Here is a 57,235-nt window from a genome sequence, read left to right on the forward strand (position 1 = left end):
CTGGTCTCCGCATTGCTGAAGCTGGCGCCGCGGCGGCGCATCGACCTGGCCCAGGCGGTGACCTGGAACTATCTGGCGGCGGCGTTGCTGTGCGCGGCGCTGCTGCACCCGACCTTGACCACGCTGCGCAGCGCGCAGGCGCCGTGGGCAGCGCTGCTCGGGCTGGCGGTGCTGCTGCCGGCGCTGTTCCTGGTGCTGGGCCGCGCGGTGGCGCTGGCCGGCATCGTGCGCACCGACGCGGCACAGCGGTTATCGCTGCTGCTGTCGCTGGCGGCCGCCTTCGCGCTGTTCGGCGAGCGCGCCAACGACTACAAACTGGCCGGGCTGGCGCTGGGCCTGCTGGCCATCGCCGGCATCGTGCACCGGACCGGACCGACGCCGGCCGGCGCAGCGCGCGCCGCGCCATGGCTGCTGCTGGTATGGGCCGGCTTCGCCGCGATCGACGTGCTGCTCAAACGCATCGCCCAGGCCGGCACGCCGTTCGCCGCCTCGCTGCTGGTCGCCTTCGCGATCGCCTTCGTGCTGCTGCTCTGCGTGCAGCTGTGGCGGCAGCTGCGCGGCAGTGCGCCGCTGGCCTGGCGCAACCTCGGCGCCGGCCTGCTGCTGGGCACGCTCAACTTCGGCAACATCGCGTTCTACGTGCGCGCGCACCAGGCGCTGCCGGACAGCCCGGCGGTGGTGTTCGCGGCGATGAACCTGGGCGTGATCGTGCTGGGCGCGCTGCTCGGCGTAATGGCCTTCGGCGAGAAGACTAGCGTCTGGAACCGCGCGGGCCTGGTGGCGGCGCTGCTGGCGATCGTGCTGATCGCGGTTGGTGCGCGCGGTTAGCGGTGGTGTGTGCGGGCATGGGTTCTGTCGCGGCTGGAGCCGCTCCTACAGTGCACCCATCAGGCGTCCGGCCCCTGTAGGAGCGGCTTCAGCCGCGACGATCGAAGCGCGGGGACCTGCGTGTGGGGATGGTTCTTAGCCAATGAACAGCAAGCGAACCAGAAACGCCGACAACCCCAGCAATCCCTCAGCGCCGCCACACCGGGAACGGATCGGCCAGCGCCTGCCAGGCCGCCGGCCCGCGCCCCAGTTCCGCGTCGTCGAGCAGGCAGGCGTCGAGTTCGGCGCGCACCCGCGCCTCGTCCAGGTCGACGCCGATCACCGCCAGCTCCTGGCGGCGATCGCCCCACAGCGGGTGCCACAGCGCGCGCAGCGCCGCGTACTCCCGCGCATCGCCCACCTCATCGGCACGCGGCGGCGGCGCGCTCCAGCACGCGCTGTGCTGCCGCTGCCAGCCCAGTTCGGTGTAGGGCAGCGGCCGCGGCGGCAACGGCAGCGGCGTGTCCAGCAAGCCCTGTTCGACGCGTTCGCGCGCGGCGTACCAGAAGCCAGCGGCATTGGTCTGGGTGGCCGCGCCGGCGATCGACAGTTCGCCGACCCAGTCCATGCGGCTGGCCAGCCAGAAGAAGCCCTTGCTGCGGACCACGTCGCGCAGGCCGTTCTGCGCCAGCCGCGCGAAACGCAACGGATGGAACGGGCGCTGGGCGCGGTAGACGAAGCTGCCGATGCCGAACTGCTCGGTTTCCGGCGCGTGCTCGCCGCGCAATGCCTGCATCCAGCCCGGCGCCAGCTGCGCGCGCACGAAATCGAAACGGCCGGTATCCAGCACCAGGTCCAATGGCACGTCGCCGTGGCTGGCTTCGACGATGCGCGCGTCGCGATTGAGCGCGCGCAACACCGCGCGCGTGCGCGCCACCGTGCCCGCGGTGGCCAGGTCGCATTTGCCGATCACGATCACGTCGGCGAATTCGATCTGCTCCGCCAGCAGGTTGACCAGGCCGCGATCGTCGTCGTCGCCGGCCTGCAGGCCACGCTCGGCCAGGCGTTCGGTCGAGCCGAAATCGCGCAGGAAGCTCACTGCGTCGACCACGGTGAGCATGGTATCCAGCCGCGCCACGTCGGCCAGGCTGCGGCCGTGTTCGTCGCGCACCGCGAACGTGGCGGCGACCGGCATCGGCTCGGAGATGCCGGTGGATTCGATCAACAGGTAATCGTAGCGGCCGCTGTCGGCCAGGCGCTGCACTTCCTGGCGCAGGTCATCGCGCAGCGTGCAGCAGATGCAGCCGTTGCTGAACTCGACCAGGGTTTCCTCGGTGCGGCTGAGCGCGGCGCCGCCGTCGCGGATCAGCGCCGCATCGATATTGATCTCGCTCATGTCGTTGACGATGACCGCCACGCGGCGGCTGTCGCGGTTGCGCAGCACGCGGTTGAGCAAGGTGGTCTTGCCGGCGCCGAGGAAGCCGGACAGGACGGTGACGGGGAGACGGCGGTCGAGCACGGCGGGCGTTGGCATGGCGGCTTGGACGGGGGCGGAAGAAATGTTACTATATAACACTTCAATGCCGGAATCGCCGCCCATGAAATCCCTGCCCCAGCCGTTCTTCGATGCCTCCGCCGTGCTCCTGTCCGGGTTATGCCTGCTGCATTGCCTGGCACTGCCGCTGCTGGCCGCGGCCCTGCCTCTGTTCGGCGTGTGGGCACAGGCCGAGTGGGTGCATGGGCTGTTCGTGGCGATCGCGCTGCCGCTGGCCGGACTGGCGCTATGGCGCGCGCAGCGGCAGCGGCCGCTGCCGTGGCCGCTGTGGACGATGGCCGTGCTGGGCCTGTGCGGCCTGCTGGCCGGCGCGATCGGATTCCCCAGCGCGCAGGCCGAAACCCCGGTCACCGTCGCCGGCAGCCTGCTGCTGGCGAGCGCGCACCTGTGGAACTGGCGGCGCAATGGGCATCGGCACGGGTAGCCGGGATTGGGAATTCGGGATTCGGGATTCGCAAAAGCGCCGATTCGCAACCTGAAAGACCGCGTATTTCCTTGCGCATCAGGATCCCAATCAGCAGGGCCATCCGCTATTCCGAGCGGCGAATTAAACGCAGCCGCACCCGGCGCAGATCGCGGCCCTCCGCTTCAACGAATCCCCAATCCCGAATCCCCAATCCCGGCTCTCAAAGCTCAAAGCCGAGCAGCAGCGGGTCGTGATCGGAGCTGCGCCACGGGCCCGGCAGGTTGCGTTCGCGGTAGCCGTCGGCGTCGGGCGAGTCGGCGTTGACGTGCCATTCGGCGGCGCCGCGCAGCAGCGGTGCCAGCGCCGGACTCAGCAGGGCGTGGTCCAGGCGGCCGCTCAGGCCCCTGTAGATGAAGCTGTAAGGCTGTTCGACGTGCGCCAGCGCCAGCGCATCGCCCCAGCCGGCGTCGCGCAGCAGGCGCAGCGGGTCTTCCATCGCGTAGGCGTTGAAGTCGCCGAGCAGCACGCTGGTGGTACTGCCGCTGCCGGTCGGGTCGGTACGCAGCCACGCATCCAGGCGCCGCGCCGATTCGGTGCGGGTGGCGTTCCAGCAGCCCTGGCCATCGCCGCGGTCGGCATCGGCGGCGGCTGCGTCGCCGCAGCCCTTGGACTTGAAGTGATTGGCCACGACCACGAACGGCTGCCCGTTGCCGCGCCGGAACGCCTGCGCCAGCGGCACCCGGCTGTGCGTGGCGAACGGGCCGCCTTCCAGCACCGCCGGCTTGCCGACCGGGCTGACCCGCGAGGCGCGGTAGATCAGGCCGACCCGGATCGGGTTGTCGCCCGGGCCGCGCCCGGCATCGACGAAATGCCAGTCGCCGCCATCGCCGGCATTGAGCGCGGTCACCAGCGTGGCGATCGCCGAGGTCGGCCCGTAGCCGTCGTTCTCCAGTTCCATCAGCGCGGCGACGTCGGCCTGCAGCGGGCGGATGGTGGCGACCAGCTTGGCCAGCTGCGCCTGGAATTCGGCCGCGGTGCGCGCCCCGCGCAGGGTCGGGAAGCCACCCCCGCGGCCGTCGCCGTTGAAGAAGTTCTCCAGGTTGAACGCGGCCACGCGCAGCGTGCCGGCGACCTGCGGCGGCGCCGGTGCCGGCGGCGGGGTCAGCTGCAACGGCGCGGTCGGATACAGCCGCGCCGCGCCCTCGACCACGCCGCCGACGATGCCTTCCACGCCCTGCAGCGTGGTGCCGGCGCGCGGCGCTACGGCGGCTTCGCCGCTGCCCAGGTAGGCGGGCAGGCTGTCGGGCGCATGCGCGCCGGCTTCGCCCAGCAGCAGCAAACGCCGCGCGTTGTCGGCGTTCGCCGCGGCCAGCTCGGCGCTGCCCGGTGCGGCGATCTCGGAGGGTTGCCACAGGCGTCCGCCGAAGGCGACGCCGAGTTCGCCGGCCTTGGTCAGCGCATCGGTATCGACCACGGTCAGCGGCGCATCGATGCGCACGCGCATGCCGGCCAGCGCCGACCAGTCGGCCGGTGCGGCGTCGAGCACCTGCAGCGGCAGCGGCTGTGCACGCGCCAGTACGGTGTGCCCGGCGGCGCGCACGCTGCGACCGGCGAACGGCGTGCCCGCGGATGCCAGGCTGGCCGCGCGCAGCGGCGCCAGTTCGCCCCAGACCCGCACCCGGTCGCCCGGGACCAGCGTGGTGTCGGCATCGCCCTGCACCAGCAGCGCGTCGGCGGTGAGCGGATCGCCATCGCCGGCGTCCTGCACCAGATAGGCGTCGCCGCCGGCCTGCACGCGCGCGGTGACCACGCCTTCGAACACCACGCCCTGCGCGCCGTCGGCCGGCCGCAGCTGCCCGATCGGCACCATCTGCGGCGGCGTCAACGCCTGCGCGGCGGGCGCGCCGGCAACCAGCAGCAACGACAACATCGGGGGCGACAGGCGCATACGATCACTCTCCTTAGCTCGCCGGCACAGGCCGGCATCGAATACGAACGCGCCGCCCGGAGGCGGCGCTGGAAAAACCCGCGGGATGCGCAGGCTACTTCAGGTTGGACAGCATCCAATCCACCGTGGCGTGGATCTGCGCCTCGCTGAGCGCCGGGTTGCCGCCCTTGGGCGGCATGATCCCGCCATCGGGGCCGGTGTAGCCCTCGATCGCGTGCTTGTACAGCGTGTCCTTGCCTTGCGCGATGCGCGCATCCCAGTGCGAATGGTCCAGGGTCGGCGCCTTGCCGACACCGGTGGTGTGGCAGGCAGTGCACAGGTTATTGAAGATCACCTTGCCGTCGGTGGTGCCGCCGTAGGCGACCTGCGCCGAGGCCTTGGCCAGCGCCGCCGCCTGCGCGGCGGCCTGCGCCGCAGCGCCGGTGCTGCCGGCATACACCGCGCCCGCCGGCGCGATGCGTTCCTCGGTGCGCTTGAGCGCCACCGGCGACACCTCGGGCGGGATCGCCCGCTGCAAATAGGCCGCGAACGCGATCAGACCGAGGGTGATGACGGCCAACAGGCCGATCACCATCGAGAACCGCTTGAGAAATTCGAGGTCGTAATTCCGCACATCACACCCCTTTGGCACGTGGTGACCGGACCACCGCTACGCGGCCGAGTATAGCCAGCGTTTGCCGCGCACGGCAGTCCGGCGACGCGGCCAATCGCAGACGATGCGTGCTGCATCGCAGCAGTTTTGCCCCGCGCCCGGCTTTCCTGGTGCTTCGCCGGTCGCACGCCATGACGACGGCATCGCTGCGCCGCCACCCCTCTCGCGCATTCCGCCGGCCGCCGGAGCCACGCTGCGCAGAGATTGGAACGACGTGGCCGCGCAAAACGTCCTACCCCGCCTGTACGCTGCCGACCGCGCGCAGGCAGAAACCACACACCGCCTCGACCAGGCGGTCGCTGTCGCGCGGGCCGTCGCGGCTGGGCGCGGTCGGGCCGACCAAAGCCTCGGTGTAGGCGCCGACCAGGCAGGCCGCGGCCGCGTCCAGGTCCTGCGCCGGGAATTCACCGGCGGCCACGCCGTCGGCGAGGATGCCCTTGAACAGATCGCCGAACAGACGCCGACAGCGGATGCGCTCGGCATCCACCTCCGGCTCCACCGGCTCGGCGATGAAGGCGTAGGCCAGTCCCGGCCCGGCCAGCGCGCGGCGCACGAACGAGGCGATCGCCGCACGCAGGCGCTGCGTCGCTGGCGCCGGTTCGGCGGCGATGCCGCGCAGGATCGCCAGTTCGTAGTCCACCGCCGCGGTCAGCACTTCCACGAACAGCTCGGCCTTGGACGGGAAGTGGCGGTAGATCAGCCCGGTGGACACCCCCGCCTCGGCCGCCACCGCGGTCACCGGCGCGCCGCGGAAGCCGCCGGCGGCGACCAGCCGCCGCGCCGCCAGCAGGATCCGCTGGCGGTTGCCGGCAAGGCGTTCTTCCATCAGCGCGGAGCGTTTGTAGGCCATGGGGTGATTCTAGGTTCAATTAATGAATTATTGTTCACTTCTTCGCCGTTCCCGGCTACGCTGGCGTCCATTCCCCGGCGCCGCCTGGATTCTAGGCGCCCCGTCTGCCGTACGCCTGCCTCCGGAGCCCGCCATGCTGATGCCGTCGTTGAATTTCGAACTGGGCGAGGACATCGACCTGCTGCGCGACACGGTGGCCGCCTTCGCCGCGCGCGAGATCGCGCCGCTGGCCGAACAGGCCGACCGCGACAACGCGTTCCCGGCGCCGCTGTGGCGCAAGCTCGGCGAGCAGGGCCTGCTCGGCCTGACCGTGGAAGAGGAGTACGGCGGCAGCGCGATGGGCTACCTGGCGCACGTGGTGGCGATGGAGGAGATCTCGCGCGCCTCCGGCGCGATCGGCCTGTCCTACGGCGCGCATTCGAACCTGTGCGTGAACCAGCTGCGCAAGAACGGCAGCGCCGCGCAGAAGGCGCGCTACCTGCCCAAGCTGTGCAGCGGCGAACACGTCGGCGCGCTGGCGATGAGCGAGGCGGGAGCCGGTTCGGACGTGGTCTCGATGAAGCTGCGCGCCGAGCTGCGCGGCGACCGCTACGTGCTCAACGGCAACAAGATGTGGATCACCAACGGCCCCGATGCCGACGTGCTGGTGGTCTACGCCAAGACCGACCCGGCCGGCGGCGCGCGCGGCATCACCGCGTTCCTGGTCGAGAAGGGCATGCCCGGCTTCAGCACCGCGCAGAAGCTGGACAAGCTCGGCATGCGCGGCTCCAACACCTGCGAACTGGTATTCCAGGAGTGCGAGGTGCCGGTGGAGAACGTGCTCGGCAGCGTCGGCGGCGGCGTGCGCGTGCTGATGTCGGGCCTGGACTACGAGCGGCTGGTGCTGTCCGGCGGCCCGCTGGGGCTGATGGCCGCGGCGATGGACGTGGTGATGCCGTACGTGCACGAGCGCCGCCAGTTCGGCGAGGCGATCGGCAGCTTCCAGCTGATGCAGGGCAAGCTGGCCGACATGTACGTGGGTCTGAACGCCTGCCGCGCCTACGTGTATGCGGTGGCGCGCGCCTGCGACGCCGGCCGCACCACCCGCCAGGACGCGGCCGGCGCGATCCTGTACGCGGCCGAGAAGGCTACCTGGCTCACCGGCCAGGCGATCCAGGTGCTCGGCGGCAACGGCTACATCAACGACTACCCGACCGGACGCCTGTGGCGCGACGCCAAGCTGTACGAGATCGGCGCCGGCACCTCGGAAATCCGGCGCATGCTGATCGGCCGCGAGCTGTTCGAGCGGACCAAGTGATGATGCGCTTCATGTAGGAGCGGCTCTACGTGGCCTCGGGCCATCGGCCGCGACACGCTCCCGGTAAGGCGTCGCGGCTGAAGCCGCTCCTACACGAATCTCCTTTCCTCCTTTTCGATGGCCCTGCCATGAGCGTGATCCAGACCCAGTTGCAACCCGGCGGCGACGCCTTCGCCGCCAACGCCGCGGCGCTGCGCGCAGTGGTCGACGACCTGCAGCAGACCCAGGCGCGCATCGCCCAGGGCGGCAGCGCCGCGGCGCGCGCCAAGCACCAGGCGCGCGGCAAGTTGCTGGCGCGCGAGCGCATCGATGCGCTGCTCGACCCCGGCAGCGCGTTCCTGGAGATCGCTCCGTTCGCCGCGCTGGGCCTGTATGCCGACGAGGTGCCCTGCGCCGGCGTGGTCGCCGGCATCGGCCGCGTGTCCGGCGTGGAATGCGTGATCGTCGCCAACGACGCCACGGTCAAGGGCGGTACCTACTACCCGATGACGGTGAAGAAGCATCTGCGCGCGCAGGAGATCGCGCAGCAGAACCGGCTGCCGTGCATCTACCTGGTCGATTCCGGCGGCGCGTTCCTGCCGCTGCAGGACGAGGTGTTTCCGGACCGCGACCATTTCGGCCGGATCTTCTACAACCAGGCCAACCTGTCGGCGCAGGGCATCGCCCAGATCGCCTGCGTGATGGGCTCGTGCACCGCCGGCGGCGCCTACGTGCCGGCGATGAGCGACGAGACGGTGATCGTGCGCGAGCAGGGCACGATCTTCCTCGGCGGCCCGCCGCTGGTGAAGGCGGCCACCGGCGAGGAGGTCAGCGCCGAGGAACTGGGCGGCGCCGACGTGCACACGCGCATCTCCGGCGTGGCCGACCATTTCGCCGACAACGACCTGCAGGCGCTGGCGCGGGTGCGCGCGATCGTGGCCCAGCTCAACTGGCGCAAGCCCGAGCCGGCGCTGGCGTTGCGCGCGCCGGAGCCGCCGCTGTATCCGGCCGAGGACCTGTACGGGGTGATCCCGGCCGACCCGCGCAAGCCGTTCGACGTACGCGAGGTGATTGCGCGGGTGGTCGACGGTTCGCGCCTGGACGAGTTCAAGGCGCGCTACGGCACCACCCTGGTCACCGGCTTCGCGCACCTGCACGGCTATCCGGTCGGCATCATCGCCAACAACGGCATCCTGTTCTCCGAGTCGGCGCTGAAGGGCGCGCACTTCATCGAACTGTGCGCGCAGCGCGGCATCCCGCTGGTGTTCCTGCAGAACATCACCGGCTTCATGGTCGGGCGCAAGTACGAGCACGGCGGCATCGCCAAGGACGGGGCCAAGCTGGTGATGGCGGTGGCCTGCGCGAAGGTGCCCAAATTCACGGTGGTGATCGGCGGTTCGTTCGGCGCCGGCAACTACGGCATGTGCGGCCGCGCGTATTCGCCGAATTTCCTGTGGATGTGGCCGAACGCGCGGATCGGGGTGATGGGCGGTGAACAGGCCGCGAGCGTGCTGGCGACGGTGCGCCGCGACGGCCTCGAGGCCAAGGGCGGCGCCTGGTCGGCCGAGGACGAAGTTGCCTTCAAGACGCCGATCCGCGAGCAGTTCGAGCGCCAGGGCCATCCGTACTACGCGAGTGCGCGGCTGTGGGACGACGGCATCATCGATCCGGCGCAGACGCGGCGGGTGCTGGGCCTGGGCCTGTCGGCGGCGTTGAACGCGCCGGCGGAACCGACCCGGTTCGGGGTGTTCCGGATGTGAGCGGGCGCGGGCGCCCTGCTTTGCACGCGCGGCGGTCGTCGACCGTCCCACCAACCGTGGCCGACAGCTCCGCTGTTGCTATTGCCTCTGCTGTTGCTGTCGCCTTCGCTTTGCTTTTGATCTACCGGGTCCCCTCAGCGCGGCAGACCCGGCGGGCGAATACCCGAAGGGCGGCGCGCAGGATGCGCGACGTTTTTCGTTGGCACATGGATGTGCCATCGAAAAATGCCCGTCGGGGCTGCGGACCTGGAGCGCGCAGCGCGGAGGGCGCGCTGCGGGGTGTGCTTTCTTTTGGTTACTTTTCTTTGCACAAGCAAAGAAAAGTGACCCGCGCCAGCGGAAGCTGTTGCTCTTGCTCTTGCTCCAAAGCTTCAAAATCCCAGCGCCAGAACCAAGACAACGGCAGAGGCAAAGGCAAAGGCTTTCGCCTTGCGGCGAGTCACTTTTCTTTGCTCGCGCAAAGAAAAGTAACCAAAAGAAAGCGCGCCCTGCCTTGCGCCCTCCGCGCTGCGCGCTCCGGGTCCGCGTCCATACCGGGGATTCGCGGAAGGGGCATCCTGCCCCTGCCGCGAACGGCGCACATCCTTGTGCGCCGCCCTTCGGGTTTTTCCCCGCCATGGCCGCCGCTGCGGAAGGGAACCCGGTAAGTCAAAAGCAAAAGCAATGGCAACAGCGACAGCCAAAGCAACAGCAATAGCAACTGCAACTGCAACTGCAAGACACGACACCCCTTTTCCAGGCAACTGACCATGGCCACGCCCGACCTGCCGATGTTCGACAAGATCCTGATCGCCAATCGCGGCGAGATCGCCTGCCGCGTGATCGCCACCTGCCGCAAACTCGGCATCGCCAGCGTCGCCGTCTACTCCGATGCCGACCGCGACGCCCACCACGTGCGCCTGGCCGACGAAGCCATCCACATCGGCGCCGCACCCGCGCGCGACAGCTACCTGCGCAGCGAACGCATCCTCGACGCCGCCCAGGCAAGCGGCGCCCAGGCGATCCACCCCGGCTACGGCTTCCTGTCCGAAAACGCCGACTTCGCCGAGGCCTGCGCCGCGCGCGGCATCGTGTTCATCGGCCCGCCGCCGGCGGCGATCCGCGCCATGGGCGACAAGAGCGCGGCCAAGGCGCTGATGCACGCCGCCGGCGTGCCGCTGACCCCGGGCTACCACGGCGAACGCCAGGAGCCGGAGTTCCTGCGCGACCAGGCCGACGCCATCGGCTATCCGGTGCTGATCAAGGCCAGCGCCGGCGGCGGCGGCAAGGGCATGCGCCGGGTCGATCGCAACGAGGACTTCGTCGCCGCCCTGGCCGCCTGCCAGCGCGAAGCGCAGGCCGCGTTCGGCAACGCGCATGTGCTGGTGGAGAAATACGTGCTGCGCCCGCGGCATATCGAGATCCAGGTGTTCGGCGATACGCATGGCGAACTGGCCTACCTGTTCGAACGCGATTGCTCGGTGCAGCGCCGCCACCAGAAGGTGCTGGAGGAAGCGCCGGCGCCGGGCATGAGCGGCGAACGCCGCGCCGCGATGGGCCAGGCCGCGGTGGAAGCCGCGCGCGCGGTCGGCTATATCGGCGCCGGCACGGTGGAGTTCATCGTCGCGCCCGACGGCGCGTTCTACTTCATGGAAATGAACACGCGGCTGCAGGTGGAACACCCGGTCACCGAATGCATCACCGGCACCGACCTGGTCGAGTGGCAGCTGCGCGTGGCCGCCGGCCAGCCGCTGCCCAGACGCCAGCACGAACTGGCGATCCGCGGCCATGCGCTGGAGGCGCGGCTGTACGCCGAGGATCCGGCGCGCGGCTTCCTGCCCTCGACCGGCACGCTGCAGCATCTGCGCTTGCCGGCCACGGACGCGTACACCCGCGTCGATGCTGGCGTCGAACAGGGCGACGTCATCAGTACGCACTATGACCCGATGATCGCCAAGCTGATCGTCTGGGACGAGACCCGCGAACGCGCGCTGCGGCGCATGCAGGCGGCGCTGGCGGCGTGCCAGGTGGTCGGCGTGGCCACCAATGCCGCGTTCCTGCAACGCCTGATCGGCACCACGGCGTTCGCACAGGCCGATCTGGATACCGCACTGATCGAGCGCGAGCATGCCGCGCTGTTCGAGACCGCGCCGGTTACCGCCGAGCCGACCTGGACGCTGGCCGCGCTGGCCTGGCTGCTGCACGACCGCGCCGACGCCGCGCAACCCGGCGACCCGCATTCGCCCTGGGACCTGCGCGACGGCTGGCGCCTGGGCGAACCGGCGCCGCGCAACCTGATCCTGCAGCACGGCGAGACGCGCCGCACGCTGCGCGCGGCGGCGACCGACGCGGGCTGGCGCATCCACGACAGCGCCACCGATGCCGTGCTCTTCGCCACCGGCAGCCTGCAGGAGCAACGCCTGCAGGCGCAGCTCGACGTGCAGCGCGTGCACGCCGACGCGGTGTTCGCCGGCAGCCGCCTGCATCTGTTCGTCGCCGGCCAGGCGCACCTGTTCGAGCTGCACGACCCGGTCGCCGAGGCCGACCAGCCGATCGCCGAGGCCGGCGGACTGACCGCGCCGATGCCCGGTCGCGTCGTCGCGCTGCTGGTCGCGCCCGGCACCCGCGTGGCGCGCGGCACGCCGTTGCTGGTGCTGGAGGCGATGAAGATGGAGCACACCCTGCAGGCCCCCGCCGATGGCGTGGTGCACGGCTACCGTGTGCGCGAGGGCGAGTTGGTCGGCGACGGCGTGGCGCTGCTGGAGTTCGAGGCGGACTGAGCACGGGCCGGCGCGCCGGGCAGCGCGCGTGCGTCGCGAATAGGCCCCCCTGCTTCGCGCCATCGACCGCGTACGATCGCATTGCGGCCGCCGCGCGTGGTCGCCAGGCGTGCGCCGACGCGTCACACTCGGCGCACGCCCTTCGCCAAGCCCGCCGCCATGAAACTCACCGCCCACGTTCTCGACGGCCACACCCTCGACGTGCGTCCGGCGCCGCGCGAGCGGCCGTGGATGGACCGCACCGACCAGCGCTACGCCTACCGCTGCCTGCCGCTGGACATCGCCAACGCGCACGGCTGGGAGCTGCTGTGCCAAAGCGGGTTCGAGGCCGAATGGAACGGCGGCAACGCACTCGACGCCATCCGCATCCACGCCGACGCCGGCAGCCACGCGCCGGCGGTCAGCCACTTCGGCTACGGCGTGCTCACCTTCCACGTGCCCTGCCTGTTCCGCACCGAACCGGGCATGGACCTGTACGTGACCGCGCCGGTCAACCGGCCCAAGGACGGCATCGCCGGGCTGACCGGATTGATCGAGACCGACTGGAGTCCTTACACCTTCACCATGAACTGGCAGTTCACCCGCCCCGGACGCGTGCGCTTCGACGCCGGCGAACCGTTCTGCCACTTCTTCCCGGTGCAGCGGCGGGTGCTCGCCGAGACCGAACCGCGCTGGCAACCGCTGTCGCAGACCCCGGAACTGGAGCGCGACTACCAGGCCTGGATGCGCAGCCGCGGCCAGTTCCTGCACGACCTGGAGCAAGACGATCCAGAGGCCAAGCGCGAAGGCTGGCAGCGCAGCTATTTCCGCGGACCGGCGCCGGGGCAGTGCCCGGCCGGGGTCGAGCATCGGGTCAAGCTGCGGTTGGCGCCGTTCACCCGTGCGCAGCCCGAAGATCCGCAGCCGGGCCAGCCGGCGCCGGAATGACGCCACGCACGAAGCGGCTTTCCATAGACGTCCGGCGACGCGGCGAATCGTGCAGATGCCGCGCCTGGATGCGCAGCCAGGACAGTCACAAAAGGGACGGGCACAAGACCGGCCAGAAAGTGTCCTTCGGGAAGAACGGCACCCTGTAGCGGGTGTTGAACCGACGCAGCGAAGCGGCTACTCCGTATGGGCGAGCGTAAGCGCGCCCTGACCATCCGGCCACCAGACTTCGCCCAGCTCGGAGCTGGCATCGAAGAAGCCCACGCCATGCTTGGCGGCCAGGCCGAACACAGTGGCGTGCGCGTCTTGCGCCTGCGACCAAGCGAATGCCGCATAGATGAACGAACGGCCGACGCTGTAGTCGGTGGCACGTCCAGCGTCTTCGTCGATGTCGTCCGCAGCCAGCGGGCCGTTCATCGGCGGAAACGCAGCGATGATGTCCAGGAACCATGCGCGCAGTGGCGCCGAGCTCACTGCCGGATCGTCGTAGCCATGCTCCTCGCCCCATTCGGTCTGGGTGTCGTACCAGGCCAGGAATTGCGCGCGCTCTCGCGGTACTGCCTCCATGTCGAATACCGCCAGGTCGTAACTCATCCCATCTTCCTAGTCGTGGCGCCGCAGTGGCCGCGGCGAGTGTGTGGGCGCACAAGCATGTGCGTCAACGCCACTGTCCGGAGACGCGCGCATCGCCCCGGGTACGCATGGTCCGCAGTGTATGCCGCACCCGTCGCGCGCTAATGGCACCACTGCCGTTCGCACGGCACGCCGTCGTGGTTGCCATCCATCTGCACGCCGGGGCAGTTACGCAGGAAATAGGTCGCCTCCTCGCACGAGGTCATCTGTGCGCAGTGAGTGCGCCCGTCGCACTGGAAGTGCTGAGCGGATGCCGCCGCCGCGGCTGGCGCTGTGGCCAGTGCACTGGAAGTGGGTGCGGTAGCTGCGCTCGGCGTCGGCGTCGACGTGCCAGCGAAGCGCGGTGCGAGCACCGAATACGCATAGGTGCCGATGCCAATCACCAGCAGCACGGCAAGCACGCGGCCGAACGCGCTGCCGGAACGTGCGTCAGCCGCGGCGCGCCGCGCCGGCGTGGTCGGTGCGCGTCCGGGGCGCATCACCCGCACCGCGCGTGGCCGCCCTTCCGCGTCCTTTTCCAGATCGAACGAAATCAACTCGCCGAGCCGCGGACGCACGCCGTCGTGCGGGAACGCCGCGATGTGCACGACTATCTCGGCATCGCCATGCGCCGAGCGCACGAAGCCCAAGCCCCGCTCATCATCCCACTTGATCAACGTTCCGTGCGTACGCATGGCCCCTCTCCCCAAAGAGAAATCGCATTCCCGCTTACCGCCGACAACAACGCAAACGATGCCCGATTGCGGCCATCGGCGGCGGCGCCTAGCGCCCCAACGCGCCGAAGCCGAGCGCCGCCACCGCACACCATGCCACGACCCACAGCGCCGGGCGCTGCAGGCGTGCCATCAGGATCAGGCCCAGCGCCACCACCAGCAGATCCGGCGGGCTGCGGATGCCGTCGCGCCACAGCGGTTCGTACAGCGCCGCGGCCAGCACGCCGACGACCGCGGCGTTGATGCCCGCCAGCGCCCGCGCCACCGATCGGCGCCCGGCCAGCGCCTGCCACAGCGGCAACGCCGCGCCCAATGCCAGCAGGCCCGGCGCGAACAACGCCGCCAGCGCCAGCATCGCCGCCGCACCCGGGGCGATGCCGCTTCCGGCGCTGGCCCCCAGGTAGGCGGCCAGCGCGAACATCGGACCCGGCATCGCCTGTGCCGCGCCGTAGCCGGCAAGGAAGGTGTCCGCGGACATCCAGCCGCTGGCGACCAGTTCGCGCTGCAGCAACGGCAGCACCACGTGGCCGCCGCCGAACACCAGCGCCCCGGCGCGGTAGAACGCCGCAGCGAGCGGCGCCGGCGTCGGTATCGCGGTGTTGCGTGTGGAGACCCACAGCGCCGCCAGCAGCAATCCGCCGAACGCCAGCGCACAGCACAGTCCCACATCGCGGCGCCAGCGCCGCGGCGCGGCCGCCGTCATCGGCACCGACGGCGGCCGGCACCAGGCGATCCCGGCCAGCGCTCCCAGCCCGATCGCCAGCGGCTGGCCCCAGGCGCGGTCGAGCGCAAGCACCAGCGCCGCGACCGCCACCGCCAGCAGCACCCGCCGCAGGTCCGGCGTCAGCGTGCGCGCCATCGCGTACACGCCATGCGCGACCACTACCACCGCGACCAGCTTGAGCCCGTGCAGCAATTCCGCACCGAGCGGATGCAGCAGCCAGCGCGGCGCAGACAGCGCCAACGCGAACATCAGCAGCGCCGACGGCAGGGTGAAGCCGATGAACGCAGCCAACGCCCCGCGCCAGCCCGCGCGCTGCCAGCCGATCGCGACGCCGAGCTGGCTGCTGGTCGGGCCTGGCAGTACCTGGCACAGCGACAGCAATTGCGCGAAGCCGGACTCGTCCAGCCAGCGGCGGCGGCGCACGAATTCCTCGCGGAAGTACCCCAGGTGCGCGAGCGGGCCGCCGAAACTGGTCAGCCCCAGGCGCAGGAACACGCCCAGCACCTCCCTGGCGCGCCCCGGCACGGGCATTGGCGGCCGCTCGGCAGCAGACATGCGGCGCCCCCTGGCGCAGCGCCGACGGTGGCGCATCCCGATTCTGCCAGGGTAATGCGACCGCCGCTGCCGGCGACCGCGACCGATGCATGCCGGCCGGCTGGGCCCTGCCCGGGCGGGTTCGCATTCACACTGAACTGGCAGTTCACCCGCCGCGGTCGCGTGCGCTTCGACGCCGGCGAACCGCTTTGCCACTTCTTCAAAGTGCAGCGGCGGGTACTGGCCGAGACCCAGCCACGCTGGCGGGGCAGACGAACGACCTCCCGACCTGCGGCCATGCCCGAGCGCATTCCCGACCTCGGTTGCGGTACGCATCCCAGCGCCTGCGCGGCAACACAACTGTCTACTACTTGTGCCGGATCTATCGGCTAGAGTCGAAAGCGTCGAGCAACGCTGCGGATCGCGCGATAGCCGCGCACGCAGCGCATGACGCGTCACCTGGCTCCCGCGCGGCAGCGTCACTGCCCGCCCCGCAGCATTCGTCCCCCGATGCTGCCTGCCATGCCGGCGTGTTCCCCCTGCGCTCGACGCACTTGGGACCATCACACAGCAGTTGCCTTCAACCGCCGGTCAGGAGCGCGACATGGATATTTCTTCTTCGATCCCGTAAGCGCAGCGTCGCAGGGCGCTGCCATCGCCGCGGCGGTGTGCGGTTCCCGAACCACTCTGTCTCGACACAGCCGTCGCCGCGGTTGCGGGCGTGCATGCCCGCAACCCGGGCCGGCGCGCCCGGCGCAAGGCACGCCCTCGCGCAACGGGCTGTGCATTCTCGACCGTGCCGTCGGCGCGGTCGTGTGGCCGGTCCGGGGCCGGGGAGAGTCCGGACACCTAATGCACGCAGGCCACGTCCGCGTTGGACCGACGCACACACCAGGGAGTACACCATGCACCTGCCTCATCTGCGCATCATCGCCGCCGCCGTCGCGCTGGCGCTCGCCAGCGGCACCGCGACCGCCGGCAAGTTTCCGGACTTCGGCTACGCGCCGCCACAGAGCTACAAGGGACCAGTGTTCCAGCTCAGCCAGGACTTTCCGCAGCAAGCGCCCAGCGGACCGCCGCCAGCGTTCTTCCAGAAGTTGCCCAAGCCGCTGAGCAACAACTTCGAGACCTGGCGCGGCTACGTGGACGCTGTGAAGACCTATTGCCTGGAAGGCAACGTGGAAAGCGACTGGTACGTGCAGAACAACAAGGTCCGGCGTTGGTACCACGCGCCGTGGCAGCACTACGGACCGCTCGGCCGCGAAGGCGTGCATGGCCTCACCAAGGAAGCGCAGATCCAGGTAAAGCAGTTGGCGCCGACCCAGCTCGCTACCGGGCAGACCTTCGCGGTGGGCATCTACAACGACATCGGCGGCTATACCTTCGGCCAGGTGTGGAAGGATCCGCAGAATCCCGATCCCAGTTTCACCTCCAAGCCCAACAGCTTCCGCGACGGCACCGTGGTGTGCAAGGCGCTGTTCGCCGACGTGGACAGAAGCCAGGTGCCGTTCCTGCAGAACCCGGTGCTGTGGACGGCGTACGTCACCAACAGCTTCAGTTCGGCGGACAGAACGCTCAAGCAGGTGGCGCTGATCCAGATGGACTTCGCCGTGCGCGACAGCCGCGTTCCCGGCAGCGGCTGGATCTTCGGCACCTTCCAGTACAACGGCGCGGTCAGCGGCAAGCCCGGCTGGCAGAACCTGGTACCGGTCGGGGTGATGTGGGGTAACGACCCGCAGAATACCGGCAACGACTACACCAACAAGCAGCCGACCCAGACCCGGATCAATCCCAGCATCCTGCAGTCGGCGATCAACGCCAGGCCCGAACTGCCGGCGACCCACCTGGGCTGGAACGGCCGCCTCAACGGTCCGGTCGACAACCCGATCAGCTCCTGCCTGAGCTGCCATATGACCGCCGAATCGCCGCAACTCTCGCCGATGAACCCGACCTTCCAGGCGGCCAGCAAGATCCCGCCGATCGGCTCCAAGGAATGGATGCGCTGGTTCCAGAACAACGCGGCCGGCACGCCGTTCGACGCCGCGGCCCAGAGCACCGACTTCAGCCTGCAGCTGGCCGGCGGCATCGCCAACTTCTACGACTGGAAGTGCACCCAGGACGGCGTGTTCGTCAGCGGCGGCAATCTCTGCCAGCAGAGCGCGTTACCGCTGAAACTGATGCGCTCCACCACCCCGCCGGCCACGGTCTACCCGGTCGAACGCGGCGTGGACAACCAGGAGCTGGAGTAGTCCCGGCGCGCTGCGCTTGCACGTCGGGCGGGGCGCGTTGCCCTGCCCGGCCTGCGCGGTGGAAGGCGAACCGCAATGCGCTGGCCAGATGCTCCAGGCGGGCAACGGTCGGCGGCTCAGCCTGGATGCGCCGGGACCTCCGGCGGGCCGAAGTAGGAACTCGGCAACGGCGCACTGCGAATCACGATCTTCTGCACGACCATGGTCGGATCGACCATCATGATCTTCAGCACATGCCGCCCCGCATCGGACACGGACTGCGAGGCGGTCAGGATGCGCGCATTGTTCCTGGCGTTCTCGTAGAACGCCTCGCCCAGGAAATCCTGCGACACGCGCTGCTCCGGCGTGAACACGCTGACGACCTGCGGCGGCTGATCGTCGAAGGCCACGGCCACGCTCAGCTGGTGCGCCGTGTTCACGTTGAGCGTCGGGTTGGTGATCAGGTCGATGTCGTAGCGGCCGGCCTTGGCCAGATAGACCGGATATTCCAGGCGCGGCGCGTTGCGCGGGTCGGAGAACGACGCCGCGGTGACCGGAAAGACCGACATGGCGGCGCGCGCGCGGCCATAGTCGGGAATGCGCTCCCAGCGAACGCCGCCGGCGTCGACGTTGCGCTGGAACGCGTCGGCGGCGATCGCTATCGGTCCCAGCAGGCCGCCGAACGCGCCGCGCGCTTCGCGCCGCTGCGCCGCGGACGCCTTGATCGCCTTGACGTGAATCGTCTGCGCCTTTTGCGCGCCGGTCACGACGATCGTCCCGGCCTGCTCGCCGACGCCGGCCTTGTCCCAATCGATCTCGACCCAGAAGCGCCGATCTTTGCGGCCTACGCCGAACGGCTTGCCCTCGGCGACCACGATCCACGGCTCGGCCGCGGCCACCTCGAACGCGATCGGGCGCGCGCCGCGCGGGAAGACCTCGAAGTAGTGCCGCTGCCGGCACAGGCTGTCGAACGTCGGCAACTCCGGATCCAGCCAATAGCCCGGCCAGCCCGGCACCGCGCCTTCGACGGCCACCGCATAGTCGGCGGTGTCTTCGATCCGCAGCGTCGTCACTGGAGGCATGATGTTCGCCGGCGGCGAGTACCAGTCGAAGTAGCCCAGATGCACCTGGTCCATCAGGTGGTTCCACTTGCCGCCCGCCAGGCGAGTGTTGTAGTAGTCCGTCAGGTCGCGGTCGCGCTGGAACAGCTGCCGCACGTAGTCGGCCTCGGCGTTTGCGCTCGCCCGGCCCTGTTGCGCGTAGAACGCATTGCGCGCCGCGGCGATGTTCAATTCCGTCGCCGTCGCGCAGGCCTTCACCGGATGCAGCACCAACTGGTAATACGCGTCGTGCGCGTCCGCCGGCAACCGCGACTGGATGCTTTCGGCCTGCGCCAGCAGCGCGGTCCAGGCGTCCAGCACGCGTTCGGCCTCGCGGTAGTGCAGCAGGCTGAAGGTCTCCGGCTTGACCAGTTCCGGCTTGCGCCAGGCGTTGTACTTGGCGTATTTCGCGACGATGTCCGCGATCGGCACGGCGAGTTCGGCGCCGAACTCGCGGCTCGCCCAGCGCTGGATCCAGCCGGCGACATCGTCCTTCGTGATCGCATCCGGATTCCAGGCCAGCCGCAGGAAGAACTCGATCGGAATCTCCAGCGGCTTGAAGTCGCCGACGTTGGCGATCCAGATCCGGTTGGCGCCATAGCGGTGCGCCAGGTGCATCTGTTCCCAGATCTTCGGCAACGGATTGCTGTTGAGCCACTTGTACGAGAACGGCCCGCCGTTCATGTCCATGTGGTAGTAGATGCCGGAACCGCCGGCACGCTGGCGCTCTTCGGGTTTCGGCAGCCGGCGCAGATTGCCGACGTTGTCGTCGGTGAACAGCAAGGTCACGTCGTCCGGCACCTTCAGGCCGGCGTCGTAGAACTTCTGCACCTCGGTGAACAGCGCCCACAGCTGCGGGACCCGGCTGGCGTCGGTACCGAGTTCCGTGGCGAGAATCTGCCGCTGATCGGCGATGATGGTTTCGAGCAGGCGGATATCGGCCTGCAGATCGCCGGCGCTGGCCATGGCCACGTCGCCGTCGCCGCGCATGCCCACCGTCACCAGAACCTCGCGGGAGCGATTGCGCGCGATGCCTTCGCGGAAGAAGGTCTGCAACGCGTCCTTGTTGGTGGCGTAGTTCCATTCGCCGTTGCCGTACTGCGTGCGGTGGTCGGTCCACTCCTTGTGCGCGCGCATCATCGGCTCGTGGTGCGAGGTACCCATGACGATGCCGTATTCGTCGGCGAGCCGCGCATTGTCCGCATCGTCCTGCGCGAAGGCGTTGTCCCACATCGCCGGCCACAGGTAGTTCGCGCGCAAGCGCAACAACACCTCGAACAGCCGGGTATAGAACGCCGCATTCATCCCGCCGAACTTCTCGGTGGTCCACTTGCCCAGACACGGCTGCTCGTCGTTGAGGAACACGCCGCGATACTTCACCGCCGGCGGCCCTTCGAAATGCGTGCCGCGCCGGATCGAGATCGCCGCACGGCGCCGAACCGGCACGTCCGCCCACCAGTACCAGGGCGACACGCCGATCTGTTCGGACAGCGCATAGATGCCGTAGATGGTGCCGCGCTTGTCGCTGCCGGCGATCACCAGCGCTTCGGCCACGCCGGGCATCGGATCGGCCACGGTCTGCAGCGTGTAGGACTCCCACTGCCCGAGGATCGGCGCGACATCGAGTTTGCCGGCCGCGACCAGCGCATCGATGACCGCGCTTTTGCCGAGCGTGCCGATCAGTACGGCGTGGCGATCGAGCCGGTTCGGTTGGTTCACGAGCGCCGCCGGCGTTCCGAATACGCGGCCGACGTCCTCGGCGAGATCGCGCGCTGCCCTGGCCACGCCGGGGAAATCCTGCGCGTCCACATGGATCGGCGCGACGCCCACGTCGCCCGCGAGCCGGAACGCATTGTTAGCGCTATCAAAAAGGACCATTGCACGCAGCGGCGAAGCGAAGATCGCCGCGCTCCCGGCGCCGACGAGGAAGCCGCGACGCGAGAGGAGGAAGGAGGAATCCGATTCGTTCATAGGATGCGATTTGGGTGGCAATGGAGGAAGAGAACGGGCGGTGCCCACCGGCAGCCGTCCTTCTGGGATCTCGTTGAAGCGGTGTCGGCGCCTCCCCTCCAGCGTCCCCACTGAGCACGACGATAGGCGGGGAATCGGCAAGTTCGCAAGAAAAATGGCCATGCGCACCGCTTAATTTCTGCCGGGCCCAGTAAATCGCACCGGCGTTGTTGCGCGGCAACATGTCGTTGCGCTGGACTTGCGCCGGTCTTAAGCAGCACCGCCGATCGCGGGTTTGGAAGATGGACTGGACGCTATGCGCTGGTGATAGGCATGGCGGTCGACGACGCTTCCGCGGTACTCCACCACGTCGGTTCGGAGCGATGAGCGACACTCGAAATCGAACGAGACGACCTGCTTCCGATTCGTTCTTATGCGACTCGTCTCATAGCGGAGTTCGAGCTGGGCGTGTACCAATTCGCTACGGTCGATCTTCTCGACGCCCAGTCTGTGCTCCAGCCATGCGCTCAACTCACCCGCTATCCACAGCGTCGGGCTATCGCCGGCGTTATGCGTGGCCGTCTTCTCCAAGAGATCGAAGTAGATGGTCCCATCGGGAAGCTCGGACATCCGTTCGTAGTCGTCGCCCATGCGCCAACCCACCATCATCTGGCAGAGGGTGTTGGCGATGTCCTGCAGCACTTTGCGTCGCATGTCCTGTGCCTACGAATCAACTCGGATTACTAGCTTTGCCACGCGTAGTGGATGCGAAAGGATTTTTTGTCACGCTAGACGCCCTTTGAGACGCTGAGCCCTGCTCACGCTGCATCGCCACTCGGCGTCGGCGATCTGCCGATCGACATCATGCGGATGGAGGCGAGGAGCAGGACAATGAAGCTCAACTGCCACACATAAAACGCCGCGCCCACATGCTCGATCGCAACGTCGTTGCCGGCCTCGTTGAGCGAGAACACCGTGGCGCGGAAGGTGTCCAGGCCGATCAGGCAAGCCAATGCCGCACAGCACAGGGCCACCTTGAACCTGCGCAACGCGAACGCGAAAAACCCGGCTAAGAAGACCGGATTGGCGAACCAGGCGTAGCACTCGCCGTGATGGCTTTGTACCCAGCCCAGCACGAGCAGGACAAACCCAATGACATGCGATCCACCGCCGTACAACGCCGGCAGGAACAACGCCACGACGTACGCGAGCGCGGATGCGACAAGTGGAACGTACAACTTCATTCAGTCACTCCCTATCCCTGGATTGAGCCGCACCGCGGAGCGGCATCGGGCTGAAAGTCATTACACGCACAGCTTCCGCAAGAGCGGCACAACGTACGTTTCATCGGGGGACGCTTCCGGGCCATCCCCCTCATGCACGTACTCGCCCGCTTCGAAGGCATCGAACACGGCCCACGCGTAACCGGACATGCCCCTATCGGAATCCAGATGGTAACAGTACGCATATAGCCCATTTATCGCGCGGTCGGCAACCTCGTACGACAACTCTCCGCCCAGATAACGCTCGGCCACTCGCCGCGCGAACTGATCGCAGAACGTCTCGTGCGCCTCTTCCTGCGTAAATCCCGACCACGCTGCTTCGAACGAGGATGCGCTGCCGACGTTGGCGATGTGCATGTCGAGTACGCCCTACTCACTCGGGTTTTGTTGCGGTCCAAGGCCGACGCATGCGCAGATGCCGGCGTGGAGCACGCGGCGCGATCGGCCACTGCCATCACGCCTAAACCCGATCCGCTCCGTCTTCCGAACCATCGTCGGAGCAGGTCGTTACCCAGACCTCACCCCTTCCCCACCGGCAACACCACATCCATCAACGTCGCATCTTCCGGGTCCGGGGTCGCCTTGAAACCCAGGTGTTCGCACATCGCCAGCATGGTGCGGTTCTCGCGCAGGACTTGGCCTTCGACGACGTTGAGGCCGAGCCAGCCGGCGTATTCGATCATGATCCGCATCAGCTGCCAGCCGATGCCGTGGCCCTTGAGGTCGGAGCGGATCAGGATGCCGTATTCGCCGCGGTCGTAGTCGGCGTCGGCGTGCAGGCGCACCGCGCCGAGCATGTCGCCGGTCTTGGGTTCGATCGCGACCAGGGCGATCGAGCGGGCGTAGTCGAGCTGGGTCAGGCGGGCGATGAATTCGTGGCTGAAGTGCTTCACCGCCTGGAAGAAGCGCAGGCGCAGGTCCTCGTCGGTGACGCGGGCGAAGAAGCTGCGGAACAGCGCGTCGTCTTCCGGGCGCACCGGGCGCACGAACGCGGCGGCGCCGTCGTTGAGCACGATGCGCCGCTCCCATTCCTTGGGATACGGGAAGATCGCGAAGCGCGGGTGGCCACGGCCCTTGTGCAGGCGCCGCGACGGTGCCACCGCCACGCGGGCGTCCACCGCGATCACGCCGTCGCGGTCGGCCAGCAGCGGGTTGATGTCCAGCTCGCGGATCTCCGGCAGGTCGGCGGCCAGCTGCGCCAGCTTGACGAGCACCATCGCCACCGCGCGCTCGTCGGCCGCGGGCACGTCGCGGTAGGCCTTGAGGATGCGGCTGACGCGGGTGCGGCCGATCAGTTCGTGGGCCAGGCGCAGGTCCAGCGGCGGCAGCGCCAGCGCCTTGTCGTCGATCACTTCCACCGCAGTGCCGCCGCGACCGAACACGATCACCGGGCCGAAGGTGGGATCGTCGGCGATGCCGGCGATCAGTTCGCGCGCCTTCGGCCGCAGCAGCGTGGGTTGCACCAGCACACCGTCGATGCGCGCGTGCGGACGCGCGGCGCGCGCGCGGGCGAGGATGCCTTCGGCGGCGTCCTGCACCGCCTGCGCGCTGACCAGGTTCAAACGCACGCCGTCCACGTCGGACTTGTGCGGGATGTCGGCCGAATGGATCTTCACCGCCACCGCCAACCCCTCGGCCAGCATCGGTGCCGCTGCCAACGCAGCCTCTGCGGCGCTGGCGGCATGCACCACCGGCGCGGTGGGGATGCCGTAGGCCGCGAGCAGGCGGGTGGTGGCCAGCGGATCCAGCCAGGCCTGCCCGGCGGCCAGCGCGGCGTCGACGATGCCGCGCGCGGTGGCCGCGTCGAACACGAAATCCTCGGGCAGGCTGGGCGGGGTCTCCATCAGCGCCGCCTGCGCTTCGCGGTAGCGCACCAGGTGCATGAAGCCGCGCACCGCGTCGGCCTCGGTGGCATAGGTGGGGATGTGCGCGGCGTTGAGCGTGGCGGTGGCGCTTTCGTCGTTGCCCAGCCACACCGCGAATACCGGCTTGTCGCGGTGGTGGCGCGGGCGCAGGCCGAGCGTGCGGGTCAGCGCCTGCGCCGCGTCGGCCGAGGAGGTGAAGGCGGTCGGCACGTTGACCACCAGCACCGCGTCGTTCTCCGGATCGGCCAGCAGCGCTTCGGCGGCGGCGGCGTAGCGCTCGCCGTCGGCGTCGACCACGATGTCCACCGGGTTGGCGTGCGACCACTCCTGCGGCAGCGCCTGCTCCAGGCGTTGCAGGGTCTGCGGCGACAGCGCGGCCAGGGTGCCGCCGAGGTCGGCGAGCTTGTCCACCGCCAGCCGGCCGACGCCGCCGCCGTTGCTGAGGATCGCCAGGCGCCGGCCGGGGAAGGTGCTGAGCCGGCCCAGGGTCTCGGCCGCGGCGAACAGCTCGTCCAGCGCGCGCACCCGCAGCAGGCCGGCGCGGGCGAAGGCCGCGCCGTAGACCGCGTCGGAACTGGCCAGTGCCTGCACGTGGGTGTCGGCATTGGGGTCGATGCGCAGCAGGCGCCCGGATTTCACCACCACCACCGGTTTGGCGCGCGCCGCGGCGCGCGCGGCGGACATGAACTTGCGTGCGTCGTGGATGTGTTCGACGTACAGCAGGATGGCGCGGGTGCGGTAGTCGGTGGCGAAGTAGTCGAGCAGGTCGCCGAAGTCCACGTCCAGCGCATCGCCCAGCGACACCACCGCGGAGAAGCCGACCGAGCGCGCCACGCCCCACTCCACCAGGGCGGCGGCGATGGCGCTGGATTCGGAGATCAGCGCCAGGTCGCCCGGTTGCGGGCAGTGTGCGGCGATGCTGGCGTTGAGCTTGGCGTGCGGGGCGATCACGCCCAGGCAATGCGGTCCGAGGATGCGCAGGCCCTTGGCGCGCGCGGCCGCTTCGACCCGCGCCGCGGCTGAGCCGGGGCCTTCGCCCAGGCCGGCGGTGAGGATGATCGCCGCGGCGACGCCGCGCCGCGCGGCGATGGCGACGATGCGCGGCACGATCCGCGCCGGCGCGGTGATGACCACCAGGTCCGGCACCCACGGCAGATCGGTGAGTCCGCGCACGGTGGGCACGCCGTCGATCTCGCGGTAGCGCGGGCTGACCCAGCCGATCTGCCCGGGAAAGCCGGCGGCGCGCAGGTTGCGCACCACCGCGCGCCCGGCCGAGCGCTCGCGCGGACTGCCGCCGACAATGGCGACCGAGGCGGGGCGGAACACGGACTGCAGGTGGTAGGTGCTCATGGCGGGCGCGGGCGGGCAAGCGGTGCGCCAACGGTACACGGGTGATGCTGGCGCGGGGATGATCGGGGAATGCGGATGCGTCGCGGCCTGCCGGGTCGCGGCTTCGGGCGATGCGGGAAAGGCGGTGGGTTCCGGCGTCCATGCGTCGGGACTGAAGTCCCTCCCACAGTGCACCTCCGGCCAGTTGCGAAGTCCCTGCAGGAGCGGTTTCAACGGCGACGAACGAAGCGGTGCAACTGGTAGATTCGGTATTCTGTCGGGGCTGAAGCCCCTCCTACAGTGCACCCGGACGCTGGCCGCGAGTTCCTGTGGGAGCGACTTCAGTCGCGACGAACGAAGCAGGGACGCTTGCCGGCTTCGCACCTTGTCGGCACCGGTGGCCCAAAGCCGCCAAGGCGCCCCCCAGCGCCCCGCCCGGCATCCCGCCGATGCCGAAGGTCGGCATCCGCCTGCGGCTTCCCCCAATCCGGGTAAGCGGACGGTCGTGTGGCGGCCGCATAATGGCGCGATGGAGACGACTCATGCATAGCGGCGGCCTGGAGCTGGCGCTGGTCTTGCTGCTGGCCGCGGTGATCGCGGTACCGGTGTTCAAGCGCCTGGGCCTGGGTGCGGTGCTGGCCTATCTCGCCGCCGGCGTGGTGCTGGGTCCGGACGGCCTGGGCTTCGTGCAGGACACCGAGCGCATCCTCAACGCCGCCGAGATCGGCGTGGTGATGCTGCTGTTCCTGATCGGCCTGGAACTGTCGCCGGCACGGCTGAAACTGATGCGGCGCGCGGTGTTCGGCGCCGGTACCGCGCAGGTGGTGCTGACCGCACTGCCGCTGGGCGTGCTGCTGCTGTGCCTGGACCTGAACTGGAAGAGCGCGCTGGTAGTGGGCCTGGCGCTGGCGCTGTCGTCCACCGCGGTGGGCTTGCAGTTGCTGGCCGAGCGCAAGGCGCTCAACAGCGACTACGGCCGGCTCGGTTTCGCGATTTTGCTGTTCCAGGATCTGATCGCGATCCCGCTGCTGGCCGCGATCCCGCTGCTTGGCGGGGCCAAGAACGACACCCTCACCTGGACCGAGGTGGCGCAGGCGCTGGGCGCGCTGACGGCGGTGGTGCTGTGCGGCCGCTTCGCGCTGCGCTACCTGTTCCGCATCGTGGCACGCACGCGCATGCCCGAGGTATTCACCGCCAGCGCGCTGCTGGTGGTGCTGGGCAATGCGTGGTTCCTGCAGAAGGCCGGGCTGAGTCCGAGCCTGGGCGCGTTCCTGGCCGGTGTGCTGCTGGCCGACTCGGAATTCCGGCACGAGCTGGAGGCGCAGATCGAACCGTTCCAGGGCCTGCTGCTGGGCGTGTTCTTCATCGCCGTGGGCATGGGCATCGACCTGGACCGCATCGTCGCCGAGCCGTGGCTGATCGCCGGCGGCGTGGCCACGCTGCTGCTGGTCAAGTTCAGCCTGCTGGTCGGCATCGGCCGGGTGGCGCGGTTGCCGCTGCGCAGCGCCTTGTTGCTGGGCAGCCTGTTGTGGCTGGGCGGCGAATTCGCGTTCGTGGTGTTCACCGAGGCGCAGCGCGTGCAATTGCTCGACGACGCCAACCACGACCGCCTGGTCGCGGTGGTCGGCGTATCGATGGCGCTGACCCCGCTGCTGCTGATCGGCATCCAGCGCCTGCTCGACAGCGGCGAGGCGGCCAAGGCCAAACGCACTCCGCCGCCGGCCGCCCACTACGACACCGTGGACGAGCAGCGCGCGCAGGTGCTGATCGCCGGCATGGGCCGTTTCGGCCAGATCGTGGCGCGCCTGCTGACCGCGCAGCGCATCCCCTTCGTGGCGCTGGAGCACAACCCGGACACGGTGGAAGACCTGCGCCGCTTCGGCAACAAGATCTACTACGGCGACCCCAGCCGCCCGGACCTGTTGCGCGCGGCCGGCAGCGACAGCATCGGCATCTTCGTGGTGGCGATGGATGACCCGGAGACCAACATCAAGACCACGCGGCTGATCCGCCGCCTGTATCCGAAGGCGCAGGTGCTGTCGCGCGCGCGCAACCGGCAGCACGCCTGGCGGCTGATGGACCTGGGCGCCGAACCGTTCCGCGAGGTGTTCGCCTCCAGCCTGGAGCTGAGCGAAAAGGTGCTGGTGAACCTGGGCCTGAGCGCGGAGACCGCGCGCGACCGCATCGCCCGCTTCCGCCAGCACGACGAGCAGCTGTTGCGCGCGCAGCACCTGGTGTACGACGACGAGGCAGCGGTGGTGCAGACCTCGCGCGATGCGCGCGCGGATCTGATGCAGCTGTTCGAGGCGGATGTGAGCGAGGTGCCTGGGGAAGCGGCGGCCGATGCGGCGGCGGCGAAGACGCCGCCGTAGTGGTGTTGGTGGTGCGGCGCTTGCGTGGCGTGTGCGGCGGGAGCACAGGCGGCAGGGATGTCGGTCATGGCGGCGCCGGATGCCGAATGCCGGCTGGATCCTTGCTTCGTTTGTCGCGGCTGAAGCCGCTCCTACAGGGGGTTCGCGAGCTGCTGTTGAAGCGCTTGTAGGCGGGGCGTCGGCCCCGACGCAATGCCGAAGCCGATGGGCTCCGCCGCTGCGTTCGTCGCGGCTGAAGCCGCTCCTACAGGTGTTCGCGCGTGGCGGGGGCTTTTGTAGGAGGGCTTCAGTCCCGACAGAATGCCGGACCTGCCTGCTACACCGCTTCGTTTGTCGCGGCTGAAGCCGCTCCTACAGGGTTTCGTGCGTGGCGGGTGCCCTTGTAGGAGGGGCTTCAGCCCCGACAGAATGCCGAACCTGCCTGCTCCGCCGCTTCGTTTGTCGCGGCTGAAGCCGCTCCTACAAAATTGCAGCGGGCTCGCTGCTGCAGCACTCGCGGCTGCCGCGCCGGGTGCACTGTGGGAGGGACTTCAGTCCCGACTGCAGCCAACGCCGATCGCGACGGATGGCCCCATGCCACCCGGAGTCGCTCCCACGCGGACGATGCGCACCGCCGGTCAGCGCTTCGCCACGGCGCGCTTGGCGGCGGTCGCGGGCGCCTTCTTCGCCACCGGCTTGCTCGCTTTCCCGGACGCGGACTTGCCTGCCTTCTTCGGCGCGGCTGTCTTCCTGCCCGCTGTCCTCTTGGCCGAGGCGACCGCCTTCTTGGGCGAAGCGGCGCGCTTGGGCTTGCCGGCGCCTGCCGCCTTGGCCTTGGACACGGCAGGCTTGGCAGCGGCCGCACGCTTCGCCGGCGCTGCCGACTTGGCGTCGGTGCCGCCTTCCGCTGGGCGCCGCGGTGGTGGGCGGCGGCCGGCGGTCAGGGTGCGCCAGCTGTGGCCGCCGTTGAGCGCGAGCAATGCGTCGGCGGCGGCCGGGCCGGCGCTGCCGGCCGGGTATTGCGCCACTTCGTCGGCCGAGGCCTGCCAGGCATCCAGGATCGGCTGCACGATGCGCCAGGCCGCCTCGACCATCGTCGCGTCCTGGAACAGGCCGGCCTCGCCGTTCATGCAGTCCTGCAGCAGGCGTTCGTAGCCGACCGTGTATTCCTTCGGGAACCAGTCGCGGTAGCGGAAGTCCATGCGCACCGGCGCCAGGCTGACCCGCGCGCCCGGTCGCTTGACGTCGAACTGCAGCGAGATGCCTTCGTCGGGCTGGATGTGCAGCACCAGCCAGTCGGGGCCGTAGCCGCCGATCTCGGCGCTGCGCAGCGGCGCCAGCGGCGCCGGCTTGAAGCGGATCGCGATCTCGGTGGTGCGTTCGCGCAGGCGCTTGCCGGTGCGCAGGTAGAACGGCACCCCGGCCCAGCGCCAGGTGTCGACCTGCAGCTTCATCGCCACGTAGGTCTCGGTGTTGGAATCGGAAGGCACCGTGTCTTCCTCTCGGTAACCGGGCACCGCATTGCGCCCGATCGCGCCGGCCGCGTACTGGCCGCGCACCACGTCGCCCGGGGCCAGCGGCCGCACCGCCTCGATCACCTCGGCGCGCCGGCGCAGCATCGACGCGGGCGTGAACGCCGCCGGCGGCTCCATCGCGATCATCGCCAGCAGCTGGAACAGATGATTGGGCACCATGTCGCGCAAACAGCCGGTGGGATCGTAGAAACCGCCGCGCCCTTCCACGCCGATGGTCTCGGCGGCGGTGATCTGCACGTGGTCGATGCGGTCGCGGTTCCACACCGGCTCGAACAGGCCGTTGGCGAAACGGAACGCGAGGATGTTCTGCACCGTCTCCTTGCCCAGAAAGTGGTCGATGCGGAACACCTGGTCCTCATCGAGCACGCGGCCGACGATGCCGTTGAGCTCCTTGGCGCTGCGCAGGTCGTGGCCGAACGGCTTCTCCACGATCACCCGGCGCCAGCCGCCGCCGGCGGTCTGCTTGACCAGTCCGGCCGCGCCCAGCTGCTCGATCGCCGGGGCGAAGAAGCGTGCCGCGGTGGCCAGGTAGAACAGCACGTTGCCGCAGGTCTGGTACTGCGCGTCGTACTTTTCGATCACCTCGCCCAGCGCGCGATAGGTCGCCGCATCGGCGAAATCGCCGCGCAGGTAGTGCAGGCGCGTGCGCAGCCAGTTCCACACGTCCTCGTCCAGGCCATCGGCCTTGAACTCGGCGTCGCGGTCGGCCATCAGCCCGTGCAGCGCGGTGCCGAGCAGGCGCCGCCAGCTGGTTTCGCTGATGTCGCCGTGGTCCACGCCGATCACCGCGAACTGTTCGGGCAATGCGCCGCTGCGGCGCAGGTTGTACAGCGCCGGCAGCACCAGGCGCCGGGTCAGGTCGCCGCGCGCGCCGAACACCACGATCAGGCAGGGCGGAGTCGCTTGTGTCGCATCGCTCATGGATGGGTTTCCTGTTCGCCGAGTAAGCCATGCAGGCGCAACGCGGCGTGGACCAGCGCCACGTGCGAATACCCCTGCGGAAAATTGCCGAGCATGCGGCCACTGCGCGGATCGTATTCTTCGGCCAGCAGGCCGACGTCGTTGCACAGGCCGAGCAGGCGTTCGAACAGCGTGCGCGCCTGCGCCATGCGCCCGAGCAGCGCGTAGTTCTCCACCAGCCAGAAGCTGCAGGCGATGAAGGTGCCCTCGCCGGCGGGCAGGCCGTCGCCGCTGTCGTCGTCGGCGCGATAGCGCTCGACCAGGCCGTCGATGCTCAGCCGCTGCGCGATCGCATCGGCGGTGGCGGCCACGCGCGGATCGTCCGCCGGCAGGAACCCGACCAGCGGGATCAGCAGCGTCGCCGCGTCCAGCCGATCGCTGCCGTAGCTCTGCACGAAATAGCCGTCCGGGTGCACGCCCTGCTCCAGCACCTGCGCATGCACTTCGTCGGCCAGCGCGCGCCAGTGCGCGCGTTGCGCGGCGTCGGCGTCGGTGACCCCGTCGCGCGCGCCGCAGTCGAACGCCAGCCACGCCATCACCTTGGAATGCACGAAATGGCGGCGCTGGTCGCGGATTTCCCAGATGCCTTCGTCCGGCTCGCGCCAGCGCTGCTCCAGCACTTCCAGCAGCTGCCGCGCCAGCGAGCGGCCATGCGCCGCGGTCGCCATGCCTTCGTGGTGGCCGCGATGGAACGCGGCGATCACCTCGCCGTACACGTCCAGTTGGAACTGGCCGGCGGCGGCATTGCCCACGCGCACTGGCAGCGCGCCTTCGTAGCCGGGCAGCCAGTCCACTTCCCATTCGGGCATGCGCCGTTCGCCGCCGATGCCGTACAGCGCCTGCAACTGGTCGGGCGAGCCGGCCACGGTGCGCTGCAGCCAGCCGTGGAACGCGGCCGCTTCGTCGGAATAGCCGGCAGCGTGCAGCGCGGTCAGGGTGAACACCGCATCGCGCAGCCAGCAGAAGCGGTAGTCCCAGTTGCGCTCGCCACCGAGCCGTTCCGGCAGCGAGGTGGTGGGCGAGGCGACGATCGCGCCGGTGGGCAGGTAGCTCAGGCCCTTCAGCACCACCAGCGAGCGCCGTACCGCCTCGGTCCACGGACCGGCATGCACGCAGCGGTGCGACCAGCCATGCCAGAACGCCTCGGTCTGCGCCAGCGCCTGTTCCGGCGCCAGCGGCGGCGGCAGTTCCAGGTGCGAGGCGCCGTGGCTGAGCACGAACCAGGTGCTCTCGCCCGCCTCCAGGGTGAAGTCCGCTTCGGTGGCGAAGCCATGCCCATGCATCGGCTGCGGGCTGCGCAGCGCGATCTGGTCCGGCCCGGCGATCGCCTGCAGGCCGCCGTCGATCTGCGACACCCAGGGGATGGTGCGGCCGTAGTTGAAACGCAGCTGCAACTGCATGCGCAGCGGCACGCGCCCGCGCAGCCCACGCACGATGCGCACCACGTGGTTGTGCACGTCGTCGTCGTGACTGGCAACCATGAAGTCCAGCAGCGCCACGGCACCGTCGTCGGTCTCGAACTCGGTTTCCAGCACCAGGCTGCCGTCGCGGTAGTGGCGCGTGCTGCGGAAGTCGCCGAGCGGCGCGATCGACCAGCGGCCGTGCTCCGGGGTGCCCAGCAGCGCGGCGAACAGCGCATCGGAATCGAAACGCGGCAGACATAGCCAGTCGATCGAGCCGTGCCTGTCCACCAACGCCGCGCTACGGCAATTGCCGAGCATGGCGTAGTCCTCGATTCGTGCTGCCATCATGTCCGCCGTTCGCCGGGAAAGCGCGAGTCTGCCAGCGCCGGCGTTTGCTTTGCGTATGTGCGCCGGCCGGCCAGCGCGTGCCATTAAGCTCTGCTTGGGAATCGATGACAGGCTCCATGGGCATACGCAATCGGCCGGCTGCCGCTACACTGCGCCGGCGCATGAATGCCACTATCGCTGCCGCCGCCCTGCGCGTTCTGGTCCTGGAGGACGATCCGATGCTGCGCGAGCGCATCCTGCTCCCGGGCCTGCGCCGTTTCGGCTTCGACACCCATGGCTGCGGCAGCGGCGCCGAACTGCAGGCGCGGCTGCGGACCTGGCCCGCCGACATCGTGGTGCTCGACGTCGGCCTGCCCGACACCGACGGCTTCACCGTGGCGCGGGAGTTGCGCCAACAGTATCCGGCCATCGGCATCGTCATGCTGACCAGCCTGGGCGAGACCGAAGACCGCGTGCGCGGACTCACCGGCGGCGCCGATGCCTACCTGTCCAAGCCGGTGGAGATCGACCTGCTGGCGGCGACATTGCACAGCCTGACCCGGCGCCTGGGCGGCACCCCGCTGGAACCGGCGCGCGGCCGCTGGCAGCTCAGCGAGGACGGCTGGTGCCTGCTGGCCCCGTCCGGCGCGGCGGCGGCGCTGACCGCGAGCGAACGCCGCCTGTGCCAGCGCCTGCTCGAGCAGCCCGGCCTGCTGGTCGCACGCGAAGCGTTGATCGCGGCGCTGACCGACCGCGTATACGACTTCGACGCGCACCGCCTCGACTCGATGGTGCACCGCCTGCGCAGCAAGGCGCAGCGCCGTTGCGGCATCGCCCTGCCGCTGGCGGCGGTGCACGGCAAGGGTTACATCTTCGATCCGTCCGGCTGAGCGGCGGCCACGCGCGCATTGCCGGCCGCCGCGGCTGCCTGCGGCAAGGCGATGCGGAAGCGGGTGCCCACGCCCGGTTCGCTGTGCACCTGGATGCGGCCGCCGCTGCGCACCACCAGGTCGTGCACCACCGCCAGGCCGAGCCCGGTGCCGCTGTCGGCGGGCTTGGTGCTGTAGAACGGCTCGAACACGCGCGCCATCACGTCCGCCGGCATGCCCTGGCCGTCGTCGGCGATCTCGATGATGGTCCACGCCTCTTCGCTGCGCACGGCGATGTCGAGATGGCCACGGTCGGCGATGGCGTCGCGGCTGTTGCTGGCCAGGTTGAGCAGCATCAATTCGAACTGGCTGCGATCCAGGTGGATCGGCGCCGGCGCCGCCGGCAAGGCGCAGCGCAGCACGATGCGCGCTTCCAGCAGTTGCCGCAGCATCGGCTGCAATGCATCGATGGCGGCCGCGGCGTCGAAGTCCTCGGCCTGTTCGCCATCGCGGCGGCTGAAGCGCAGCAGCCGGCGGATCACCGCCATGCCGCGCCGTGCCGATTCCTCCACCGACGCCAGGCTGTCTTCCAGCAGCGCGATGCGCTCGCCGTCGCTGCCGGCCTCGTCGTCGTGGCGCGTGGCGGAGAAGCCGACGATCACCGCCAGGACGTTGTTGAAATCGTGCGCCAGGCCGCCGGCCATGCGCTCGACGATCTCGCGCTTCTGCGCATGGATCAGCTGCGCCTGCGCGCGTTCGCGCGCCAGCATTTCCTGTTGCAGGCGATGCCCGCGCGCATTGGATTCGCGCAGGCTCTCGCGCAGCGCTTCGGTGGTGCGATCCAGCAGCAGCGTCACCAGCAGGTAGCTGAACAGCACCGACGGCAGGTTGTAGAACGCGCGCCCCGGCTCTTCGACGAATTCCAGCAGCGCGTCGTGGCCCACGCCCAGGCCCAGCATCAGCAGCAGCGCGCCGAAGGTGATCCACAGCGCGCGGCGCCCCAGCACCAGCCCGGCCAGGATCAGCACCAGCATCTGCGCCAGCTGGTCCGGCAACTGACGCTGCAGGCCGTTGACCGCGGCATTGACCAGCAGCGACGCCAGCATCGCGGCCAACAGCAAGCCAACGCCCCCGCGCAGCGCGCCGCGGCGTACGCGCATGAAGCCGATCGCGGCGCACACCGCGATCAGCAGGCTCATCGTCAGCGACACCACCATCCCGGGCGGCACCGCGCGTCCGCTCAATTGCGGCCAAGCGAGGGTCAGCGCGACGGCGAACGTGGCCGGAATGGTGATCGCCAGGAACAGCAGCAATAGCTGGATCACCCGCACGTTGCGCCGGTCCACCTCGTCCACGACCGGCGCCCGGTCGAACCAGTTCAACAATGCCCTCACCATCCGAATGTGCTCCCCATCCCACCGACTCGGTGAGAACCCGGTGATGATCGGGCGAGAACTTGCGGGTGACAAGCAAATGACGCAGCGCCTAAGTTCGCTGCACGGAGCGCGCCCAGGGTCAGCGGCGCATCCCAAGACCACCGATCCCGAAGCGGCGCGCCTGCGCGCCGCTGACGTCGCCTCCTGTCCATCCGCATAAGAACCGAGAGATCGCCATGAACGAATGCACGACCATACGCGGCACTGCCGCCTATCGCCCGATCCGCCATGCCGCGCCCGCCGTTTCGCGCACCGGCGCCCGTAGCGCGCTGGCGCTGGCCTGCGCGCTGTGCCTGGCGACCTCGTCGCTGGCGCAGGCCGCCACTGCCCCGGCTGCGGTCTCGGCCGCCACCCCGACTGCGAGCCCGACTGCGACCCCGGCGACGACCGCCGATGCGGCGCCGACCGACGCGAACGCGGTGCCAGCCGATGCGAGCGGCGACACCGCCCTCTACTTCCAGGCCACCGGCAGCGACAGCAGCAACGCCGGCGCCTACGCCGACGGCGACGAGGCGCTGGCCGCCGGCGAGGCCGCCTCGGCGGTCGGCACCGGCACCGTCGCGCTCGGCGCAGGCGCGGTCAGCTACGCCAACCAGGCGCTGGCGGTGGGCCACAACAGCCTGGCCACCGACGTCTCCACCACCGCGGTCGGCGGCATGCTCGACCTGGACTTCTCCTCCCAGCCCAACGGCGCGGTCATCCTGCAGCAGACCTCCGCCTCCGGCATGGCCGCGACCGCGCTGGGCGCCGGCGCCCAGGCCAGCGGCAAGTACAACGTGGCCGCCGGTGCCGGCGCGATCGCCAGTGACATTTCCAGCGTCGCCGTCGGCGGCATCGTCGACGTGGGCGAATACGGCTTGGGCTCGGCAGGGATACAGTTGCAGGCGACCCAGGCCACCGGCCCGCTGTCCACCGCGGTGGGCGGCGGCGCGATGGCCACCGCCTACAGTTCCACCGCGGTCGGCGTACTGGCCGAGGCCAGTTCCGAGCGCACCGTCGCGCTGGGCCAGAGCGCCACCGCCAACCAATATGCTGCGGTCGCCCTGGGCGCGCAGACGGAGGCTACCGGCGAATGGGCTCTCGCCGTGGGCAATGGCGCGCGGGCGCTGAGCGATCGCGGCGTGGCCGTCGGCCCGCAGGCCTTCGCGCAGGCGGAAAATGCCACCGCCGTCGGGCAGGCCGCATTTGCGCTGCAGCAGGACTCCACCGCCATCGGCAGCGGCTCCTGGGCCGGCGGCACCCGCAGCATCGCCATCGGCAAGGCGATGGTCTGGAACGGCGTTTTCGGGGGCGACGCCGCCCCGATTCTTTTCTACGACAGCATCGCGATGGGCACCGACGCGGACGTCAATGGCAACCAGTCGGTCGCGATCGGCGCCGGTGCGCGGGTTGGCAACTCCACCTACGTCAACGATGTGCAGATCGTCACCAACAACAGCGTGGCGCTGGGTTCGGGCTCGGTCGCCGAGCGCGACAACACCCTCTCCATCGGCCACGCCGGCGCCGAGCGCCAGCTCACCAACCTGGCCGCCGGCACCACCGATACCGATGCGGTCAACCTGGCGCAGTTGCGCGGCGTGGCCAGCGCGTTCGGCGCCGGCAGCACGGTGGATGCCAACGGCAACCTGATCGGCGGCAGCTATCTGGTACAGGGCACGCGCTATAACGACCTGGGCTCGGCGATGGGCGCGTTCGACACGGCGCTGACCGGCTTCGACACCCGCATCAACGCCATCGCCAATTCCGGCGGCGGCCAAGGGGTCAGCATCGGCGGCGGCGACACCGCGCCTCCCAGCACCGGCACCAGCACCAACGCGGTCGCGGTGGGCTCCGGCGCCACCGCCAATGGCGAGAACGGCCTGGCGCTGGGCGCCCAATCGCTGGCCTACGGCCCCAACGACACCGCGATCGGCGCCAATGCCAAGGTCAACGCCGACGGCAGCACCGCGGTCGGCGCCAACGCCCGCATCGCCGCGGTCGCGACCAATGCGGTGGCGGTCGGCGAAGGCGCCAGCGTCAGCGCCGCGTCCGGCACCGCGCTCGGCCAGGGCGCGTCGGTCACCGCCAGCAATTCGGTCGCCCTGGGCCAGGGCTCGGTCGCCGACCGCGCCAACACGGTCTCGGTCGGCAGCAGCGGCAACGAGCGCCAGATCGCCAACGTCGCCGCCGGCAGCGCCGGCACCGACGCGGCCAACGTGGCGCAGATGCGTTCCGGCGACAGCGCCACGCTGAGCAGCGCCAACGCCTACACCAACACCCGCGTCACCGCGCTCGACGACAGCTTCAACCAGCTGCGTACCGACACCGAGCACCGCCTGGACGGCATGGACCGGCGCATGGACCGGCTGGGCGCGATGAGCGCGGCGATGCTCAACATGGCGATCAACGCCGCCGGCACGCAGAGCCCGCGCGGACGCGTGTCGGTGGGTGCCGGCTTCCAGGGCGGCGAACAGGCGCTGTCGATCGGCTACGCCAAGAAGCTCGGCACGCGCGCCTCGTTCAGCCTGGGCGGCTCGTTCAGCGGCAGCGATTCCTCCGCCGGCATCGGCGTGGGCGTGGACCTGTGATCGCACGCGGGGCGAAACGCGCCGTGCGTTTGTTCTCTTCCTTCTCGTTTCTCTAGGACCTGCAGATGATTTCCTCCGACAAACTCGCCGCCGCCCTCGCCGCCGCCCTTGCCGTCGGCAGCGCCCACGCCGCCACGCCGACCATCGGCCTGGGCGGTGTGCACGACGCGGTTGCGCAATCCGCGCAGACCGCGAACCAGGGCCAGCGCTTCATCGTCAAGACCCGCGACACCGGCAACCAGGCGCGGCGCCTGCTCGACGGCACCCTGTCCAGCGCCGTGTCGCGCAGCAGCATGCAGCAGGCCAGAGCGGCCAGCAGCGACCTGCCGGCGCGCGGTGCGGTCAGCGCCAAGGTCCTGCGCGAGATGGCGGTGCCGGGCTGGCATGTGGTGCAGACCTCGCGCCACCTCAGCGATAGCGAACGTGATGCATTCGTCGCCGAACTCAAGGCCGATCCCTCCGTGGTTTCGGTGCAGGACGACCGGCTTTACCAACGCCTGGACGAAGCCAGGGTGACCCTGCCGCGCACGACCGCGACCGCGACGGGGGCCGCGACCGCGCCGAACGATCCGGCCTACGCCCAGTTGCAGTGGAATTTCCACGATCCGGTCGGCGGGGTGAATGCCGAGCAGGCCTGGACCCGCTCCACCGGCCAGGGCGTGGTGGTGGCGGTGGTCGATACCGGCGTGGTCAAGGACAACCCGGACCTGGCCGCCAATGTGCTGCCCGGCTACGACATGATCACCGACCATCGCATCTCGCGCCGCGACCAGGACGGACGCGCAGCGGGCGGTTTCGACCTGGGCGACTGGGTCGACGTCGACTACTGCAACGCCCTGGGTGGGTCGGGCAATCCGGCGGAAGCCAGCTCCTGGCACGGCAGCCACGTCTCCGGCACCATCGCCCAGGTCACCAACAACAACCTGGCCACCGCCGGCCTGGCCCATGACGCCAAGATCCTGCCGGTGCGCGTGCTCGGCTCGTGCGGCGGCTTCGGCAGCGACATTGCCGACGGCATGCTGTGGGCGGCAGGGCTGCCGGTGGACGGCCTGCCGACCAACCCGAATCCGGCCGAAGTGATCAACATGAGCCTCGGCAGCAGCGGACCGGAGAGCTGCCCGCAGCTGTACCAGGACGCGATCGACAAGATCAACGCCGCCGGCAGCATCGTCGTGGTGGCCGCAGGCAACTCCAACGCCGACGCCGCCACCTACACCATGTCCTCCTGCAACGGCGTGATCAGCGTCGGCGCCACGCGCGTCAACGGCGGCCGCGCCAGCTACTCCAGCTACGGCACGCGCGTGGACATCGCCGCGCCGGGCGGCGGCGGCGGCGTCGACGGCAACCCGAACGGCTACATCTTCCAGGTGGTCAATGCCAGTACGCAGGGCCCGACCGGCGAGTGGCAGATCGGCGGCATGGCCGGCACCTCGATGGCCTCGCCGCATGTGGCCGCGGCGGTGGCGATGGTGCAGAGCGTGGCCAAGACCCCGTTCACCTGGAGCGGCATGCGCGACCTGCTGCGCGCCAGCGCGCGTCCGTTCCCGGTGGCGATCCCGACCAGCACGCCGATCGGTGCCGGCATTCTGGATATCGACATGCTGTTGCAGATGGCGACGACACCGCCGTGCGACCCGGCGGACAGCAGTTGCGTGCCGCCGACCAAGACCCTCAGCAACAAGGTCGAACTGAGCGGCCTCAGCAGCCAGCGCGGCGACGCGCTGTACAGCTTCCAGGCCGAAGCCGGCAAGGCGGTGAGCTTCATGACCTTCGGCGGCACCGGCAACGTCGCGATCTACGCGGCAGCCGGCAAGGTGCCGACCAGCAGCAGCTACGACACGCGCTCGGTACGGGCGGGCACCACCCAGACGATCCGCTTCACGCCGTCCAGCGCAGGCACGTATTACCTGCGCCTGTCCGGCAGCTACAGCGGCCTGACCCTGGTGGTGCGGCAGTAAGCGAACGGCAAGCGGCGGCGCCGTTCGCCGCCGCGCCGGCGGGCGCGGGAGGGGAAATCCTCCCGCGCGCGTTTTCGTGAGGATCGACCGGCCCGCCCTATGGCGGGCTTTTTTTTGGCCGCGCGGCGCGAGCGCTGCCACGCGACCGCCGCGCCGGCGGTCACGCATGCGCATGCGCATGCACCGCCACAACGCGGAGCCAGTTGCCGTCAGCGGCCTTCGCGCAGGAACCGGGCCATCGACGACACGCCCGGCAGCGCCGGCTGGAACTGCCCGGCGACGTCGACGAAGCCGCGCATCACCGCGATCTCGCGCGGCGGGCGGTTCAAGGTGTCGCGCAGGTCCGGGTCGGCACCGGCGCGCAGCAGGCGCTGCACCAGCAGCGGCAGGCCATGCAGCGCGGCCAGGTGCAGCGGGCCGAAGCCGCGCGGGTCCTGCACGTCCAGGCTCACGTCCTCGTCGAGCAAGCGCTCCACCCCGGCCAGCACCACCGGCTCTTCGCAGGCGGTGCCCGGTTCGGCGCGCGCGCCGAGCAGCAGCAACAGCGGGGTCACGCCGCCGGCGGCGCTGCGGTCGGCTTCGGCGCCGGCCAGCAACAACGTATCCAGCAACGCCAGCAGGCGCGACTTGTCGCGCGCGGTGAAGCCGTACAGCGCGGCGCAGTGCAGCGGCGCCAGTTGCTGCGCGTCGCCGGCATGCACGTCGGCGCCCGCCGCCAGCAGGCGCGCGGCGATGTCCGGCAGGCCCAGCGCACAGGCCAGCATCAGCACGGTGACGCCGCCGGGCAGGCGGTGTTCGATCTGCGCGCCGGCGGCCAGCAGCGCGGCGACGATCTCGGTCTGGCGCATGCTCACCGCCGCCGACAATGGCGTGGCGCCGCTGCCCGCGGCGTGCTGCAGGTTGGCGCCGCGCGCCAGCAGCAGGTCCACCGCCGCAGCATGACCGCCGCCGGCGGCGCGCAGCAGCGCGGTGCAGCCCTGCGCGTCGATCGCGTCCACCGGCAGGCCCAGGTCGATCAGGCGGCGGATCGCATCGGCGTCGCCGACCATCGCCGCGGCCGGCAGGTCGGCCTCGCGCAGCGGGCGTCGCGGCAACGGCCAGATCCGCCAGTCCAGCCAGTCGGCCAGATCGCGGCGGCCGCTGGCCAGGGCCACGCCCAGCGGCGTCTGCCCGTCGGCGGCGCGCGCCTCCGGCGAGGCGCCCTGCTGGATCAGCAGTTTCAGCGAGGCCTCGCGGCCCAGCGCGGCGGCCAGGTGCAGCGCGGTCATGCCGTGGCTGTCGCGCGCCTCGCGGTCGGCGCCGCGTTCCAGCAGCTGCAGTTGCAGGCGCAGCCAGCCCAGGCGCACCGCCAGCGACAGCGGCGGATCGCCGGCCGGCGACGGCGCGAACGGGTCGGCGCCGCGTTCGAGCAATTCCAGCGCGAACTGCTCCAGCGCGCGCGAGGCGTGGTCGTGCTGGGCGCAGGCGGCGAGCAGCCGGGTCAGGCCGCCGCGCCCGGCCGGCGACACGCCCTGGCGCAGCATCGCCTGCAGGCTGGGCACCGCTTCCACGCCGCGCGACAGCAGCGCGAACATCGGCGTGTCGCCGCAGGCATCGAGCACTTCGGGCGCGGCGCCATGCGCCAGCAGCCACTCCACCGCCTGCGGGTTCAGCGCCAGGTGCGGATCGTGCAGCAGCGCGCCCAGTTCCTCGGCTGCGCACAGCCGCGCCAGCGCCGCCAGGCCGTCGCGCTGGCCCAGTTGCAGGCCTTCGCGCAGCAGTTCCAGCGGCGGCCGGTCCGGCAGGCTGGCGCTGCCGACCTCACCCTGGCCGTCGCTGACCGCGGCCGGCAGCGGGTAGTCGGGGTCCAGCGCGGAGACGATGGCCCAGCGCCCGGCCTCGGCCGCCAGATCGACCGCGCGGCGGCCGCTCTGGTCCGGCTGCGCGGCCGCGATGCCCAGTTCCAGCAGGCGCCGGATCAGGCCCGGCGAGACCTGGTCGGCGGTGCAGGCCAGCAGCACCGCGTTGCGGCCGTCGCCATCGACCGCGACCAGGTCGGGCTTGTGCGGCAGCAGGTGTTCGAGCACCGCGACGCGGCCATGCCGCGCGGCTTCCAGCCATGGCGTGCGGCCCAGGGCATCGCGCGCTTCCAGGTTGGCGCCGGCGCCGAGCAGCGCATCGACGATCTCCACATGCCCGGCCTGCGCCGCCTCGTGCAGGGCGCTGCGGCGCTGGCGGTCGCGCGCATCGACCCGCGCCTTGTGCTTGAGCAGCATCTGCACGCCGGCCGGATCGTCTTCCTCGGTGCCGGCCGCGGCCAGCAGCACCGGGCTGCCCTCGGCCGGTTCCGGCTTGGCGCCGCGCTCAAGCAGGAACTTGCCCATGCGCCAGTTGCCGACGTGGCAGGCCACCGCCAGCGGGGTCAGGCCGTCGTGGTTCAGCGCGTCCAGTTCGGCCGCGGCATCGCGCAGCAAGGCCGCCACGCCCGGATCGGAACTGCGCGCGGCATGGTGCAGCGGGGTGTTGCCGTCGCTGTCGCTGGCGCGCGGATCGGCGCCGTTGGCGAGCAGGGTCATCACCGCCTCGGGGCGGCCGTGCCAGCTGTCGCGGGTGGCCGCCAGCAGCGGGGTCATGCCCAGGTGCGGCTGGTTGACGTCCACCCCGCGCACGATCAGCTCACGCAGCAGGCGCAGGTCCGGCAGCACCGCGGCCAGCACCGGCAGGCTGCGCTGGTCGCGCCAGTCCGGCGCCGGCAGCGCGTGCGGGTCGGCGCCGGACTGCAACAACTGCAGCGCGCGGTCCACGCGGCCGCCGCGCGCGGCGTCGTACAGCGCCGCGTGCAGTTCGTCCGCCGCGGGCGCCGCTTCGTCTTCGCGCGGCGCGGCATTGGCGCTCAGTTCGGCGAACAGGTCGGCCGAGGTGGTCCGCACCGGCAGCGGCAGCACCTGCGGCGGCGCCACGCGCTGCAGCAGCGCATGCAGCAGCGGCGACAGCAGCGCATAGGCCAGCGCCAGCGGCCAGCGCGCCGCGGCGGCCAGCAATCCGGGCCAGGCCAGCAGCACGCCGACCCCGGCCAGCAGCAACACCAGCGCCGCCACCGCCAGCCCGCGCCAGGCCTGCACGTCCTGCTGCGCCAGCGCCTGCCAGCGCGTGCCCAGCGCGCCGCCTTCGCATTCGCTGCCGTGCCACAGCGGCCAGGTGCGCCACAGCCCGAGCAGCGCCGCGCTGGCGGCCACGCTCAGCGCCAGGGCGGCGGCCAGGCTGCCACTGTCGCGCAGCGCCGCCAGCGGCCAGGCCACCAGCAGCGCGACCAGGCCCAGTCCGCCGGCCCACAGCGCCAGCAGCGGCAGCAGTTCGCGGCCCAGCGCCTGCACGCTGGCCGGCCGCGGCCGGCTGCCGCGGGACCAGGACAACGCCAGCGCGAACGCCGGCTGCGCCAGCCACGCGCCCAGCGCGGCGGCCAGCGGGCCGAACCCGGCGACCAGCGCCAGCAGCGCGCCCAGCGCGGCGGCGATCCAGGGAGCGCGCGCGCGGAAGGGGGATTCAGTCATCGTGGCGATCGGTCCGGCCGTCGGGCAGCGGCGGCAATTGCAGATGGAAGCCGCAGCCGGCCAGGTTCGCGCGGACCGCCGCGGGGTCGGTCCGGGCCAGGGTGCGTTCGGCGGTCAACGCCACTTCCAGCACGAACACCAGCGGCTGCAACGACGCCAGCAGCGGCGGCGGCAGACAGCCGAAATCGTCGCGCTTGGCGAGGTAGAGATAGGTGTCCGGCTTGCGTTGGCTTTTGTAGACGTAGGCTTGCATGCCCGTGGCGTGCGCCTGGCGTGGAAAGGCAAGCGATTGTGGAGGAAATGCGCCAGCGGCGAAAGCGCGCGCGCCGCGCTGCATTTATAAATGCACGCGGCGTGCCCGTTCACGTTCAGCGTGGGCGCGCGCGCTTCACGGCTTTGCGGACCGCGCCGATATACTCCCCGGATCCATTCTTTACGGAATATCGCGTGACCGAAGCGTCCCCGTCGCCCCGCATGGCACCCGTCGCAATTCGTGCATACACCGCGACCACCGCGCTCGGCAGCGGATTGCAGGCTCAGGCCACGGCCTTGCGCGACAGCCGCAGCGGCCTGCGCCGCAACGATTTCGGCGCGCAGCCGCTGCCGTGCTGGATCGGCCGCGTGGACGCGCTGGAAACACTGCCGCTGCCGCCGGCGCTGGCCGCATGGGAATGCCGCAACAACCGCCTGGCCTGGCTGGCGCTGCAGCAGGACGGCCTGCGCGAGGCGGTCTCCGCCGCCGCGCAGCGCCATGGCGCCGAGCGCGTGGCGGTGGTGATGGGCACCTCCACCTCCAGCATCGGCGCCAGCGAAGAGGCCTATACCCGGCTCGAGCAGGACGCCGAGGGTGCGCGTTTCCCCGCCGACCTGGAGCGGCCGATCGTGCACACGCCGCATTCGCTGGGCGATTTCGTACGCGCCGCCACCGGCCTGCGCGGACCGTGCATCACCGTCGCCACCGCGTGTTCGTCCAGCGCCAAGGTGTTCGCGCAGGCGGCGCGGCTGATCGCCGCCGGGGTGGTGGATGCGGCGCTGGTCGGCGGCGTGGACACGCTGTGCGGTAGCGTGCTGTTCGGCTTCAATGCGCTGCAGTTGGTGTCGCCGGAGCTGTGCCGGCCGTTCGACGTGCGCCGGATCGGGCTGTCGCTGGGCGAAGCCGGCGGCTATGCGCTGCTCGAGCGCACCGATGCCGCCGGCGCGCCGCCGGCGCTGGCGCTGCTGTGCGGCTATGGCGAATCCAGCGACGCGCACCACATGTCCGCGCCGCACCCGCAGGGCCTGGGCGCGCGCCTGGCGATGGGCGGCGCGCTGCAGCGCGCGGGCGTGGACGCGGCCGAGATCGGTTACCTGAACCTGCACGGCACCGCCACCCCGGCCAACGACAGCGTCGAGGCCGCGGCGGTCGCCGCGCTGTTCCCGGCCACCCTGCATGCCAGTTCGACCAAGGCCTGGACCGGGCATACGCTGGGCGCGGCCGGGATCGTCGAGTCGGTGTTCGCGCTGCTCGCGCTGCGCGACGGCCTGCTCCCCGGCACCCTCAACAGCGAACAACCCGATCCCGAGTGCGGCCCGCAGATCCGCTTCGCCAATGCCCACGCACAGGTCCGTTACGCGATGAACAATTCCTTCGGCTTCGGCGGCAACAACTGCTCGCTGCTGTTCGGCCGCGCATGAGCACGCCGATGTTGACCGCGACCCTCGAAGGCATCGGTTTCTGGACCGCGGGCCTGCCCAACTGGGCGGCCGCACGCACGTTCGCCGCGGGCAGCGGCGGCCTTGTGGAGACGCCGGCGCGGCCGGCCTCGCAACTGCTGGCGCCCAACGAGCGGCGCCGCGCGCCGGACACGGTGGCGGTGTCGCTGGAGGTGGCGCTGGCCGCGTGCCAGGACGCCGGCCGCGATCCGGCCGCGCTGCCGTCGGTGTTCACCTCCACCCACGGCGATCTGGCGATCACCGACTACATGTGCGCCACCCTGGCCGACGATCCGCTGGCGATCTCGCCGACCAAGTTCCACAACTCGGTGCACAACGCCGCCGCCGGCTACTGGACCATCGGCGCCGGCGCCACCGCCGCGGCGACCGCGATCAGCGCGCACCGCGCCAGCTTCGCGCAAGGCCTGCTGGAAGCGCTGTCGCAACTGGCGGCCGGCGAGGCGGCGGTGCTGCTGGCCGGCTACGACAGCCGCTCGACCGGTCCGCTCGGCCGCGTCTCGCACAGCGACGGCCTGCTCGGCGGCGCGCTGGTGCTCGGCGCCGCCGCGCAGTCCGGCAAACCGCGCCTGCGCGTGCGCCTGGCCGATGGCGACGCGGCCGCTGGCGACGGCGCACTGGCGCGGCATGCCGCCGGCAACGCGATGGCGCCGATGCTGGTGCTGTTCGACGCGCTGGCCGCCGGCGCCGCCGGCTGCACGCTGGATGCCGGCGGCGGCCGCTGCCTGCACGTGGAACTGCAGGCATGAGCCGGATCGCGCTGAGCGCCGCCGATGCGGCGATCCTGATTCCGGCGCTGAACGAATCGTTGCGCATCCGCGACGTGGTCGGCGACGCGCTGACGCACTGCCCGCGGGTGATCGTGGTCGACGACGGCTCCGACGACGGCACCAGCGACTGCATCGCCGACCTGCCGGTGACGTTGATCCGGCATCCGCAGCGGCGCGGCAAGGGCGCCGCGCTGCGCAGCGGTTTCGCCGAAGCGCAGCGCCAGGGCGCGCGCGCGGTGATGACCATGGACGGCGACGGGCAGCACAGCGCTGCCGATTTCCCGCGCCTGCTGGCCGCGGCTAATCGCCACCCCGGCTGCGTGATCGTCGGCGCGCGCCTGCGCAAGCGCGCCAGCCAGCCGACCATCCGCCGCATCGGCAACGACTTCGGCGACTGGGGCATCGCCTGGGGCTGCGGCTTCCGCCTGGTCGACAGCCAGAGCGGGCAGCGCCTGTATCCGCAGGCGGTGTACACGCTGCCGAACGTGCCCGGCGAGGGCTTCGTATTCGAGGCGCAACTGCTGATCTCTGCCGCGCGCCAGGCCGGTGCGCGCGTGGTCGCGGTGCCGATCGAAACGCGCTATGCCAACCAGACGCCGGGCAACTTCCGCAAGAGCCATTTCCGCCTGGTCCGCGATCTGTGGAAGATCACCTCGCACGTGATCGTGCAGGTCTGGCAATACGGCCATGTGGTCCGCGAATACCGCCGCGCCCGTGCCAACCCGGCGCTGATCGACGACGCGGCCGGCGAGTTCGCAGCCAAGCCCACCCCTTTCGACAAGGAAGAAACGACATGAACGAACGGCATGCGGATGTGGTCATCGCCGGCGGCGGCCTGGCCGGGCTGACCCTGGCCCTGCAGCTGCGCCAGCGCGATCCGCAGCTGCGCATCAGCGTGCTGGAACGTCGTGCGCACCCGGTGCGCGAGGCCGCGTTCAAGGTCGGCGAATCCTCGGTGGAGATCGGCGCGCATTACTTCGCCAGCGTGCTCGGCCTGCGCGAACACCTGGATACCGAGCAGATCCGCAAGTTCGGCTTCCGCTTCTTCTTCTCCGACGGGCGTGAGGACATCGACCGCTGCACCGAGCTGGGCGTGAGCCGGCTGCTGCCGACGCCGTCGTGGCAGATCGACCGCGGCCGCTTCGAGAATTTCCTTGGCGAACGCGCGCGCGCGCTGGACATCGAATTCATCGACGGCTGCACGGTGCGCGGCATCGACCTGGCCGACGACGACACCGACCACCAGGTGCGCTACGAGCGCGATGGCGAAGCGGCGACGCTGCGCGCGCGCTGGGTGGTGGACGCCAGCGGCCGCGCCGGCCTGCTCAAGCGCAAGCTGGACCTGGCCCAGGACAACGCGCACCACGCCAACGCCGTGTGGTGGCGGGTGGACGGGCTGGTGGATCCCAATGCCTGGTCGCAGGACAGCGACTGGCTGCAGCGCTGCACGCCGCCGGACCGCTGGCGCTCGACCAACCACATGTGCGGCCCGGGCTACTGGTTCTGGCTGATCCCGCTGTCGTCCGGCGCGCATTCGCTGGGCATCGTCTGCGATGCGGCGATGCATCCGCTGGAGACGATGAACACGCACGAAAAAGCCATGGCCTGGCTGCACACGCACCAGCCGCAGGTCGCGCGCACGCTCGAACAGAGCCAGCACGCGCTGCAGGACTTCCTGTTCCTGCGCAAGTTCTCCTACGGTTGCAAGCAGGTGTTCTCGGCGCAGCGCTGGGCGCTGACCGGCGAGGCCGGCGTGTTCCTGGACCCGTTCTATTCGCCGGGCAGCGACTTCATCGCCATCTCCAACACCTACATCTGCGAACTGATCGGACTCGATCGCGCCGGCCGCAACATCGCGCCCTACGCCGATCTGTACCAGCAGCTGTATTTCTCGTTCTACGAAAACACCCTGACCCTGTACCAGGACCAGTACCCGCTGTTCGGCGACGCGCAGGTGATGCCGGTCAAGGTGATCTGGGACTACACCTACTACTGGGCGCTGCTGGCGCCGCTGTACTTCTCCGAGCGCATCGCCGACCTGCCCATGCTGGGCCGGCTGCGGCCGGACTTCGGCCGCGCGCGCGAACTCAACCTGGGCATGCAGGCGCTGTTGCGCGACTGGGGCCGGCACAACGACGCGCAAGGCAAGCCGGAAGCCGATGGCCGATTGCTCGATCAATACCTGATCGGCTGGTTCCACCAGCTCAACGCGTCGCTGCGCGAGGTGCTGGACGACGCGGCCTTCCTGGCGCGCCTGCGCGGCAACGTCGCGCGGATGGGTTGGCTGGCGCGCGAAGTGCTGGGCCAGGCGCGCGCGCAGCATCCGCAGATCGACGACCATGGCCTGGACGCGCTGCTCGCCGACATGATGGAAGGCGAAAGCTCGCTGGCCGACACCTGGTACGCGCGCGCCGCGTGAGTGCAGACGGCGGCGCGGGCCTCAGCCCATGCCGCCGTTGATGCCGATCACCTGGCCGTTGATGTAGCCGGCCGCATCCGAGCACAGGAAGCCGACCAGCGCGGCGACCTCGTCCGCCTTGCCGGGACGGCCGGCCGGCACCAGTTGCTTGATCGCCTCCGGCGCGAACGCCTCGCCGGCCATCGCGCCTTCGATCACGCCGGGCGCGACCACGTTGACGCTGATCCCGCGGCTGGCCATCTCCCGCGCCAGCGACTTGCTGGCGCCGTGCAGCGCGGCCTTGGCCGCGGCGTAGTTGGTCTGCCCCCGATTGCCGAGCACCGCCGCCACCGACGACACGCTGACGATGCGGCCCCAGCGGGTGCGCGCCATCGGCAGCAGCAGCGGCTGGGTCACGTTGAAGAAACCGTGCAGCGACACGTCGATGACCCGGTGCCATTGCGCCGCGCTCATTCCGGCCATCGGCGCGTCGTCGTGGATGCCGGCATTGTTGACCACCACCTGGATCGGCCCGGCCTCCAGCAGCGCCGCCAGCGCCGCGGCGCTGGCATCGGCATCGGCCACGTCGAACGCCACCGCCTCGGCGCTGCCGCCAGCCGCGGCGATGTCCTGCACCACCGCGGCGGCGCGCGCCAGGTTGCCGTTGGCGTGCACGATCACGTGCAGCCCGTCCGCGGCCAGGCGCCGGCAGATCGCACCGCCAAGGTCGCCACTGCCGCCGGTGACCAGGGCGCGGCGCGGGGAAGAAGGCTTTGACATCGTAGTTCCTCGTAATGGAGGCGGGGTCGCCATCCTAGCGATTCGCAGACGTGGCGCCAGCGCGTGCCGGCTCTTGTAGGAGCGGCTTCAGCCGCGACAGGCACTTTCGGTAAGGCGTCGCGGCTGAAGCCGCTCCTACAGAAAAGCTACGCCGCGCCGAGCATCACCGTGGCGCGGCCTTCGGCCAGCAGCTGCGCGCCATGCACGATGCGGAAGCCGTATTGCTGGCTGTCCTCGGCCTGCAGCAGCACCTCGGCCTCGCATTCGATCGCCTCCGGCAACTCATGCAGATCGGCCACGTGCAGTTGCACGCCACGCAACGCGACCAGCATGCCCGGGCGCACCGGCTTGCCGCTGGCGCGGCCGAGCAGGCCGCCGTGCACCGCCATCGCCTGCGCGCCGTATTCGCACAGGTGCAGTGCGCGCAGGCGGCCGCCGCTGCGCAGCGGATGCTCGGCGGCGCGGTGCGCGTGGCTGCGCAGCACGATGCGCTGCGCGTCCCAGGCGACGACTTCTTCCCACAGGCACATCAGGCCCTGGTGCGGGATCAGCGCCGCGATCGCGTCGCGGCCGCGCGGAAGCTCGGTCATGCAACCTCTCCTAGTGCGCCGCGGCTGCGGGCGTATCGCTGGCGGTCTCGCGCGAAATCAGCAGCGCCAGCACGAAGTTGAACAGCACGCCCAGCGCCACCGTGCTGCCGATCGCGCGCAGCACCGGAATGCTGGACGCGGCCAGCAGCGCGAACACCAGCAGCGTCATCAGGCTGCACACGATCAGCGCGTGCAGGGTGCGCAGCTGGTCGGCGCGGTCGTCTCCGGCGTGGTCGAAGAACAGCGCGTAGTCCAGGCCCAGGCCGGCGGCCAGGATCAGCGCGATCAGGTGGAACAGGTTCAGTTCGACCCCGCAGCCGCGCAGGATCGCCAGGATCAGCAGCGTGGTCAGCGCCATCGGCAGCAGCACGCGCGCGATCCGGCGCGGCGTGCGCAGCGCGACCGCCACGGTCAGCGCCAGCAGCAGCGCGGCGATGCCGAGCGCGCCGAGCACGCGGCCGCGGTAGGCGGCGACCAGCGATTCGGAGGCCTCCTTCAGATCCATCAGTTGCGCGCCGCTGCCCTGCACCGCGTCGGCCAGCAGCGCCGGGTCGCGCAGGCCGGTCAGCGAGACCAGTGCGGTGGCGTGATCGGCGCGGTCCAGCAACAAGCCATCGACCGTGGTCGCCAGCGGCGTGCCGTGCAGGTCGCGCGCGGTCAGCGGCGGCGCGCTGCGAGCGCGCTCCAGGTCGGCCAGGAACGGGGCGAAGGCGTCGGCGCGGAACGGCGTGGCGGCCACCGCGGCGGCGGTCAGCGCGCGCGCCTGCGCCGCAGCCGGCAACGCCGCCTGGCGCCGCTGCTGGGTTGCCGCGCTGGGCAGGTAGCGTGCGGCCATGTCGTAGCCGGCCAGTTCACCGCGCGCGACCAGCGCATCCAGGCGCGGACGCAGCCGTTCCGAAGCGGCCAGCGCGGCGTCGGCAGACGCGGCGGGCAGGGCCAACACGTAGCGCACGTCCGGCGCGCCCAGTTCCTTGCGCAGATGCGCGTCGCGGGCCAGGCCGTCGGCCGGCACCGGGGTCAGCTTGGACAGGTCGTTCTGCCAGAACGGGCCCGGCGCGAACGCGATCACCGCCGCGGCGACCAGCGCCAGCGGCAGCAACGACCAGCGCGGCCGCGGCAACCGTGCGATGCCGCCCCACAGCCGCGCCAACGCCGGCGAATCGGCATGGTCGCGCGGCGAGGGGTCGATCAGCGCCGGCAGCAGCAGGCGCGTGGTCAGCGCCGCCACCAGCAGCCCGGCGATGGTGAACACCGCCAGCTGGCGCAGGCCGTCCACCCCGGAGAACAGGAAGGTGACGTAGGCGATGCAGGTGGAGACCACGCCAGTGGCCAGCGTCGGCCACAGGTGGCGCGCATTGGCGCGCGGATCCAGGCCCGGGCGCTGATGGCTGAACAGGTGGATCGGATAGTCCTGGACCACGCCGATCAAGGTGAAGCCGAACGCCACGGTGATGCCGTGCACGCCGTCGAACAGCAGCGCCACCGCGCCCAGACCGGCCAGGCCGGCGCTGGCCAGCGGCAGCACGCCGAGCACCGGGATCTTCCAGCTGCGGTAGGCGACCAGCAGCAGCACGATCAGGCCCAGCGTATCCAGCATGCCGATCCACTGCGCCTCGTTCTGGGTGCGCCCGCCGATCTCCACCGAGAACGCGCCGGGGCCGGTCAGGGTCAGGCGGCTGGCGCTGCCGGCGCTGGCCTTGGCGAAGGCGGCGTGGATCGCGTCCACCGCCTGCTGCTGCCCGGTCGGATCGAACCCGGCGGCGCGAGTCTGCGCGACCAGCAGCGCATCCTTGCCGGCGCGGTCGAACCAGACCCCGTCGCGCTGCTGCGGGCCGCCGGCCGGCTGCAGGCTCTCGGCCAGATGCAGCACTTCCAGGGTCGGGTCGCGCGGCAGCAGCGGCTCGACCATCGCCGCGGCCGGCGAGCCCAGGTCCTGCAGCCGCGCCTGCAGCGCGTCGGCCAGCGTCGCCGCATCCAGCGGATGGGCGTCGAAACTGTCGCTGAGCAGGTAGCGGTAGGCCAGCAGCCGCTCGGGGATCGCGTCCAGGCCGGCATCGGCGCCATTGGTGACCAGCTCGAAGGTGTCGCGCTGCGCGGCCAGCTGCGCGCGTATCGCCTGCGACTGCCGCGCCAGGGTCGGCGCATCGGCCCCGGACAGCGACATCAGCAGCAGCCGCGAGCCCGGGCCTTCGCCGAGTTCGTCGAGCAGGAGCTTCTGCGCGGGGGTCTGGGCCTCTGGCATGAACTTGCGTAGGTCGCCAGACACCTGCAGCACGTTGCCCAGCCAGATGCCGGCCACGGTCAGCAGCGCCAGCCACAGCAGCGCCAGCGAAATCCGCGCCTTCGAACTCAATTCACGTTTCATCGCTGCGACCACACAAGAGCCCACACGTCCGGATCCGGGGCCGCGCGCGCGGCATCGGGCGCTGCGAACCGCCTCCTGCTACCGCGGGCGGGCATGAACTTGCGCAAGTCACCAGACACCTGCAGCACGTTGCCCAGCCAGATGCCGGCCACGGTCAGCAGCGCCAGCCACAGCAGTGCCAGCGAGATGCGCGCCTTCGAACTCAGTTCGCGTTTCATCGCTGCGACCACGCAAGTGCCAGCACGTTCTTCCCCGAGGCCGCGCGCAGCACGGCCCGCCTGCAACTAATGCGGGCCGACATCAGCGCGCGTCGCCGTGGCACAGCGCGGTCAGCGCCTCGGTCTCGGCCAGGCTGGCCGCGTCGCGCGCGGCGCCGGCCAGCAGGGTCCGCTGCACATCGCCCTTGGCCGGGGTGGTCTCGATGCAGCGCAGCTCGGCGCCGCGGCCGTACAGGCGCAGGCTGCGCACCTGCGCGGCCAGCGCCGGGTCCTTGGGCTGCAGTTGCAACTGCCAACGTTCGCGGGTGCCACTGCTGCTCAGCGTGTAGTGCTGCTGCAATTGCGCGCGGTCGCCGGACAGCAGCGCGCCGAAGCCGTTCTGCAGGCCCGCCAGTTCCGGCACCCGCGACAGCGAGAAACGCCGCGGCGCCTTGCCGGCGCGCTCCAGCGTCGCTTCGCCGCCGCGCAGGGTGGTGGTCTCGCGGTACGGCGCGGTGACTTCGCGCACCAGCGTGTCGGTGTCCGGGCGCCGGTACTGGCCCTGCACGCGCAGCGGCGCCTTCAGCAGCGCCGAGCCGCGCAGTTCGACGAAATCGGTGCTGACCGGGACCGGCCGCGCCAGCTTCTGCAGGATCCAGCCGGGGTCGAGCGGCTCAGGCGACGCGGCGCACAGCGGTGCGGCGCTGCACAGCAGTATCAGCATCCACGGCAAGGTGCGGCGCATCGGCATGGCGGTTGTTCCAGAAATCGTAGAAGTTGAACCAGTTGTACGGCGCGGAGCGCGTGTAATGTTCCAGCCTGGCGGCGTAATCGCGGATGAGCGCGGCCAATGCCGGCGCACGCTGCCGGCGCGGCAGGTCCAGGCCTTCGCTGAAGGTCTCGAACACCAGCTGGTAGCGGTTGCCGCCGCGGTACAGGCCGAACGCCAGCACCACCGGCACCTTCAGCGCCGCGGCGATCAGCCATGGCGAGGTCGGGAACATCGCGCCCTGGCCGATGAACGCGGCCGGCAGCGCCGGGTCTTCCGGGCGCGGCCGATCGACCAGCAGCGCGACCAGCGCGCCTTCGTCGGTGGCCTGCTTGATCGCCATGACGATCGAGGTGCTGTCCATGCCGGCATCGATGATGTTGGCCGCCAGCTGCGGGTTCAGCGCGCCCAGCAGTTCGGTCATCGCCGGGTTGTGGGCCTTGTCCAGCACCACCTTGACCTGCACGTCGGGGCGTTCGGTGGCCAGCACCCGCAGCGCGTCGAAGCTGCCCAGGTGCGAGCCGAAGATCAGCACGCCGCGGCCGCGGTCCATCTGCGCATGCAGTTGCTCCAGGCCCTGGATGTCGACCCGGAAGCGGTGCATCTGCCCGCACAGCATGAACACCCGGTCCAGGATGGTCGAGGCGAAGGTGTGGATGTGCCGGGCCACGTCCAGCAGCGTGGCCGGACGGCCGAACACGCGGCCCAGGTAGTCGCGCGAGTCGCGCCGCTCCGGGCCGCGCACCAGCAGGAAATACAGGGTGATCGGATACAGCAGCAGGCGCCCGAGGGCGCGGCCGCCGTAGCGGGCGATGCTGCGGATCAGCCACAGCGCGAAGCGGCCGCCACCCTCGGGGCGGTGTTTCCAGCTGGCGCTCATGGAGCCGCCTCGGCGACCAGGTCGCCGCTGACCAGCAGGTCCTCGCCGCGGCGCACGCGGAAGCGCCAGCGCGGCGCGGCGCCGTCCAGTTCCACCCGCGCCGGCTGCCCGGGCAGCAGCGGCTGCAGGAACTTCACCTGCGGCAGGCGCAGCGGCCCGCACGCGCCGTGCGCGGCCTCCACGGCCTGCAACACGTGGTCCAGCACCACTACGCCGGGCACGACCGGGTGGCCCGGGAAATGCCCCGGCAGGCTGGGATGATCATGCGGTACGACGAAATCCATAAGGCTGGCGACTCATATCCTGGGTTCGAGCATGGCACGGACGGCCTGGTGCGCGCGCTGGGTCAGCTGTTGCCGGTCCAGCGCGCCGTCGGCGCCGTTCACGTTGATCGGCGTGCCGATCCGCACCCGGATCACTCCGGGCCGCACCCGGAACAGGCTGGTCGACGGCAGCACCTTGCCCGCTCCGTCCAACGCCACCGGCACCACGTCCACGCCAGCATCGATAGCGGCCTGCAGTAGCCCGGCCTTGAATTCGGCCAGTTCGCCGTTGCGGCTGCGGGTGCCTTCCGGGAACAGGCACAGGTCCTGGCCCTGGCGCAGCAAGGCCGCGGCCTGGCGCCGGACCATAGCGCCGGCGCGGCGGCTGTCGCGGTCCAGGAACAGCATGCCGGTGGCGCGCGCATACCAGCTCACGAATGGCACCTGCAGCATTTCGTCCTTGAGCAGGAAGCGCAGCGGCACCGGCAGCGCCGCGAACAGCGCGCAGATGTCGATGATCGACTGGTGGTTGCTGACGAACAGGTGGTTGCGCGACCAGTCCACCCGCTCTTGGCCCTCCACTTCGAAGCGCACGCCGGCGCCGAAGAACAGCACCGGCGCCCACACCCGCGCGCCCATGCGCAGCGGCAGCCGCGGCCCGGCCAGCAGCAACAGGCCCAGCGCCACGACGATGCCGACCCCGGTGAAGCTCAGGGTGAACAGCAGTTGCAAGGCATTCCACACGGCCCAGGCCATGCGCGACGGCATCCCTGCCTGCGGCATCTTCAGTTTGTCCTTGATGATCTGCACAAGCCTCTGCATCCCCCGATGCGCGCGTCAGCGCAATAGATCGCGCCAAAAAACCGGCCCCAGCCGCGCCAGCTGGTGCAGGAAGTCAGGCAGATTACGGTAGGGACGCTGCGGAAACCAGCGCCCGCGCAGGAAGTACTCGCCGACGAAGAAGCCGCCGATGACGCCGTAGCCCAGCAGATTGGCGATCAGCGAGGCGCGCGCATCGCCGATTGGCAGCGGCGAAGCCTGCCCCAGCTGCGCCAGCACCCCGCTGGGCACGGCGCACAGCGCCAGCAACAGGTTCAGCAAGGTCATGGCGGCCAGCAGCAGCGCCCAGGCCAGGGTCAGCCGGCGCGTATAGCGCAGTTGCTCGGGGGTCAGCGGCAAGCCGGCCTGGCGGTACAGCGCCTCGACGATGCGCGAGATCAGCGGCGTGCGCCCGCGCTGCAGGCTACGCCCGAAGAACCACGCCACCCAGGCGGTGAACAGCACCGGCGGCGCGGCCAGCAGCAGCAGCGCGTGCGGCGAGCGCCACAACGGCAGCAGCGCGGCCAGCGCCAGCAGCGCCAGCGTCCAGGCCCACGGCCGCAGCCGCGCCATCGGCTCCACCAGCACCATCAGCACCAGCGCCGCGCCGGCCAGAACGGCCAGATCGGAACGGTGCGCGGCGTTGGCCCAGTGCGCCAGCGGCGAATACGCCAGCGCCAGCAACACCCCCAGCGCCAGCGCCCACGGCGCGGCGGCGGCCGGCTCAGCTGGTCTTGTTGACTTCGACATGCGCCGACAATGCGCGCAGCGAGGCGAAGATGCGGCGGTTCTCGTCGTTGTCCGAGCGCAGCTGGAAGCCGTAGCGCTTGCTGATCGCCAGCGCCAGTTCCAGCGCGTCGATCGAGTCCAGTCCCAGCCCGGTATTGAACAGCGGCGCCTCCGGATCGATGTCGCCGGGCTGCACGTCTTCCAGGTTCAGGCTCTCGACCAGCAGCTCGGCCAGTTCACGTTCGGCGGCGGTTTGCGAAGACATCCAGGGGCTTCCAGGCGGTGAGGACAGGTGCGACAAGATGGTGCATCGGGCGCAGCGACGCAACTGTCCGACCCTGGCAGGCAAGCTATCATGACCCTCGTCTTACATGTCAGCCGCAGGTTTTTCAGGATGAATTCCACCGCTCCCGCCCGCGCGCCCGCGCCCTCGCCCGCCACGCCGCAGGCCGCCGCGGCGGAAACGCCCGATGTGCTGGTGATCGGCGGCGGCCCGGCCGGTTGCGCCGCGGCGACCCTGCTGGCGCAACAGGGCTGGCAGGTGACCCTGCTGGAGAAGGACCACCATCCGCGCTTCCACATCGGCGAATCGCTGCTGCCGATGAACATCCCGATCCTGCAGCGGCTGGGGGTGCTCGAACAGGTGCGCGCGATCGGCGTGCTCAAGCTCGGCGCCGATTTCCCCAACGACAGCGGCGGCTACAACACCTTCCGCTTCGCCAAGGCGCTGGACGCGCAGTCCGACTACGCGTTCCAGGTGCCGCGCGCCGACTTCGACCGGGTGCTGTTCGCCCACGCCCGCGCCGCCGGCGCCGATCTGCGCGAAGGGGTCAAGGTCGAGACCGTGCAGCTGGACGGCGCGCAGCCGCTGGTGCAGGCGCGCAGCGCCGACGGCGTGCACAGCTTCTGTCCGCGCTACCTGATCGACGCCAGCGGCCGCGACACCTTCCTCGGCAACAAGCTCAAGCTCAAGCGCGCCAACGCCCAGCACCAGTCGGCGGCGTTGTTCAGCCATTTCCGCGGCGTGGCGCGGCGTCCCGGCGAGGATGCCGGCAACATCAGCATCTACCGCCATCCGCACGGCTGGATGTGGCTGATTCCGCTGCCCGACGACGTGATGAGCGTCGGCGCGGTGTGCTACCCGGAATACATGAAGACCCGCCAGGGCGACAGCGAGGCGTTCCTGATGCGCACCCTGGCGCTGAACCCGGACGTGGTCGAGCGCATGGCCGGCGCGCAGCGGGTGGCGCCGGTGCACGCCACCGGCAACTACGCCTACGAGTGCACGCGCATGAGCGGGCCGCGCTGGCTGATGCTCGGCGACGCCTATGCCTTCGTCGATCCGATGTTCTCCTCCGGCGTGTACCTGGCCATGCACAGCGCCGAACGCGGCGCGGCGATGGTGGATGCGGCGCTGCGCGATCCGGCGCGCGAGGCGCGGCTGCAGCGCGGCCTGGAGAAACACCTGCGCCGCGGCCTGGACGAATTCAAATGGTTCATCTACCGCTTCACCTCGCCGACCATGCGCGAGCTGTTCGCGCAGCCGCGCAACGTGCTGCAGGTGGAACAGGCGATCGTGGCGATGCTGGCCGGCGATGTCTTCGACAACCGCGGGGTCCTGCGCCGGCTGCGCGTGTTCCGCGCGATCTACGCCATGTCCGCAGCGGCGATGCTGCCGCGCGCCTGGCGGTCCTGGCGCCAGCGACGCCGCCAGGCACGCGAACAGTTCCACGGCGACACCTTGCACGGAGACAACTCATGAGCCGGCCGCACCCGCAGTTCCCGTCCCACGCGCAGCGCCACCCGCAGCTGCAGGTGGACTACGTCGCCGAGACCGATCCGGGCGCGCTGCTGCGCGACGAACGGGTGCTGGCGGTGTTCGGCTTCGGCAACGACGCGCCGCACCACGACGATCCGCGCTACCTGCGCGTGCCGCTGCAGCCGCACGGCCCGCGCATGCTCGAGGTCTGGCGCACCGACGCGCCGGTCAGCAGCGGCCGCGACGGCGACATCGCCTGGGCCAGCGACGGGCGCCTGCAGTTCGGCGTGATCGAGATCGACGAGCAGACGCTGGAGATCGAAGAGGCCTCGCGCCTGGCCTACGCGCAGATCACCGCCTTCGTCGGCCGCAGCGCCACGCCGCGCCTGCTGCGCATCTGGAACTACCTCGACGCGATCACCCTGGGCAGCGGCGACCGCGAGCGCTACCGCCAGTTCTGCGTCGGCCGCGCGCGCGGCCTGGGCGATTTCGACGCCAGCCAGCTGCCGGCCGCCACCGCGGTCGGCCGTTGCGACGACGCGCGGGTGATGCAGATCTACTGGCTGGCCGCCGCGCAGGCCGGCACGCCGCTGGAGAACCCGCGCCAGGTCAGCGCCTACCGCTACCCGCGCCAGTACGGCCCGCAATCGCCGAGCTTCGCCCGCGCGATGCTGCCGCCGGCCGGCAGCGACATGCCGCTGCTGCTGTCCGGCACCGCCAGCGTGGTCGGCCACGCCTCGATGCACACCGGCCAGCTGCTGGCGCAGCTGGAAGAAACCTTCGCCAATTTCGATGCGCTGCTGGGCGCCGCACGCATCCACGCCCCCGATCTGCCGGCGCAGTTCGGCGACGGCACCCGGCTCAAGGTCTACGTACGCGAAGCGGCCGACCTGCCGTTGGTCGCCGCCGCGCTGGACGCCCGCTTCGGCGAGCGCGTGCCACGCCTGCTGCTGCATGCGGTGATCTGCCGC

45 protein-coding genes (2 of these 45 only partly in view) are annotated in these 57,235 nt (G+C 70.5%); 18 read left to right on the forward strand and 27 right to left on the reverse strand.

Annotated elements, in window-relative coordinates:
* Positions 1 to 828: the 3' portion of an EamA family transporter gene (locus HEP74_RS20505; protein ID WP_185814427.1), read on the forward strand. Its footprint begins 36 nt before the window's first position; the window shows 828 of its 864 coding nt (coding positions 37-864); its start codon lies off the left edge, out of view; the stop codon is at positions 826 to 828.
* Positions 829 to 1,015: 187 nt separating this feature from the next.
* On the opposite strand, the gene HEP74_RS20510 is transcribed toward HEP74_RS20505, so the two are convergent.
* Positions 1,016 to 2,341 carry a GTP-binding protein gene (locus tag HEP74_RS20510; protein WP_185814428.1) on the reverse strand — a complete coding sequence of 442 codons (1,326 nt, stop codon included), beginning with the start codon at positions 2,339 to 2,341 and terminating at the stop codon, positions 1,016 to 1,018.
* A gap of 64 nt (positions 2,342 to 2,405) precedes the next feature.
* Between HEP74_RS20510 and HEP74_RS20515 the strand changes: the two genes are divergently transcribed.
* A complete protein-coding gene (locus HEP74_RS20515; RefSeq protein ID WP_185814429.1) occupies positions 2,406 to 2,786 on the forward strand; it encodes a MerC domain-containing protein in 381 nt (126 codons plus the stop codon).
* 202 nt (positions 2,787 to 2,988) lie between these two features.
* Here HEP74_RS20515 and HEP74_RS20520 read toward each other — a convergent pair whose 3' ends face one another.
* From HEP74_RS20520 to HEP74_RS20530, 3 genes are all read right to left on the reverse strand, one after another.
* A complete protein-coding gene (locus tag HEP74_RS20520) occupies positions 2,989 to 4,716 on the reverse strand; it encodes an ExeM/NucH family extracellular endonuclease (RefSeq protein ID WP_255427817.1) in 1,728 nt (575 codons plus the stop codon).
* A gap of 94 nt (positions 4,717 to 4,810) precedes the next feature.
* Positions 4,811 to 5,329: a c-type cytochrome gene (locus HEP74_RS20525; RefSeq protein ID WP_185814430.1), complete on the reverse strand. Its 519-nt coding sequence runs from the start codon at positions 5,327 to 5,329 to the stop codon at positions 4,811 to 4,813.
* 271 nt (positions 5,330 to 5,600) lie between these two features.
* Positions 5,601 to 6,218 (reverse strand): TetR/AcrR family transcriptional regulator, encoded by a 618-nt coding sequence (locus HEP74_RS20530; RefSeq protein ID WP_185814431.1) that lies wholly within the window; start codon positions 6,216 to 6,218, stop codon positions 5,601 to 5,603.
* Between the two features lie 133 nt (positions 6,219 to 6,351).
* On the opposite strand from HEP74_RS20530, the gene HEP74_RS20535 reads away from it, so the two are divergent.
* The 4 genes from HEP74_RS20535 to HEP74_RS20550 all read left to right on the forward strand — a co-directional run bounded on the left by HEP74_RS20535 (position 6,352) and on the right by HEP74_RS20550 (position 12,940).
* The gene (locus tag HEP74_RS20535) at positions 6,352 to 7,515 is read left to right on the forward strand and encodes an isovaleryl-CoA dehydrogenase (RefSeq protein ID WP_185814432.1); all 1,164 of its coding nucleotides are present in this window, start codon (positions 6,352 to 6,354) and stop codon (positions 7,513 to 7,515) included.
* A gap of 128 nt (positions 7,516 to 7,643) precedes the next feature.
* On the forward strand, positions 7,644 to 9,254 hold the full coding sequence (locus tag HEP74_RS20540) for a carboxyl transferase domain-containing protein (RefSeq protein WP_185814433.1): 1,611 nt from the start codon (positions 7,644 to 7,646) through the stop codon (positions 9,252 to 9,254).
* A gap of 749 nt (positions 9,255 to 10,003) precedes the next feature.
* Positions 10,004 to 12,013 (forward strand): acetyl/propionyl/methylcrotonyl-CoA carboxylase subunit alpha, encoded by a 2,010-nt coding sequence (locus HEP74_RS20545; protein ID WP_185814434.1) that lies wholly within the window; start codon positions 10,004 to 10,006, stop codon positions 12,011 to 12,013.
* 159 nt (positions 12,014 to 12,172) lie between these two features.
* On the forward strand, positions 12,173 to 12,940 hold the full coding sequence (locus HEP74_RS20550; protein WP_185814435.1) for a DUF6065 family protein: 768 nt from the start codon (positions 12,173 to 12,175) through the stop codon (positions 12,938 to 12,940).
* A 177-nt stretch (positions 12,941 to 13,117) separates the two neighbouring features.
* Here the strand turns inward: HEP74_RS20550 and HEP74_RS20555 are convergent, their stop codons facing one another.
* From HEP74_RS20555 to chrA, 3 genes are all read right to left on the reverse strand, one after another.
* Positions 13,118 to 13,534 (reverse strand): hypothetical protein, encoded by a 417-nt coding sequence (locus HEP74_RS20555; RefSeq protein ID WP_185814436.1) that lies wholly within the window; start codon positions 13,532 to 13,534, stop codon positions 13,118 to 13,120.
* A 140-nt stretch (positions 13,535 to 13,674) separates the two neighbouring features.
* Entirely contained in the window at positions 13,675 to 14,247 is a 573-nt protein-coding gene (locus tag HEP74_RS20560; RefSeq protein WP_185814437.1) for an excalibur calcium-binding domain-containing protein, read from the reverse strand.
* Positions 14,248 to 14,335: 88 nt separating this feature from the next.
* Complete coding sequence (chrA, locus tag HEP74_RS20565) at positions 14,336 to 15,541, reverse strand: chromate efflux transporter (protein ID WP_185814438.1); 1,206 nt, start codon at positions 15,539 to 15,541, stop codon at positions 14,336 to 14,338.
* A 78-nt stretch (positions 15,542 to 15,619) separates the two neighbouring features.
* Between chrA and HEP74_RS21790 the strand changes: the two genes are divergently transcribed.
* Both HEP74_RS21790 and HEP74_RS20570 read left to right on the forward strand, forming a co-directional pair.
* Complete coding sequence (locus HEP74_RS21790) at positions 15,620 to 15,937, forward strand: DUF6065 family protein (protein ID WP_255427990.1); 318 nt, start codon at positions 15,620 to 15,622, stop codon at positions 15,935 to 15,937.
* 512 nt (positions 15,938 to 16,449) lie between these two features.
* The gene (locus tag HEP74_RS20570; RefSeq protein ID WP_185814439.1) at positions 16,450 to 17,793 is read left to right on the forward strand and encodes a hypothetical protein; all 1,344 of its coding nucleotides are present in this window, start codon (positions 16,450 to 16,452) and stop codon (positions 17,791 to 17,793) included.
* Between the two features lie 116 nt (positions 17,794 to 17,909).
* On the opposite strand, the gene HEP74_RS20575 is transcribed toward HEP74_RS20570, so the two are convergent.
* The 5 genes from HEP74_RS20575 to HEP74_RS20595 form a co-directional block, all read right to left on the reverse strand.
* Entirely contained in the window at positions 17,910 to 20,591 is a 2,682-nt protein-coding gene (locus tag HEP74_RS20575) for a glycosyl hydrolase 115 family protein (protein ID WP_221893143.1), read from the reverse strand.
* A 501-nt stretch (positions 20,592 to 21,092) separates the two neighbouring features.
* Complete coding sequence (locus tag HEP74_RS20580; RefSeq protein WP_185814441.1) at positions 21,093 to 21,536, reverse strand: hypothetical protein; 444 nt, start codon at positions 21,534 to 21,536, stop codon at positions 21,093 to 21,095.
* A gap of 104 nt (positions 21,537 to 21,640) precedes the next feature.
* The gene (locus HEP74_RS20585) at positions 21,641 to 22,066 is read right to left on the reverse strand and encodes a hypothetical protein (protein ID WP_185814442.1); all 426 of its coding nucleotides are present in this window, start codon (positions 22,064 to 22,066) and stop codon (positions 21,641 to 21,643) included.
* A gap of 60 nt (positions 22,067 to 22,126) precedes the next feature.
* Positions 22,127 to 22,462 (reverse strand): hypothetical protein, encoded by a 336-nt coding sequence (locus HEP74_RS20590; protein ID WP_185814443.1) that lies wholly within the window; start codon positions 22,460 to 22,462, stop codon positions 22,127 to 22,129.
* Between the two features lie 161 nt (positions 22,463 to 22,623).
* The gene (locus tag HEP74_RS20595; RefSeq protein ID WP_185814444.1) at positions 22,624 to 25,320 is read right to left on the reverse strand and encodes a bifunctional acetate--CoA ligase family protein/GNAT family N-acetyltransferase; all 2,697 of its coding nucleotides are present in this window, start codon (positions 25,318 to 25,320) and stop codon (positions 22,624 to 22,626) included.
* Positions 25,321 to 25,841: 521 nt separating this feature from the next.
* Between HEP74_RS20595 and HEP74_RS20600 the strand changes: the two genes are divergently transcribed.
* Positions 25,842 to 27,671: a monovalent cation:proton antiporter-2 (CPA2) family protein gene (locus tag HEP74_RS20600; RefSeq protein ID WP_185814445.1), complete on the forward strand. Its 1,830-nt coding sequence runs from the start codon at positions 25,842 to 25,844 to the stop codon at positions 27,669 to 27,671.
* 617 nt (positions 27,672 to 28,288) lie between these two features.
* Here the strand turns inward: HEP74_RS20600 and zwf are convergent.
* Together zwf and HEP74_RS20610 are read right to left on the reverse strand one after the other, a co-directional pair.
* On the reverse strand, positions 28,289 to 30,106 hold the full coding sequence (gene zwf, locus HEP74_RS20605) for a glucose-6-phosphate dehydrogenase (RefSeq protein WP_185814446.1): 1,818 nt from the start codon (positions 30,104 to 30,106) through the stop codon (positions 28,289 to 28,291).
* Positions 30,103 to 31,893, reverse strand: coding sequence for a glycoside hydrolase family 15 protein (locus HEP74_RS20610; protein ID WP_185814447.1), 1,791 nt, complete (start codon positions 31,891 to 31,893; stop codon positions 30,103 to 30,105). The genes zwf and HEP74_RS20610 overlap by 4 nt, the downstream gene beginning before the upstream one ends.
* A 164-nt stretch (positions 31,894 to 32,057) precedes the next feature.
* Here HEP74_RS20610 and HEP74_RS20615 point away from each other — a divergent pair, with 164 nt between their 5' ends.
* Complete coding sequence (locus HEP74_RS20615) at positions 32,058 to 32,765, forward strand: response regulator transcription factor (protein ID WP_185814448.1); 708 nt, start codon at positions 32,058 to 32,060, stop codon at positions 32,763 to 32,765.
* Here HEP74_RS20615 and HEP74_RS20620 read toward each other — a convergent pair.
* A complete protein-coding gene (locus tag HEP74_RS20620) occupies positions 32,741 to 34,126 on the reverse strand; it encodes a sensor histidine kinase (RefSeq protein WP_255427818.1) in 1,386 nt (461 codons plus the stop codon). The genes HEP74_RS20615 and HEP74_RS20620 overlap by 25 nt on opposite strands.
* Positions 34,127 to 34,356: 230 nt before the next feature.
* Here HEP74_RS20620 and HEP74_RS20625 point away from each other — a divergent pair, with 230 nt between their 5' ends.
* The gene (locus HEP74_RS20625; protein WP_185814450.1) at positions 34,357 to 36,747 is read left to right on the forward strand and encodes a YadA family autotransporter adhesin; all 2,391 of its coding nucleotides are present in this window, start codon (positions 34,357 to 34,359) and stop codon (positions 36,745 to 36,747) included.
* Between the two features lie 65 nt (positions 36,748 to 36,812).
* Entirely contained in the window at positions 36,813 to 38,705 is a 1,893-nt protein-coding gene (locus HEP74_RS20630; RefSeq protein ID WP_185814451.1) for a S8 family serine peptidase, read from the forward strand.
* Positions 38,706 to 38,914: 209 nt separating this feature from the next.
* On the opposite strand, the gene HEP74_RS20635 is transcribed toward HEP74_RS20630, so the two are convergent.
* Positions 38,915 to 42,235, reverse strand: coding sequence for an ankyrin repeat domain-containing protein (locus HEP74_RS20635; protein ID WP_185814452.1), 3,321 nt, complete (start codon positions 42,233 to 42,235; stop codon positions 38,915 to 38,917).
* Positions 42,228 to 42,488 (reverse strand): YcgL domain-containing protein, encoded by a 261-nt coding sequence (locus HEP74_RS20640; RefSeq protein WP_185816745.1) that lies wholly within the window; start codon positions 42,486 to 42,488, stop codon positions 42,228 to 42,230. The genes HEP74_RS20635 and HEP74_RS20640 overlap by 8 nt, the downstream gene beginning before the upstream one ends.
* 221 nt (positions 42,489 to 42,709) lie before the next feature.
* Here HEP74_RS20640 and HEP74_RS20645 point away from each other — a divergent pair, with 221 nt between their 5' ends.
* Genes HEP74_RS20645 through HEP74_RS20660 form a run of 4 tightly spaced genes read left to right on the forward strand, consistent with a single transcriptional unit; the run spans position 42,710 to position 47,134 of the window.
* Positions 42,710 to 43,909: a beta-ketoacyl-[acyl-carrier-protein] synthase family protein gene (locus HEP74_RS20645; RefSeq protein ID WP_185816746.1), complete on the forward strand. Its 1,200-nt coding sequence runs from the start codon at positions 42,710 to 42,712 to the stop codon at positions 43,907 to 43,909.
* Positions 43,910 to 43,917: 8 nt separating this feature from the next.
* Positions 43,918 to 44,694: a beta-ketoacyl synthase chain length factor gene (locus HEP74_RS20650; RefSeq protein ID WP_185814453.1), complete on the forward strand. Its 777-nt coding sequence runs from the start codon at positions 43,918 to 43,920 to the stop codon at positions 44,692 to 44,694.
* Entirely contained in the window at positions 44,691 to 45,512 is an 822-nt protein-coding gene (locus HEP74_RS20655) for a glycosyltransferase family 2 protein (protein ID WP_185814454.1), read from the forward strand. Before HEP74_RS20650 ends, HEP74_RS20655 begins: the two co-directional genes overlap by 4 nt.
* On the forward strand, positions 45,509 to 47,134 hold the full coding sequence (locus tag HEP74_RS20660; RefSeq protein ID WP_185814455.1) for an NAD(P)/FAD-dependent oxidoreductase: 1,626 nt from the start codon (positions 45,509 to 45,511) through the stop codon (positions 47,132 to 47,134). Before HEP74_RS20655 ends, HEP74_RS20660 begins: the two co-directional genes overlap by 4 nt.
* A gap of 21 nt (positions 47,135 to 47,155) precedes the next feature.
* On the opposite strand, the gene fabG is transcribed toward HEP74_RS20660, so the two are convergent.
* The 10 genes from fabG to xanC all read right to left on the reverse strand — a co-directional run bounded on the left by fabG (position 47,156) and on the right by xanC (position 54,770).
* The gene (fabG, locus tag HEP74_RS20665) at positions 47,156 to 47,893 is read right to left on the reverse strand and encodes a 3-oxoacyl-ACP reductase FabG (RefSeq protein WP_185814456.1); all 738 of its coding nucleotides are present in this window, start codon (positions 47,891 to 47,893) and stop codon (positions 47,156 to 47,158) included.
* A gap of 146 nt (positions 47,894 to 48,039) precedes the next feature.
* Positions 48,040 to 48,483 carry a hotdog family protein gene (locus tag HEP74_RS20670; RefSeq protein ID WP_185814457.1) on the reverse strand — a complete coding sequence of 148 codons (444 nt, stop codon included), beginning with the start codon at positions 48,481 to 48,483 and terminating at the stop codon, positions 48,040 to 48,042.
* Positions 48,484 to 48,493: 10 nt separating this feature from the next.
* A complete protein-coding gene (locus HEP74_RS20675; protein ID WP_185814458.1) occupies positions 48,494 to 50,848 on the reverse strand; it encodes an MMPL family transporter in 2,355 nt (784 codons plus the stop codon).
* Entirely contained in the window at positions 50,845 to 51,066 is a 222-nt protein-coding gene (locus HEP74_RS20680) for a hypothetical protein (protein WP_185814459.1), read from the reverse strand. Before HEP74_RS20680 ends, HEP74_RS20675 begins: the two co-directional genes overlap by 4 nt.
* 82 nt (positions 51,067 to 51,148) lie before the next feature.
* Positions 51,149 to 51,796, reverse strand: a complete 648-nt coding sequence (locus tag HEP74_RS20685) for a LolA-related protein (protein ID WP_343203493.1) — start codon at positions 51,794 to 51,796, stop codon at positions 51,149 to 51,151.
* Positions 51,720 to 52,694, reverse strand: a complete 975-nt coding sequence (locus HEP74_RS20690; RefSeq protein WP_185814460.1) for a lysophospholipid acyltransferase family protein — start codon at positions 52,692 to 52,694, stop codon at positions 51,720 to 51,722. Before HEP74_RS20690 ends, HEP74_RS20685 begins: the two co-directional genes overlap by 77 nt.
* Entirely contained in the window at positions 52,691 to 52,978 is a 288-nt protein-coding gene (locus HEP74_RS20695) for an ApeI family dehydratase (protein WP_145703931.1), read from the reverse strand. Before HEP74_RS20695 ends, HEP74_RS20690 begins: the two co-directional genes overlap by 4 nt.
* Positions 52,979 to 52,990: 12 nt before the next feature.
* Positions 52,991 to 53,740: a lysophospholipid acyltransferase family protein gene (locus tag HEP74_RS20700; protein WP_185816748.1), complete on the reverse strand. Its 750-nt coding sequence runs from the start codon at positions 53,738 to 53,740 to the stop codon at positions 52,991 to 52,993.
* 54 nt (positions 53,741 to 53,794) lie between these two features.
* Positions 53,795 to 54,526 carry a COG4648 family protein gene (locus tag HEP74_RS20705; protein WP_185814461.1) on the reverse strand — a complete coding sequence of 244 codons (732 nt, stop codon included), beginning with the start codon at positions 54,524 to 54,526 and terminating at the stop codon, positions 53,795 to 53,797.
* Complete coding sequence (xanC, locus tag HEP74_RS20710; protein ID WP_128421162.1) at positions 54,501 to 54,770, reverse strand: xanthomonadin biosynthesis acyl carrier protein XanC; 270 nt, start codon at positions 54,768 to 54,770, stop codon at positions 54,501 to 54,503. Before xanC ends, HEP74_RS20705 begins: the two co-directional genes overlap by 26 nt.
* A 129-nt stretch (positions 54,771 to 54,899) precedes the next feature.
* Between xanC and HEP74_RS20715 the strand changes: the two genes are divergently transcribed.
* Positions 54,900 to 56,267 carry an NAD(P)/FAD-dependent oxidoreductase gene (locus HEP74_RS20715; protein ID WP_255427819.1) on the forward strand — a complete coding sequence of 456 codons (1,368 nt, stop codon included), beginning with the start codon at positions 54,900 to 54,902 and terminating at the stop codon, positions 56,265 to 56,267.
* A protein-coding gene (locus HEP74_RS20720; protein WP_185814462.1) for a chorismate transformation FkbO/Hyg5 family protein crosses the window boundary here: on the forward strand, positions 56,264 to 57,235 show its 5' portion. The gene runs 39 nt beyond the window's last position; 972 of the gene's 1,011 nt are visible here — the first part of the coding sequence; the start codon lies at positions 56,264 to 56,266; its stop codon lies beyond the right edge, outside the window. Before HEP74_RS20715 ends, HEP74_RS20720 begins: the two co-directional genes overlap by 4 nt.

The sequence above is a fragment of the Xanthomonas sp. SS genome (assembly GCF_014236835.1).
Lineage (GTDB): Bacteria > Pseudomonadota > Gammaproteobacteria > Xanthomonadales > Xanthomonadaceae > Xanthomonas_A.

Bases quoted from the DNA above. Each gene is read 5' to 3' on its own strand.
- HEP74_RS20560 (WP_185814437.1), bottom strand. From the start codon at position 14,247: ATGCGTACGCACGGAACGTTGATCAAGTGGGATGATGAGCGGGGCTTG.
- HEP74_RS21790 (WP_255427990.1), top strand. From the start codon at position 15,620: ATGCGACCGCCGCTGCCGGCGACCGCGACCGATGCATGCCGGCCGGCT.
- HEP74_RS20675 (WP_185814458.1), bottom strand. From the start codon at position 50,848: ATGAAACGTGAATTGAGTTCGAAGGCGCGGATTTCGCTGGCGCTGCTG.
- HEP74_RS20600 (WP_185814445.1), top strand. From the start codon at position 25,842: ATGCATAGCGGCGGCCTGGAGCTGGCGCTGGTCTTGCTGCTGGCCGCG.
- HEP74_RS20660 (WP_185814455.1), top strand. From the start codon at position 45,509: ATGAACGAACGGCATGCGGATGTGGTCATCGCCGGCGGCGGCCTGGCC.
- HEP74_RS20520 (WP_255427817.1), bottom strand. From the start codon at position 4,716: ATGCGCCTGTCGCCCCCGATGTTGTCGTTGCTGCTGGTTGCCGGCGCG.
- HEP74_RS20670 (WP_185814457.1), bottom strand. From the start codon at position 48,483: ATGACCGAGCTTCCGCGCGGCCGCGACGCGATCGCGGCGCTGATCCCG.
- HEP74_RS20545 (WP_185814434.1), top strand. From the start codon at position 10,004: ATGGCCACGCCCGACCTGCCGATGTTCGACAAGATCCTGATCGCCAAT.
- HEP74_RS20595 (WP_185814444.1), bottom strand. From the start codon at position 25,320: ATGAGCACCTACCACCTGCAGTCCGTGTTCCGCCCCGCCTCGGTCGCC.
- HEP74_RS20655 (WP_185814454.1), top strand. From the start codon at position 44,691: ATGAGCCGGATCGCGCTGAGCGCCGCCGATGCGGCGATCCTGATTCCG.
- fabG (WP_185814456.1), bottom strand. From the start codon at position 47,893: ATGTCAAAGCCTTCTTCCCCGCGCCGCGCCCTGGTCACCGGCGGCAGT.
- HEP74_RS20610 (WP_185814447.1), bottom strand. From the start codon at position 31,893: ATGGCAGCACGAATCGAGGACTACGCCATGCTCGGCAATTGCCGTAGC.
- HEP74_RS20570 (WP_185814439.1), top strand. From the start codon at position 16,450: ATGCACCTGCCTCATCTGCGCATCATCGCCGCCGCCGTCGCGCTGGCG.
- HEP74_RS20530 (WP_185814431.1), bottom strand. From the start codon at position 6,218: ATGGCCTACAAACGCTCCGCGCTGATGGAAGAACGCCTTGCCGGCAAC.
- HEP74_RS20695 (WP_145703931.1), bottom strand. From the start codon at position 52,978: ATGGATTTCGTCGTACCGCATGATCATCCCAGCCTGCCGGGGCATTTC.
- HEP74_RS20640 (WP_185816745.1), bottom strand. From the start codon at position 42,488: ATGCAAGCCTACGTCTACAAAAGCCAACGCAAGCCGGACACCTATCTC.
- xanC (WP_128421162.1), bottom strand. From the start codon at position 54,770: ATGTCTTCGCAAACCGCCGCCGAACGTGAACTGGCCGAGCTGCTGGTC.
- HEP74_RS20535 (WP_185814432.1), top strand. From the start codon at position 6,352: ATGCTGATGCCGTCGTTGAATTTCGAACTGGGCGAGGACATCGACCTG.
- HEP74_RS20705 (WP_185814461.1), bottom strand. From the start codon at position 54,526: ATGTCGAAGTCAACAAGACCAGCTGAGCCGGCCGCCGCCGCGCCGTGG.
- HEP74_RS20555 (WP_185814436.1), bottom strand. From the start codon at position 13,534: ATGAGTTACGACCTGGCGGTATTCGACATGGAGGCAGTACCGCGAGAG.
- HEP74_RS20625 (WP_185814450.1), top strand. From the start codon at position 34,357: ATGAACGAATGCACGACCATACGCGGCACTGCCGCCTATCGCCCGATC.
- HEP74_RS20585 (WP_185814442.1), bottom strand. From the start codon at position 22,066: ATGAAGTTGTACGTTCCACTTGTCGCATCCGCGCTCGCGTACGTCGTG.
- HEP74_RS20680 (WP_185814459.1), bottom strand. From the start codon at position 51,066: ATGAAACGCGAACTGAGTTCGAAGGCGCGCATCTCGCTGGCACTGCTG.
- HEP74_RS20635 (WP_185814452.1), bottom strand. From the start codon at position 42,235: ATGACTGAATCCCCCTTCCGCGCGCGCGCTCCCTGGATCGCCGCCGCG.
- chrA (WP_185814438.1), bottom strand. From the start codon at position 15,541: ATGCCCGTGCCGGGGCGCGCCAGGGAGGTGCTGGGCGTGTTCCTGCGC.
- HEP74_RS20615 (WP_185814448.1), top strand. From the start codon at position 32,058: ATGAATGCCACTATCGCTGCCGCCGCCCTGCGCGTTCTGGTCCTGGAG.
- HEP74_RS20540 (WP_185814433.1), top strand. From the start codon at position 7,644: ATGAGCGTGATCCAGACCCAGTTGCAACCCGGCGGCGACGCCTTCGCC.
- HEP74_RS20510 (WP_185814428.1), bottom strand. From the start codon at position 2,341: ATGCCAACGCCCGCCGTGCTCGACCGCCGTCTCCCCGTCACCGTCCTG.
- HEP74_RS20690 (WP_185814460.1), bottom strand. From the start codon at position 52,694: ATGAGCGCCAGCTGGAAACACCGCCCCGAGGGTGGCGGCCGCTTCGCG.
- HEP74_RS20580 (WP_185814441.1), bottom strand. From the start codon at position 21,536: ATGCGACGCAAAGTGCTGCAGGACATCGCCAACACCCTCTGCCAGATG.
- HEP74_RS20590 (WP_185814443.1), bottom strand. From the start codon at position 22,462: ATGCACATCGCCAACGTCGGCAGCGCATCCTCGTTCGAAGCAGCGTGG.
- HEP74_RS20550 (WP_185814435.1), top strand. From the start codon at position 12,173: ATGAAACTCACCGCCCACGTTCTCGACGGCCACACCCTCGACGTGCGT.
- HEP74_RS20715 (WP_255427819.1), top strand. From the start codon at position 54,900: ATGAATTCCACCGCTCCCGCCCGCGCGCCCGCGCCCTCGCCCGCCACG.
- HEP74_RS20630 (WP_185814451.1), top strand. From the start codon at position 36,813: ATGATTTCCTCCGACAAACTCGCCGCCGCCCTCGCCGCCGCCCTTGCC.
- HEP74_RS20645 (WP_185816746.1), top strand. From the start codon at position 42,710: ATGGCACCCGTCGCAATTCGTGCATACACCGCGACCACCGCGCTCGGC.
- HEP74_RS20650 (WP_185814453.1), top strand. From the start codon at position 43,918: ATGTTGACCGCGACCCTCGAAGGCATCGGTTTCTGGACCGCGGGCCTG.
- zwf (WP_185814446.1), bottom strand. From the start codon at position 30,106: ATGAGCGATGCGACACAAGCGACTCCGCCCTGCCTGATCGTGGTGTTC.
- HEP74_RS20515 (WP_185814429.1), top strand. From the start codon at position 2,406: ATGAAATCCCTGCCCCAGCCGTTCTTCGATGCCTCCGCCGTGCTCCTG.
- HEP74_RS20700 (WP_185816748.1), bottom strand. From the start codon at position 53,740: ATGCCGCAGGCAGGGATGCCGTCGCGCATGGCCTGGGCCGTGTGGAAT.
- HEP74_RS20685 (WP_343203493.1), bottom strand. From the start codon at position 51,796: ATGCCGATGCGCCGCACCTTGCCGTGGATGCTGATACTGCTGTGCAGC.